Here is a 57,671-nt window from a genome sequence, read left to right as displayed (position 1 = left end):
ACTTGCTCGATTTGTTGTTTCTCTGCTAAGCCAAATAACCGACTAAACGGTTCTTTCATACCTTTCCACCGCCTGTTCATCGTATTCTGAAAGCAGAATGTGTGTAATTCCTATTATCCTATCCCTAAAATTTTCAATCCTAACGATGTATACACAAAAATCTGCCCTTATTCTTTATAGTTTCGCTATACTTTCTCTACTACCTGCTAAATAAGTTAAAAATTGGGTGTTCCACGTGAAACATTTTTTGTGTTCCCTAATTATTACCTATAAACATGTTTGTATTTAAAAAGATTTAGATTGTCCTTTTATCAGTCATTGCTTTCCATGAGAAAGTCCTTGATCCTATTACTTGTAATTGGTAGAATCGTTGAGAGGGAAGATAGAAAACTACGTGATTGACTTAGGAGGAAACCAAATAATGAGTACACCAGTCTACATAGGTAACGACCAGGGTTACTATGGTACGAAGGTAGTAAGCCGTGCTAATGGTAAATTCTATAAAATGTTTATCCGCAATATGGTTGTTCCAAATCGTGTAGGTGAAATCACTTACAACAATGATCCACATAACATTATGTACCGGGAAGCAGATGGAGATCGGGAATGGTTTTGCGGAAAATTAGCAGTAGAACAGTCTGGTGACGATGAATTATTTGATTCACACAAACGTCGTTTGTTTAGCCCAACTTGGTTCCGTGAACAAGAATATCTCATTATGTTCCGTGTAAGTACAGGTTTGATGCTGCAAGGGAACAACGAACCAGTAGTATCTGTAGCTCTACCAACAGATAGTTATATTGATTACAAAGACGAACTGAAAAGACGTCTAATTGGTAAACATACTTTCGAGGTAAAACAAGGAAACCTTCCCTATCGTAAAATTGAATTTGAAATTAAAAAAGAAAACTTATTTGTCATCAGCCAACCAATGGCTACTTTGTTCCACATCGCTCTAGACCGGGATGGAAAACTGTTAAATGAAGATCTTTTTATCCAAAAAGTAAGCATTAATGATCTAGGATTTGGTACTTCTGATATTGAGACACTTCATGGGGAAACCATCATTAAACGCCAAAGTTTCACCTCACGTCATGCTATGTTAAACGTGTATAATTTACTTTCTAAAAGATTATTGGATTTCACCCGTAATGCAGATGCTGAAAATAACGGAAAAGAATATCCTATTTGGAGTTTACCTCGAATTGTGAATTCTGGGGAAATTAGCTTTAAAGGAAAAACTCATGATGTAAGCGCAATCGTCCAAGAATGTGTTCGTGAAGTAGGTTCTAACCTAGTAGAAGAAGTTTGGCAACGTCTAGACTTTGGTGATGATATCACCTATATAATTTTGACTGGTGGAGCATCCATTCCATTTAAACCATTTTACCGGGAACGTTTTGGTGATAAACTCATATTCGCTGAAGATTATGGGATCGAAGCTCAGTTTGCAAATGGATTTGGGCTGTGCAAATTTTCCCAATCCAAATCCAAAGCAGTACCTGTCAAAGACCTGCTTGAAGCTGCTGCGACTATACAACAAGAATTCACTGTACCAGATGCACTTAGTGAAGCAATGAATAAGAAACAACAAAATCAGCCACAAAAAATGAAAAAATAGAAGAGTAGTATAAATACAACTTCTATCCTTTGAATCCCCCAAGATATTGGGGGATTCTGCTGTATTTTTAATGAAACAGGCATGAACCAAACGAAATTGGAACTAGCCTTATGTCGAAAAAAAAGAGATAATAGGATGGAAGAAATGGGCGATCTATTTATAGCTAAAAAAGGAGGGATTACGAGATGAATTTACAAGATCATGAATTTGACACTGTTGTATTGGGATTTGATGATAAATCAAAAGAGACAGTAGAGACTCTAAAAAAAGAAGGTAAGCGAGTTCTTTACATCCCCATAGATCCCCAAATGATGATAACTATGATGGCTCAAAAAAGAGTTCATACAACAGAATCAAATGAAACAATTACTCACCTACAGATTCAACAACATCAGATGCAAACTTCTTTTCAAAACACCACAACATATCTTTTACAACCTATCGTACAAATGTATGATTCTGAAACAATCGAAGAGCAAATGAACAACCAAGAAGAAGAAGTCATAGAAATGGATTTACATATCACATCTGAAGACAATACTGAAAATGAAATTGTTCTTCAAGATGAGGTGGAAGCAGAAAAGGTTGCATTTACTTTTGCTGATGTTGATTCGGAAGAGACAAAAGAAAAAGTAGAGGAACCAACAGAAACTTCATCTCCAACATCTGAAGAATTAGAAGAAGAGATAGAAGAAAATCACGATATATCAGAGGAAGAATCTATCGATGAACAAGAAATCCTTGAGGAAGAAGATAAAACATTCTCATTCCCAATCATCACTCCCTTAGCCAAAGAGAGTTCCCTCATTGATAATCGTATGCTAGGAATTCGTCGTAACAAATATCCAGGACTTCAGCGGAATGAAAAAAATGGTTTATCAAGCTCTATGATCTCTTCTTATCATCTGTTTAATCCAATCCGAATAGAGGAAGAAGAACAAATAGAAGAAAAACAGGAAAACCAAAATGAGCTGGAAACAAACCAAGATGAACAAACAACGGACAATATGGAAATAGAATCCGAATCACATATCGTTCCCAAGCCAAACTTTTTCGATGACAAAAATAATTTCATCTTTCATGGTCCGCCACCCATTAATCAGACTACAAACTTAGAACAAGAAAACATAGAACTATCTAAAACAAATTCATCTGATAACAGTATGGATCAAGATGAACAAAACGAACAAGAAATAGCAGAACAACTTGCTCAAACTCCATTGATGAAACAAAATAAGTTACCTGATATGGATGAACTTCTATTGCAATCTCATTTAGAAGAATCAAGCTCTATCCCTGAAGAAAAGACAGAGAAAAAAGAAGAAGTAATAACAGAAGCAACAGAAATCCAATCGGAAGATGAAAATGAAGATTCTATCGATGAAACAGACAAGACTAGCGCTCATACTCTTGTCTTGAATCGAGATATACGGTTAAGAAAAAAGTTTTCTTTCCATAAGTTACACCAAGAAACGACATCTAATCCGATCGTTAAAGAAGTCAATCAAGAAAAACTAGCAAACGACCAAACTGATGAAGAACAAACAAAAAAGCCTGATGTATTCCCATTGGAACCATTTTCTTCACGCCGTAGAAATAAAAAGAGTCGACTTTTCTCATCATTAGAGTCTGCAATTCCAAATCCAATTGTACAACCAAGTTCAACATCTAAACCTGAAAAGTCATTTTCGTCCCTCATACAGGAGTCTCTCATACAACCTGATATAGAGGATGAATCCATCAAGACTACCAAATCTGACCCTTCGGCTAATGTTATCCCTTCTGAGGAAGAAGAGACAAATGCCGATACAATAGAAACAACATCAGACAATCTCAAAATCGATAATATCGAATTTGAAGAACCATATGGTTATAATAGCTTTGAAGACTTTTTCCCGTCATTTTCTAATAGCAATGATCGGAAAAGACAAGAAATGGATAAAATCGAAAAGCGTAAGATCGCCCTTCGCGGCCTTCATAACTTAATCAATAATTTAGGGTAAAACTTATCCTTCTTTTCCCCCTTCATGGGGGATTTTTAATTTCATTAGTCTTGTATTAAGGTGTCGAATCTATAGGCATCAGATCGATTCATAAAGAGCATACTCTTCAAATAATCCCCATCCCCTAACTAAAAAACTTGACCTCCTTATTTAGAGATCAAGTTTTGTTTCCTCCAAGAGGGGACTTTTTTATTGTCCCAGCATTTCTGGGGTATTTTTTGGGCGTTGATTGTTTTTTTGTCAGTATTACTAATTTCCTCTCCCCCATTTCCTCAGGGAGATTTAAAGGGTAAATTTCCTGTGACACTTTTCCTAACAAGGCAAGAGCTTGCTTTGCATTCGCTACTTCCTGCTCCACTTCTCCTGCTTTCATTGCAACGAATGTCCCACCTACACTTGTAAAAGGTAAGCAATACTCTGCTAAAATATTCAATCTTGCCACTGCTCGGGAAGTTACTACATCATAACGTTCCCTGTAGTAATGATCCTTAGCTATATCTTCTGCTCTACCATGAATATATTCTACTTTATCCAAACCTAATGCTTCTCCAACTTCCTGTAAAAAGAAAATACGTTTTTGCAGCGAATCTAAAAGCGTCACATGTAAATGCGGAAACGCAATTTTAAGTGGGATTCCCGGGAAACCAGCTCCTGTACCAACATCCATAACGTTATTCACTTCATGGAAATTTATTACCCGGGAAATAGTGAGGGAATCAAAAAAATGTTTTATATCTACTTCTTGCCTGTCTGTAATAGCAGTAAGATTCATTACTTTGTTTTTTTCCACCAGTAAACGGTAGTATGTTTCAAACTGCTCCAATTGTGTATCATTTAACTCATAAGCATTTTGCAAGTAGCTCCTCATGCCGTTCTTCCGCCCTGTTCAATATAAATCATCAGAATGGAAATATCAGCTGGATTTACCCCAGAAATACGAGAAGCCTGTCCCAATGAGACTGGTTGGACCTGCTGTAGTTTTTCACGGGACTCAGAGGAAAGACCAGAAACTTTGGTGTAATCCACCCAATGTGGAATACGTTTCTCTTCCATTCGTTTCATTTTTTCTACCTGTTGCAATGACTTTTGAATGTAACCTTCATATTTTAACTGTATCTCCACTTGCTCCATAACTTCCTCACTCAATTTTTCTGGTGGTGGGGACAGTTTCATAATATCTTGATAAGAGAGCTCTGGACGCTTGATGAGATTTGCTAACTCCATTACATTGTTTATTTCCGATGTACCTAACACTGCTAACTGTGCTTGTACCTCTGCATTTGGCGTCAACTTTGTTTTACGTAATCTAGCAATTTCCTTTTCAATAGCATCACGCTTTGCGACAAATCGACCATAACGCTCCTCTTTAATTAAACCAATATCATACCCTTTATCTGTCAAGCGCAGGTCAGCATTATCATGTCGAAGCAATAAACGATATTCAGCTCTAGAAGTTAACAAACGATAAGGTTCATTGGTGCCTTTTGTCACAAGATCATCAATCAACACACCAATATAAGCTTCCGAACGATCTAAAATGACAGGTTCTTTTCCTTGGACCTTTCTTGCAGCATTAATTCCTGCCATAATACCTTGTGCTGCTGCTTCTTCATAACCAGATGTACCATTGATTTGTCCTGCAGTAAATAATCCAGGAACTAGTTTCGTCTCCAGGCTTGGCCACAACTGAGTAGGTACTATGGCGTCATATTCAATCGCATAGCCAGTACGAACCATTTCTGCTTTTTCTAATCCATCAATTGTACGCAAAATATCTTGTTGTACATCTTCCGGTAAGCTGGTAGATAAGCCTTGGACATACATTTCTAGTGTTTCTCTGCCTTCTGGTTCAATAAAAATCTGATGGCGGTTTTTATCTGCAAATCGGACAATTTTATCTTCAATCGATGGGCAGTAGCGTGGACCTCTACCTTCTATTTTTCCAGAATACATAGGAGCTCGATGCAAATTGTCTTGAATATATTGATGTGTTTTTTCATTCGTATAAGTTAACCAACATGGCAGTTGATCTGTGATATATTCTGTTGTTTCGAAGGAAAAAGCCCTCGGTTCTTCGTCTCCCGGTTGAATTTCCATTTTACTCGTATCAATCGTACGACTATTGATACGTGGAGGAGTTCCTGTTTTAAAACGAACCATATTAAATCCTAGTTCTTGCAAATGAAGTGCCAAATTGACTGAAGGTTGTTGGTTATTTGGTCCACTTTCATATTGGAGATCACCAATAATAATTTTCCCACGAAGATATGTTCCGGTTGTCAACACCACTGTTTCAGCATGATACTCTGCACCAGTACGGGTGATAACTCCTTTACATACACCATCTTGGATAAGTAATTTCTCCACCATGTTTTGATGCAAAGTAAGATTTGGCTCTTCTTCTAATACTTTTTTCATTTCCCTTTGATAAAGAACTTTATCTGCTTGAGCACGGAGTGCATACACGGCCGGCCCTTTCCCAGTGTTTAACATACGCATTTGAATATGGGTTTTATCAATATTTTTACCCATCTCCCCACCAAGTGCATCCAGTTCACGTACCACATGTCCCTTTGCTGGTCCCCCGATAGATGGGTTACAAGGCATGTAAGCAATTGTATCCAAACTTAAAGTAAGCAGCAGCGTTTGGCAGCCCATTCGGGCAGCTGCCAGTGCAGCTTCGCAACCTGCATGACCAGCCCCAATCACAACAACATCGTAAGTACTTGCATGATAACTCACGTTCTTACACCTCTCACTTTTCAAATTTCTAACTTTTCCACTGTCCTATTTTCCTAGACAAAACTGGGAAAAAATCTGATCGATTAAATCTTCTGCAACTGCCTCTCCAATGACTTCACCAAGTAGCTGCCAAGCATTTTTCATATCGATTTCGGCCATATCGAGCGGTACACCGAGTTCAATCCCGTTCATCACTTCCATTATGCTTGCTTTTGCTTGTTCTAACAGCCTAATATGTCTTGCGTTACTAACATAGGTTTGGTCATTCATATCTACTTGACCTGAAAAAAACATCGTTTTGATCGTTTCTTCTAATTGGGTTAAACCTTGCTCTGCTTTGACAGATAATGAAATCATAGGACGATCGCCAATATATTTCTTTATTTCTTCGTAATCAATCTGTCTAGGCAAATCTGTTTTATTGATAACAAAAATAGTAGGATAAGCTTTACTTTTTTCGATCAGCCTCATATCTTCCTTTTGCAATGCTTCTGAATGATTTAACACGAGCAAAACCAAATCTGCATTTTGTAATGCCTCTTCGGAGCGTTTTACTCCGATTTGCTCTACTACGTCTTCCGTCTCCCTAATCCCTGCTGTATCCAATAATTTTAAAGGAATCCCGCGTACATTGACATATTCTTCTATGACATCCCTTGTGGTACCAGGGATATCCGTCACAATAGCCTTATTTTCTTGAGTCAATGCATTCATCAGAGAAGATTTCCCTACATTTGGACGGCCAATAATCGCTGTTGCAATACCTTCTCGTAAGATTTTCCCCTGTTTTGCTGTCCTTAATAACTTATCGATATCCTTTTTAATGGACATACAACGATCTACGACATATTGGCTTGTCAACACATCTGCATCATATTCCGGATAATCGACATTTACAGCTAGGTGGGCAAGAGTTTCCACAATTTCACTTCGTAAGGCACGGATATGATGAGATAACTTCCCTTCCGATTGACGGATTGCTATTTTAGCTGCTTTATCTGTCTTTGCACGAATAAGATCAATCACAGCTTCTGCTTGAGATAAATCAATACGCCCATTTAAAAAAGCACGCTTCGTAAATTCCCCAGGCTCAGCTAAGCGAATCCCTGTGGACATTAAAAGGCCTAAAGTTTGTTCCACTGCAACCAAACCACCATGGCAACTAATTTCCACTACATTTTCCCTTGTAAATGTCCGAGGGGCCAACATAACTGTCACCAGTACTTCATCGATCTTCTCTTTTGTAGTAGGGTCGATAATATGCCCGTAATGTACAGTATGAGTTGCTACTGTACTCAGCTTGTTTTTTCCTTGGTATATATGATCAACAAGAGTAACTGCATCTGTTCCACTAACTCGAATGATGGCAATGCTACTCTCACCCATTGCTGTTGCAATGGCTGCAATTGTATCGTTTTCCACAACATCCACCTCTTCATCTAATAACTAATCTTAGCACAAATGCAAGAAAAAAAACCCCCATAAAGGGAGTCCAAAGGCATAGGTGATTATTTTGTCGCCCCAGCTGGTTTTTTTAGCAAAGGCTTGAGAATCAATTGATATTGTAAGATAGTAAAAATGTTACCATATACCCAGTACAAGGCCATCGCGGCAGGGAAGCTAAATGCAAGTACAAAGATCATAACAGGGAATATCCAAACCATAACGCGCATTTGCGGGTTATCTCCAGTACCAGATGACACAAACTGGATGTATGTAGTTATGGCAGCCAGCAACGGTAATATATGATAAGGATCTGGTTGTCCTAACTGCAAGTAAAGAAAGGATGACTTTGCAATATTTGCATCTCGAACGATCGCTTGGTAAAACGCAATCAGTACAGGCATTTGGATCAAAATAGGGAAACAGCCTGCCATCGGATTGATATTATGTTCTTGATACAATTTCATCGTTTCTTGCTGCATTTTTTGTGGGTCTTTTTTGTATTTATCCCGGATCTTTAGCATCTGTGGCTGGATTTTCTGCATCTCTTTCATGCTTTTTTGCTGCCGATAAGTGAGAGGGAAAATAATCAATCTAACCAAGAAAGTAACGATTAAAATAGACCAACCATAATTCCCCAATAGTTTTGCAAACCAGTCTAATAAGTGAGCCAGCGGAATAACAAAATATTTATCCCAGAAACCAGCATGACTTGGATCTAATTTCGCATAATGCGCACCCGTCGGTGAACAACCACTCAGTACAAGGACGGCAAAAAGGGCGATGAGGGCAAATAAAAAATACTTTCGCCGCTTACTCAACAATAATTCCTCCTTAAGGATAAAGCCACATCTTTTCTAGGGGACATGATCAATCCCACCAGGATGAAAGGGATGGCATTTGCAAATTCTCTTCACTGTATAGTAACCACCGCGCCAAAATCCATGTCGCTCCAAAGCAGTTAATCCATATTGGGAACAAGTAGGGTAAAAACGACAACTGGGAGGCAGGAGCGGTGAGATAAATTTTCGATAAAAGTGGATAATAAGAATAGCTAGCTTTTTCAATTTTGCTCACTCCTGTTTTTCACCTTTGGTAGTTGAGTGAACACATTTGCTCGTTTCATTACATGACGAAGGCTAGATTCCATCTCTGTATAGTCTAATCCTGCTACTGGATTACGGGCGATGAGGATAAGATCCAGTTGTGGGTGAATCTGCTTCATCCACTGCCTGACAATCTCTTTGACCAATCTCTTTATCCTGTTTCGCACGACGGCTTTTCCTACCTTGCGACTAATAGAGATACCCACTCGAGCTACTTCCCCGTCTGTCCGCTTGAAAGTGTATAACACAAATTGACGATTGGCAACGGAAGTACCTCCACGAAACACTTTTCGAAAATCGCTGCGTCTCTTTAAACGATATGCTCGTTGCAAGGTAGAACTCCTCCAAACTCCCGAGAGGAATTATTTATATCGAAAAAAAGACCACAGATAGTGAGTGGTCCTAGAATTAAGCAGATAGCACTTTTCTTCCTTTACGACGACGTGCTGCTAACACTTTACGTCCGTTTTTAGTTGCCATTCTCGCACGAAAACCGTGTACGTTCTTGCGTCTACGGTTACTTGGTTGATAAGTTCTTTTCATTTATATACACCTTGATATAAACAAGGTTACCTCCCTTCTCTTCCCTTAGTAGTCGTATTTGCCGACAATCCTCCATATTATAGCTATCTTAAGGGCATAGTGTCAAGAAAATAGGAGATTGGTTATCGATTTCTAATCACAATCATACCGTTATCTATTTTTAAAACTGTTAAGATAACCAATACGCTTATATACAGTTGTGATCCTCAATAATCCTTCCATAAAATATCATTTTAAAATTTGCTTACTGCAATCCTCTAGATTGGGGTTACAATACTAGCAATTAGTTATTTTAGGAATCTAGAAATAAGTTCCTCGTCACTTAGATATTCAAGTTCTAACATTTCATGATAAGCATCCCCTTTCAAATTTAATAACTTAGCAAAAGCATGTTCTGTTTTTAATCCCTGCTTTTTGTATCGAATCACATTATTTCTGAATGCAGAACCCAACAGTTTTAATATTCTGTGTTCGATCACCATGTGCCGATAACCATTTTGATGAATGGTTGGTATATCTTGACCATATATTTCAAAATCAAATCCATCGTAACGAAATTTCGCTACCACATATTTTCTGGCATCTCTTTCTTTTTCCAAAACGAAAAAGCGTGGATACTCTCCAAATTGTTTCTGTAAATAATCACTGAAACTCCCCAATTCATATACTTCGCATAAAATGTCTATATCGCTGCTTTCAATGTCTATCTCAATTGGAATCGTTCCAACTAAAATAGGATGGTATTTCTGTAGTTTATCCATGATAAGCAACTCTTCTAATACTGCATATGCCTTTTTCTGTCGCTCATTTCCATGTTTTAAATATGTAATATCCAGAAAATTTCGTTCCTTTTCATATTGTGTCCACAATGAAACAACCTACCTTCTTTTAAAATAACCCTCAGGCTCTCCAAAAATCGAAATGGACCCTTCAAATAAAAAAGGTATCAAGATTGCTTTTACCAACTTAAAATGAATGAACGAGGTTCAGAAATAATGTAATCTACATCACAAAGAACAGCAGGTCCACCTGGAACATGAGAGATGAATACTCAAACAAGAAATTGTCTAATTCCTCCCTAGAAGGGGATTTGGAGTATTTGTCTCCGATGACCGATTTCATAGAAAAACATACTAAACAACTATCAAATCCTATATCCCTCAAGACATAAGCTTTTCCACGACTTATCCACTTCCTATACACAACTTACTAACAGGTTATGAACAACTTTTCCACAGGTTATCCACAGAAATCCGAAAAACTCCTCTAAAAAGATTGTTTCGTTTGTATGAATATACTCTTTGGGAGGAAAATAATTTCCTAAAAAATCCAATTACCTGATTTTCATTTGGCAATAGTATAAGATAATATGATAGTGTATTGAATTATATATAATAGGGAATGTAAGGCTTTTCCTCTGTTATCCACTGCTTTTCCACAACTTACTAACACGTTATCAACAAGTTTTCCACAAGTTATCCACAGAAAACCGAAAAACTCCTCAAAAAGGATTGTGCTTCTTTTAACAAAATGCTCGTTACAAAAGAAGTATTTTCTTATAAATACCAATTCAATTTATTTTTATTGCGGATTAAATAAAAAGCTATTTATATATAGTAAATTCTATCACTCAAGTCCCATAAGGGATTACCTTAGTTATCCACTGAATATCAACATCTTACTAACAGGTTATGAACAACTTTTCCACAGGTTATCCACAGATCCATAGATTTTACGTCGATTTTGTGAAAATATCATGACCTGTGGACAACTATTTTTGAACTTTTCCACAACTTTTCCACTGATTATTCACAGAAAAACAGCCTGTGGATAACTACTTATCCACAGGCTGTGGGTAAGTGGATAACTAGACAAAAGTCCTTGTCATCTCTAGCCTATTTTGATATTCTTATTTTGTTTTCTCCGTGGATAAGTTTTGAACAAAACTTAGTTTTCCACAGATTGTGGATAAGTCAAGTTGTACATAACTTATACTTTTTATATAAAAGTTATCCACAGATTGTGGATAATGTGTATAACTCTGTGGAGTACTTGATCTTCATCTATTTTTTTTGTGGATAACAAAATGATAACCAAACAGAAAGGAGGATTTTGCTTATGTATTCTGCTGATGAACTATGGCTGCATGCCTTAAAATCAGCTTGCTCCGATGAATCTGCAGATGTAGAACAATTATTGATTCAAACGAAAGTTGTAGAAAGCCGACCTAATTTCCTACTAATCGCAGTCCCTGATTTTTTTACTAGAGATTGGCTTGTACATCGAGCAAAGAGCAAAATATTAATCGCTTTGAAAGAAATTTCTGGTGTACCGATGGAAGTGGACTTTATTCTCCATTCTTTAGATGAAACAGAAACCGATGTTACGAATAAAAACATGGATTCGGATGAGATCTCTACTCCAAAACAAGAAGAACAAACAGTTCCTGACATAGTAACAGCAATAGATGAAACACCTACTTCGTCTCAACTCAACCCCAAATATACTTTTCAAACTTTTGTTATAGGCCCTGGTAATCGTTTTGCACATGCTGCCTCCTTAGCAGTAGCTGCTCAACCCGCTAACACCTATAATCCGCTTTTTATCTATGGAGGAGTTGGACTAGGAAAAACCCATTTGATGCATGCTATTGGTCATTATGTAAAAGAACAAAATCCAGAAAGCCGGATTTGTTATATTTCCTCGGAGAAGTTTACAAATGAATTTATCAATGGGATTGTAAGCGGGAATGTAGAACCATTTCGTAATAGATATCGCTCTGTAGATGTGTTATTGATCGACGATATTCAATTCCTCGCTAAAAAAGAAGGAACACAAGAGGAGTTTTTCCACACTTTTAATACACTGCATGAAGCTCATAAACAAATTATTATTTCTAGTGATCGTCCTCCTAAGGAAATTCCCTTTTTAGAAGATCGCTTACGCTCGCGATTTGAGTGGGGACTTATCACAGATGTACAACCACCAGATCTGGAAACGAGAATAGCGATTCTCCGAAAAAAAGCAATTGCAGATAACTTGGAAGTCACCAACGAAGTCCTCTACTACATTGCGGATCAAGTGGCTAATAATATTCGAGAATTAGAAGGTGCACTCATACGTGTCGTCGCTTATTCTACTATGCTGAATCAATCTATATCGATTGATCTAGCTCACGAAGCATTAAAAAATCTGGTCTCTCCTAATCAACCAAAGTTGATTGGTATTCCAGAAATTCAGCAAGTAGTAGGTGATTATTACCAACTGCGAGTCGAAGACCTCAAAAGCAAAAAACGTACGAAAACCATTGCCTATCCTAGACAAATAGCAATGTATCTCTCCCGTGAATTAACAGACAGCTCCTTACCTAAAATTGGCGAAGATTTCGGAGGTAGAGATCACACTACTGTTATTCATGCACATGAAAAAATTAGTCGCATGCTATCCAGCGATCAAGAATTAGAGCAAGTCATCATGGAATTAAAAAATCGTCTCAGCCGAAACAGTTAACCACAGGCAATTGTGGGAACTGTGGATAACTCACCTCTGCCTATACACAGCTTATCCACAACGTGTATAGGCTTTGTTGCTTGGCTCAACCCACTTATCCACAGTATCCACATGTACTACTACTATTACTACTAATCTTTATTAAAAAATAAATAATTAATTAATAGGATTAGGAAGAAATTTTTCAATGAAAAATTGTTAAATTATTTTTTTTAAAATGCTGAGGAGGGTATTATGAAATTACGAATCTTACAGAGTGTATTGGTCGAAGCAGTGTCACAAGTAACAAAAGCTGTTTCTACAAGAACTACTATTCCAATTTTAACAGGGATAAAAGTAACAGCAGAAGATGATCAATTGACATTAACAGGTAGTAATTCAGATTTGACAATTGAAACCAAAATTCCTAAAATAAAAGAAGAGAAGGAACAATTGTTCGTAGAAGAAAGTGGTAGTGTTGTTGTTCCAGGCAAAATTTTTGCAGAAATAGTTCGCAAACTACCTGGAAATGAGGTAGAGTGGATTGTTGGTGAGCGAAATAACATCACCATTCGCTCTGGAAAAGCGGAATTTCAATTGCATGGATTACCTAGTGAGGAATATCCAAGTCTCCCTCAATTATATGAAGAGCAAGTGTTCTCTCTATCAGCTGACTTACTTCGTACGCTTGTACGTAAAACGAGTTTTGCTGTTGCAGTGAATGAAGCAAGGGGAGTATTTACAGGAGTTTTATTTCAACTAGAAGATGGTTTGCTCACTTGTGTTGCTACAGATAGTCATCGACTTTCTCGTCAACGTGCCCAAGTAGAAAGCTTGCCGGAACTCCATTTAAAAAATGTGATCATTCCTGGAAAAAGTATGAGTGAATTAGCAAAAACATTTGCTGATGAAACAGAATTAGTAGATTTAGTTGTAGCAGGGAACCAGTTGCTGGCACGAAATCAATATCTTTCTTTCTACACCCGGTTACTTGAAGGCAGTTATCCAGATACAAACCGTGTTATTCCCCAATCAGGAGATGTAAAAGTAACCACGAAAACAAAAGAATTGTTACAATCTGTTGAGCGTGCGTCACTAATTAGCAGGGATGGCAGAGATAATGTGATAAAATGGACTGTGAGTGATGATCAAGTGCAAATCACCTCTGCTTCTCAAGAAATAGGAAGTGTAGTAGAAGAGATTAAAGCTGAAGTAAAAGGTCACCCCTTAACTATTTCCTTTAACGCTCGTTACATGATCGAGGCGCTCCGCACCATCGATAGTGAGGAAATTCATATCCAATTTACAGGGTCTATGACACCTTTCCTCATTCAACCCACTGATCGAAATGACTCACTTCACTTGATTGTGCCCATTCGTACTCGGTAATGAAGAAAGGATCTTACGATGAAAAAAATTCCTATTCAGGGTGAATACATGACACTCGGGCAGCTTTTAAAATCATTAGATGTTATTGCTAGTGGGGGAGAAGCAAAAATCTTTTTGCAATCATATCAAGTTTTCGTAAATGGAGAACCCGATGACCGAAGAGGTCGCAAACTTTATCCACTGGATGAAGTGGAGATTGAAGGCTTTGGCAAGATATATTTGGTTTAGTGGGGGGATTGCTCTTTGCGTGTTACGTCGCTGCAACTTCAACATTTTCGCAATATCCCTGAACTACAACTAGACTGTCCAGAGGATCTCCACTTGTTCATAGGTGAAAATGCACAAGGCAAGACCAATTTGTTGGAATCTTTATATATGATTTCTTTTGGTAAGTCGCATCGCGCTCGGTCCCTTCAAGAATGTATACAATTTGGTGGGCATTCTGCGATGATACGGGTTAAAACAGAAGGAAATAAGCAAAAATGGAGACTGGAGTTAAAACTCCTTCCCAAAGGCAGGAAAATCAAGAAAAATGGTTTGGAAGTAGCAAAGTTAAGTCAATATATTGGAACTTTACCAGTCGTATTATTTGCTCCAGAAGATTTGCAACTGGTAAAGGGAGGTCCACAAATTCGACGAAAATTTTTAGATGTGGAAATTGGCCAAGTCAGTCCTACTTATGTCCATCATCTGACACAGTTGAAAAATTTGCTGAAAGAACGAAATCAACTGCTGAAAAATTTGTCAAAAAACAATACTTTTCCACTCACTTTTTTGGATGTTTTGGATGAGCAACTCGTGCAGTTGTCTGTATCGATTTGGAGAAAGCGTTTGGAGTCATTGTCAAAACTGCAAACTTATGCAGCAGAAATTCACCTTTCGATCACAAAAGGAGAAGAGCACCTCCAGATAGAATATATTCCATCTGTGCCAATTTATGCTCACATGTCAGATCAAGAAATGCAACAAAGCATGTTTGCGGCGCTTGAAAAAGTGAGAAAGAAAGAGATAATGTTAGGAAATACCTTACTTGGACCTCATCGAGATGATTTTTCCCTCCAACATAATAAATTGGATTATCATACATTTGGATCTCAAGGGCAGCAACGAACAGCTGCTCTTTCCCTGAAATTAGCAGAATTACAATTAGTGAAAGAAGCCACAGGTGACTTTCCAGTGTTATTATTGGATGATGTGCTTTCTGAATTAGATGATTCGAGAAAGACTCATTTATTAGAATCGATCCGGGGCCGTGTACAAACTTTTGTTACTGCTACTGGATTAGAAGGAATAGATTCACAAACCCAAAAACAAGCAGTTGTGTACCATGTTCAAAATGGTCATGTTACTCGCGCATGATGAGGTGATGATTTTTTTGTTTATTCACCTTGGTGGAAACCAAATGATTAGATTGAGTGATGTCGTTGCAATAATCGATGCGGTGGGCGCTGTAAAATCTTCATCCAGCATCCATTTCCCAAATCTTGATGAAGATGTGAAATCATTTATCATCACTACAAGCCAAATTTATACATCACCAATCTCTTCCAACACATTATTAAAACGTTCTCAATCAGGAATAAAGGTGGTGAATGTGTTATGACAACTGGATATGATGAATCACAAATTCAGGTTTTAGAAGGGTTAGAACCCGTAAGAAAACGGCCAGGGATGTATATAGGTTCTACATCCAGTAGAGGTCTGCATCATTTGGTGTGGGAAGTAGTAGACAACAGTATCGATGAAGCTTTGGCTGGAAGATGTGATACGATTGGGGTCACTATTAACCCTGGCAATAGTGTGACAGTTGTGGACAACGGAAGCGGGATTCCGGTTGGTATTCAACCCAAGGTGGGAAGACCCGCGGTGGAAGTTGTTATGACAGTATTGCATGCTGGAGGAAAATTTGATGGAGAAGGGTATCAATTTTCCGGTGGTTTGCACGGGGTTGGTGTTTCTGTTGTAAATGCGTTATCCAGCGAGCTAGAGGTTATTGTAAAACGAGATGGAAAGATACACCGACAGACTTATGCTCAAGGAATACCGCAAATGGATCTGGAAGTGATTGGGACTACGAAAGAAACTGGTACTACCATCACATTTCAACCCGATCCAGAAATATTTACAGAAACAATCGAGTACGATTATGATATTTTGCGGAATCGTCTACGTGAGCTTGCTTTTCTCAATCGTGGTGTGACCATTGTTCTGACAGATAAACGCGAAGAAGAGATAAAAGAAGAGTCATTCCAATTTGAAGGTGGCATTTCCTCCTTTGTGGAGTACCTCAACCGCAATCGTGAAGCATTGCATCAACCTCCGATTTACATTGAGGGAGAACGTGAAAATATTCAAGTTCAAGTAGCAATGCAGTACAACGATACCTACTCTTCCAATATCTACAGTTATGCTAATAACATCCACACTCATGAGGGTGGTACACACGAATCCGGCTTTAAAGCGGGTCTCACCCGGGTGATAAATGATTATGCTCGTCGGAACAATTTGTTGAAAGATAGCGAAAGCAATTTGACAGGAGACGACGTTCGTGAAGGATTAACTGCTATAATCAGTGTGAAAATCCCTGATCCGCAGTTTGAAGGCCAAACCAAAACAAAATTGGGAAATAGCGAAGCTCGTTCTGCTACGGAACAATTGTTTGCTGATTATTTCCAAGCTTATCTCGATGAAAACCCAGCTGTCGGGAAAAAAATCATCAATAAATCGGTCACAGCGGCGCGGGCTAGAGAAGCTGCTCGAAAAGCTCGTGAACTAACGAGACGGAAAAATGCATTAGAAGTAAGTTCATTGCCCGGGAAATTAGCAGATTGTACAAGCAAAGACGCTTCTATCAGTGAATTGTATTTGGTAGAGGGTGACTCAGCTGGCGGTACGGCAAAACAAGGCCGTGATCGAATGTTCCAAGCCATTCTTCCTCTTCGTGGTAAAGTTATCAATGTTGAAAAAGCACGTTTGGATAAAGCCTTGTCGAATGAAGAAGTACGAACGATTATTACGGCACTTGGGACTGGGATAGCTGATGATTTTCAAATTGAGAAAGCCCGCTATCACAAAGTGATCATTATGACGGATGCCGATGTCGATGGAGCGCACATCCGCACGCTGCTGTTGACCTTTTTCTTCCGGTATATGAGATCCCTGATTGAAGAGGGATATGTGTATATTGCTCAGCCGCCACTGTACAAAATCAGCCAAGGAAAAGTTATTCGCTATGCTTATTCTGATGCAATGAAGGAACAAGTGGTCAAAGAATTAGAAGGCAAAGGTAAGATTGAAATTCAGCGTTATAAAGGTTTGGGAGAGATGAATGCTACCCAACTTTGGGAAACAACGATGGATCCTGATAGTCGAACACTTCGTCAAGTGTCCTTTAGAGATGCGATGGATGCAGATCAAGTGTTTGAAATGTTGATGGGAGATCGCGTCGAACCTAGACGAGACTTTATTCAAGAGTATGCAAATCAAGCTACGCTAGACGTGTAGGATATAGCTGGAAACAGTTATATCCGTTAGTTGGAGTTGATGAAACGGATGGCAAATACAGAACGTGTAGAAGAAGTAAATATCAGCCAAGAGATGAAATCTTCTTTTCTTGACTATGCTATGAGCGTTATCGTGAGCCGAGCATTGCCAGATGTCCGTGATGGACTCAAGCCGGTACACCGACGCATTTTATACACCATGTATGAGTTGGGAATGACACCTGACAAACAGTATAAAAAGTCATCAAGGGTAGTTGGAAATGTCACGGCCCAATACCATCCCCATGGCGATGTAGCTGTATACGAAGCTATGGTTCGTATGGCACAAGATTTTTCATATCGTTATATGTTAGTCGATGGACATGGTAACTTTGGTTCTGTTGATGGTGATCCACCAGCAGCAATGCGTTATACAGAAGCTAAAATGGCTTCTATCACACTAGAATTGCTGAGGGATATCCAAAAAGATACGATTGATTTCGGCCCTAACTACGATGGACAACAGCTAGAGCCACTTGTGCTCCCTGCCCGTTTCCCCAATCTACTAGTCAATGGTACATCTGGGATTGCGGTCGGAATGGCCACCAATATACCACCACACAATTTACGTGAAATCATTGATGGTTTATTGCTCATTATCGATAAACCAGAAACGACAGTAGAGGATCTATTATCAATCGTCAAAGGTCCTGATTTTCCTACAGGTGGAATTATTCTCGGTTATGAAGGAATTCGGAAAGCATTCCGTACAGGGCGAGGCAGCATCCAAATTCGAGCGAAGACACGAATCGAGGAAGCGCAAAATGGAAAAATGCGCATTATCGTGGAAGAGCTCCCTTATCAAGTAAATAAGGCAAAACTAGTAGAAAAAATTGCAGAATTGGTTCGAGATAAAAAAATCGACGGAATTACGGATCTTCGTGATGAATCGGATCGTAATGGAATGCGTGTTGTCATTGAGTTACGCAGAGATGTAAATCCTCGTATTGTCTTAAATAATTTGTACAAGCATACCACTTTACAGACAAGCTTTGGAGTAAATACTCTAGCCTTAGTGAACGGTCAACCTCGTGTGCTCAATTTGCATCAGGCACTTTCTCACTACTTGGATCATCAAATTGAAGTGATCCGCCGCAGAACTCAATTTGATCTCCATAAAGCAGAAGAACGTGCTCATATTTTAGAGGGTTACCGCATTGCATTGGATCAAATTGATAAGGTTATTGCACTGATTCGTGCTTCTGCAACAACAGGGGAAGCTAGAGGAGGCTTGATGGAGCAGTTTGGGTTGAGTGAAAAGCAGGCGCAAGCAATTTTAGATATGCGCTTGCAGCGCTTAACAGGCTTGGAACGCGATAAAATTGAAAGTGAGTACCAAGAACTGCAAATTACGATCAAAGAACTAAGAGCGATTCTAGCAGATGAGGCTAAGATTCGCGGCGTTGTCCGCAAAGAATTGGTAGAAGTCAGAGAACAGTACGGCGATGAACGGAGAACTGTTATCAAGATCAATGTGGACAGCATTGTGGAAGAAGATTTGATTCCTGAAGAAGAAGTTGCTATCTTGCTGACTCATCGAGGCTATGTCAAACGAATGCCACTATCCACTTATCGAGCCCAGCGTCGTGGTGGGAAAGGTGTTTCAGGTATGGGAACACGGGAGGATGACTTCATCCAGACGCTATTTGTGACCAGTTCTCATAATCATATCCTATTCTTCTCCAATAAAGGAAAAGTGTATCGCTTAAAAGGTTATGAAATCCCTGAGTTAGGACGTACCGCAAAAGGTACACCGATCATCAATCTAATCCAGATTGAGCAAAATGAGCGAATTCAAGCAGTTATTCCAGTAAAACAATTTACTGATGACTTTAATCTCTTCTTTGCTACTTCAGCTGGGGTAGTGAAAAAGACAAAGCTGTCTGAGTTTGAAAACATTCGTAAGAACGGTCTGTTTGCTATCAATCTCCGTGAAGGCGATGAGTTAGTAAGTGTGCGTCTGACAGATGGGGATCAAGAGGTTATCATGGGTACCAGTCATGGTATGTCTATCCGCTTCCCTGAGCTGGATGTGCGGGAGATGGGTCGATCAGCCACAGGTGTGAAAGGAATCACCTTGGGCGACAATGATTATGTCATTGACATGGATATTGTTATGCCAGGTAAAGATGTCATGATTGTCACCAAAAAAGGCTATGGAAAGCGAACCCCAATCAGTGAATATCGATCTCAGTCCCGTGGTGGAAAAGGAATCAAAACGCTCAACATCACCAAGAAGAATGGTCCAGTTGTCGGTCATGCTATGGTTTCGGAAGAAGAAGATTTGATGATCGTCACCCAAGCGGGTGTTGTGATTCGGATGAATATTTCCGGGATTTCCACTTTAGGTCGTTATGCCCAAGGTGTCCGCTTGATCAAGATGGCGAAAGACGAAGAAGTAGCAACGGTTGCACGTGTACAAATTACAGATGAAGAAGATGAGTAAATTTTCTCCTGCCCAAAATGGGTAGGAGATTTTATTTTTTTATGAATTATTATTATAATGGTGATAGAGAAAAAACCTATGTCTCCTCTAACCAGAAGGGACCATCGTGGATCTATATCGAGAAGAACTGCTAGGACAAGCGCAAGAATGCGTCACAGAAATGAGGAACTCTCGTCGTGACTTTCGAGAGAAGCGGCGAGGTTACACCCAGCTTGTCATCTACTACACCATCATGGCAAGGATAGCGAGGTGTCAGGGCGAGTCTTCTACAGAAGTGGATAAGCTGCTGGAAGAGGCTGAGCAACTGGCCGGCAGTGCAAAGAACAATCTGAAGGGCAACCCGTTCCAGCACTCCTCCGGGTTGGACAATGCTGAAGCCGCTGTGAGCCTTGCATCGCTAGCAGAGGAGATGCTTCAAGAGGCATAGGGTCAGTTCACCCCACATAGGCGAAATGCCTAGTAGGTGCATATACACTTTCTAGTGTACGTCTATGATGGGGACCCGTAAATTAGGCTTTATTTTAAATAAATTGTTACTATCATAAACGGAAAAATTAGCTTTGAAAATGCATGATCAACAACTTATTCGTTTCTTATTTTGTTGTGACTACTATTCCATTCATATTCTACAAAGCTATTCCATTAATTACGTTAAGCAAATATAAAGAAGCTGCAACAGCTGTTAAAAATTGATGAGTAAACATAAACATATCCTATCTTTTTGGACAGTTATTATTTTTTTCTTGAATAATATTATTTTTCGGTTATAATAATGAAGTCAGATGACCCATAGAGAGGAATCCCATGTTCATCAACAACGATCCCGAGAACGAGTCCGCGGAGAACAAGCTCCTCGGCGGCCCGCTCCTCCCCGGCATCGACTGGCCGTGATGCAACTGGATGACCTAAGGGTCAACCTCCCATAGGGTGGCACAATTCTTGTGCCTGCACGTGTTTACGTGATACCTATGGGAGGAACGGAAAATAATGTTATTACGATATATGCTCTACCCCTCCCTAGCAGGAGGGTTTTTTCATAGCTAGGCAATAGACAAAATACAAAATAATCACTAAAATAGAAGAGGTATGCTAAAATAATTGGTGCAGCAAATCCGGGAAATTATGGAGAGCTAGATCAATGAGCTGTTGAATGATAAGCTGCTCTTTTTCGATGTCATTATTGAGCTCAAACCAAACAGGCGGATCATATCTGCATAACATACTAAGCGAAAAAAATAGAGCATAGTAGGTTAAAATCTCTGGAAGTGGATCAATTGATGTGTGAGAGGCATTCCAAAGGTACAGTTTTCCTTGTCTGTTTTGTCTCAGCCAAGGATGTCCCAAGATGTCATTCGTGCCCACAGGTTTAAGCTGAAATGACTGATCTGTAATGCTATGAATGGAGAAACAGACAGCAGGTTTTTTATGATTTAAGCGATAGACGAATGATTCGGCAGAAATGCATAATTGATCCAATACTGCTATAGGACAAGTTAATGTTCCGTTTTGATAGGTTACATTCCACCAATGGGTTTTGAGATCTAGGTGCTGGTACAATATCTGTAAGTCAGGGATAAAGGAACATAGTAATTCTAATTTAAATCGTTCCCCAGCAGGAACAGGATGAGAAAATAAGTTGCATAGGTAAGGGAAGAATCCATCTTTCTGCACTCGAACCTCGTCATAAAAAAAGCGATAAGGCTCTTTTTTTCGTTTTGGACTTGTTAAACCATGTTGCAATATCGTAGTACTGTGTGGATAATTAGGATCTATACTCAGTGCAAATCCTTTTAACAGGCTCATCATTCCATAATAAAGTAAGAATGAGGAAGACCAGAAATCGCTTTGTTTGGCTGTTTGAAATAAAGCCATACCTTGTTTGATATAGGATGTAAATGCATGTACATTGCGGTATGCAAGGGTTTTGGCTTCTGATTTTGGATATTTTTTGATGAGAAAGTTGCGTGCAGTTGCTTCGTTCTTTAATAGCTCAAATGATAAATATTTCATAATTCCTCCGAAAAAATTGTCTTATTCGTGACTTATCCACAATTATTCACAAGTTATACACAGATAAACTGTGGATAACTTTTATAAAAAGATATTTAATTTCAACAATAGCGGTTTTCTTGATTCGCTTTTTTTTATTTGATACACTTGCAAAAAACTGGAGACTTGAAGATAAGGGGCGATACGCCGTGTGGGAAGAGAAGTTCAGTAAAACAGGCCTCACATTTGATGATGTGCTTTTGTTACCAGCCAGATCCGAAATTTTACCTCGTGATGTTAGTGTTTCCACTCAACTGACAAAAAAAATAAAGTTAAATATTCCATTAATCAGTGCGGGTATGGACACCGTGACCGAGTCATCCTTGGCAATTGCCCTAGCGCGGCAAGGTGGCATCGGTGTAATCCATAAAAATATGACGATAGAAGAGCAAGCCGAGGAAGTAGACCGTGTAAAACGTTCCGAGAGTGGGGTCATTACAAACCCATTTTATTTACACCCAGGTCATCAAGTTTCTGATGCAGAAGCGTTAATGGCAAAGTATCGAATTTCTGGTGTGCCGATTGTGGACAAGGAGAAAAAGCTTGTCGGAATTATAACCAACCGTGATATGCGTTTTGTCCATAATTACAGCACTCCTATTTCAGAAGTGATGACGAAAGAAAATCTTGTCACTGCTCCAGTTGGAACAACAATGAAAGAAGCAGAGCATATTCTGCAACTACACAAGATTGAAAAACTGCCATTGGTTGATGAGCATGGTGTATTGAAAGGCTTAATCACGATTAAGGATATCGAAAAAGCTACCCAATTCCCCAGTTCTGCTAAAGATGAACAAGGTCGTCTGCTCGTTGCAGCAGCAGTAGGTGTCTCAAAAGATACAGAACAACGGATCGCAGCATTGGTAGAAGCAGAAGTGGACATGGTAGTTATTGATACAGCTCATGGACACTCGAAAGGCGTACTGGAAACAGTTGCTAAAGTTCGGGAAAATTACCCTGACCTCACCATTGTTGCAGGTAATGTAGCTACCGCTGAAGGGACAAGAGATTTGATTGAAGCAGGTGCGAGCATTGTCAAGGTAGGGATTGGCCCAGGTTCGATATGTACAACTCGTGTAGTTGCAGGTATTGGCGTTCCGCAAATTACTGCAATTTATGATGCTGCTAGTGTAGCTCGTGCATATGGTGTTCCTATTATTGCAGATGGTGGTATCCGTTTCTCTGGTGATATCGTAAAAGCCCTCGCTGCCGGAGCAGATGCTGTTATGCTCGGAGGATTGTTTGCAGGAACCGAAGAAGCTCCAGGGGAAAGTGAAATCTACCAGGGCCGGCGCTTTAAAGTATATCGAGGTATGGGCTCCATTGGTGCTATGCAAGCAGGTAGTAAAGATCGTTATTTCCAAGAAAATGAGCAAAAATTAGTTCCAGAAGGAATCGAAGGACGTGTACCCTATAAAGGGCCGATCGCGGATATCGTATATCAATTAGTTGGCGGAATTCGTTCTGGTATGGGCTATACAGGGTCTAAAACGTTGTTAGACTTGAAGGATAATTCACAGTTTGTACGGATCACTTCCGCGTCATTGCGGGAGAGTCATCCTCATGACGTGCAAATAACAAAAGAAGCTCCAAACTACCAATTAGGTGGTTAAGTCAAAAGCGTCCTGTCGAGGGCGCTTTTTTATTCTTTATTAAGATAAAGGGCTTGTATTGTCGGATCGAACATGTGAAAATGAGTAGGATTGAGTTAATGAAGGAGCAAAAGGAAAATGCGTCGTAAAATCGTATTTTTATTTTGTATTATCAGTCTACTGGCGATAAGCAATCCTGTATTTGCAGATGAATTACCAACGATAAATGCCAAATCATATATATTAGTTGACACCATATCAGGGGAAATATTAGCTGCAAAAAATGCAAATGAACCTAGACCACCTGCTAGTATGACAAAAATGATGAGCGCAATCGTTATTTTTGATCAGATCAAGCAGAGAGTAGTTAAGTGGGATGATGTAGTTACAGTCAGCAAAAGAGCAGCTGCCATAAATGAAGCGGAAATACACTTAGTTGAAGGAGAAAAACAGACTGTCAAACAGCTATTCACTGCTTTATTTGTTCAATCAGCCAATGATGCTACTGTTGCTTTAGCAGAACATATTGCTGGTACAGAAGAAGGCTTTGTGGAATTGATGAATAAAAAAGCAAGTGAGATGGGTTTGAAAAATACACATTTTCAAAACAGTACTGGATTAAACACCGAATCATATCCAGATCCACCAGCTACTAGCAAAGTAGGTCAGCATGAAATGTCAGCTTATGATACAGCTATTGTTGCACAATTTTTGTTAAAAAATTATCCAGAAGTATTACAATATACGAGCATCCCAACCTATACCTTTCACCAAAATCAACCAAACCAACAAAAAGTGGACAATTGGGATTTAATGCTTCCATCACTGAAATACTATTATCAAGGTGTGGATGGTTTAAAAACGGGTCATACCAATGCAGCAGGTTATTGTTTCACAAGTACAGCGGATCGCAGTGGTTTACGGGTTGTTTCTGTTGTTATGGGAACGGACTCGGAGTTTGCACGTTTTCATGAGACAAAAAAATTGTTGGACTATACATACGACAATTTTGAATTGGCAACAGCTATTAGAAAAGGAAAAGTTATTCCTGGTCATGATCGCATTACGTTACCAAACGGGGTAGAACGTACTGTAGCCGTTGCTCCAGAATATTCCCTACAGTTAGCAGAAAAGAAAGCAGATAAAGAGTCTTATACTTATAAAGTTGTTCTAAAAAAAGGCATACAAGCTCCCATTTCAAAAGGAACAGTAATTGGTGAAGTTTCTCTCTTGTATAAAGGGAAGCCTATACCAGGAGTTCAATCTGTTCCATTGGTCGCACAAAAGACAGTAGAAAAAGGCAGTGCATTTCGGTTATTTTTTCGTCATGCGTGGGATACCGTAAATTCTTGGATAAACTAATGTTATAATTCACTTCCTTGTAAATTTATATTTATTCCTTTACAATGTTATTGGCTAAAGGACTAAAATTAACGAATTGGCAATTTATACACGATCTAGGAGGATATAGGATGACACAGACAGGAACAGACCGTGTAAAACGCGGAATGGCAGAAATGCAAAAAGGTGGCGTCATTATGGACGTCGTAAATGCAGAACAAGCAAAAATCGCAGAAGAAGCTGGGGCAGTCGCTGTAATGGCTTTGGAGCGAGTTCCTTCCGATATTCGTGCAGCTGGTGGAGTTGCTAGAATGGCTGATCTTAAAATTGTAGAAGAAGTTTTAAAGGCAGTTTCTATACCAGTGATGGCAAAAGCGAGAATTGGCCATTTTGTAGAGGCGCGTTTATTAGAATCCATGGGTGTAGATTACATTGATGAGAGTGAAGTTTTAACACCAGCAGATGAAGTTTATCATATTGATAAATCTACATTTACTGTTCCGTTTGTCTGTGGTGCTCGCAATCTTGGGGAAGCACTCCGTCGTATTGGTGAAGGAGCATCCATGATCCGTACAAAAGGAGAGCCAGGAACAGGCAACATCGTAGAAGCTGTACGTCATATGCGTATGATGCAGAGCCAAATCCGTAAAGTAACAGGCATGTCTCGTGATGAATTAATGACAGAAGCAAAAGAATTGGGTGCTCCATATGAACTTCTCTTACAAATCCACCAAACAGGGAAGTTACCAGTTGTTAACTTTGCAGCTGGAGGAGTAGCAACCCCAGCTGATGCGGCTTTGATGATGCACTTGGGATCAGATGGTGTATTTGTTGGTTCTGGTATTTTCAAATCCTCCAATCCTGCTAAATTTGCAAAAGCTATTGTTGAAGCTACTACCCATTATGAGGACTTTGCACTTATTGCTCAGCTGTCCAAAGATTTGGGAAGTCCTATGACTGGTATTGAAATATCAAAACTAGAAGCGCATGAACGGATGCAAGAACGTGGCTGGTAATATCAAAGTAGGTGTTCTCGCTCTTCAAGGGGCAGTGCGAGAACATATACAAATTTTAGACAAACTAGGTGTTGAAGCTGTTGCTGTTAAAAGAAAAGAACAATTAGTTGATGTGGATGGTTTGATTATTCCTGGTGGGGAATCTACTACTATAGGAAAACTTTTGCGTCAGTATGATCTGCAAGCGCCAATTTTAGAATTCCACGCAAAGGGTAAACCTATATTTGGGACTTGTGCTGGGCTTATTATAATTGCCAAACATATCACGGAGAACAATGAACCTCATTTGCCTCTGTTAAATGTGACTGTTCAGCGGAATGCTTTTGGCAGACAAGTAGATAGTTTTGAAGCTGATCTACCAATTAAAGATGTGGCAGAAGATTTCCAAGCTGTTTTTATTCGTGCCCCTCTCATTACAGAAGTGGGAGCAGATGTAGAAGTACTTTCCACAGTCAAAGATCAAGTGGTAGCAGTGAAACAGGAAAACCTTTTAGGCATATCTTTTCATCCTGAACTGACAGATGATACGCGCCTGCACGCCTACTTTTTAAATATGGTGAAAAAGGCGATTGAAAAACATCAGTAAGCTCTGTATAATGAGCGCATAATAATAAACATGATTGCGATGAAGAGACAAGTAACAAGACAGATCTTTTCAGAGAGGCGGTGGTTGGTGAAAATCGCTAAGAGAAGTCTTGTGAATTCCACCTCTGAGCTGATCTCGGCAGCGTTCCGATATCTACGCATTAAGGTGGACTGTTTAGGAAAGTGACAGTCAACAAGGGTGGCAACGCGGAACCTCCGTCCCTTAGGGATGGGGTTCCTATTTTATTTGAGGAGGAATTTCTATGCTAGATATCAAATTGTTGCGGAATAACTTTGCGGAAGTAAAAGAGAAATTAGCTTCCCGCAACGAAGATATCAGTGGTCTTGATTCGTTTGAGCAAATCGACAGCAGACGCCGTGATGCGATCACAAGATCCGAAAAACTAAAAAGCGAACGTAACCAAGTAAGTCAAGAAGTTGCGAGAAAAAAGAAAGCGAGAGAGGACGCGGAATCACTCATTCTTAGCATGCGTCAAGTAGGAGAGCAGATTAAAGAACTTGATGAAGAAATTCGCCAACTCGATGAGCAATTACAGCAAATTTTATTATCATTGCCAAACATCCCTCACGAGTCGACGCCTATTGGATTGACAGAGGAAGAAAACATACCAGTTCGATATTGGGGTGATGTTCCAGAGTTTAGCTTTGAACCAATACCTCATTGGGATCTAGCGCATAATTTAAAGTTATTGGACTTTGAGCGGGCTAGTAAAGTAACAGGATCCCGCTTTGTATTTTATACAGGTTTAGGTGCCCGCTTGGAACGTGCACTCATGAATTTCATGCTGGATTTGCATACTTCTGAACACGGTTATAGAGAAATGATACCACCTTATATTGTAAACAGCCAAAGCATGACAGGAACAGGACAATTGCCGAAGTTTGCAGAAGATGCATTTGCGATTGCGAATACAAATGGCTATTATCTCATCCCAACGTCAGAGGTATCGGTAACAAATTTCCATCAAGGAGAAATCCTTGCTAATCAAGAATTACCTATTTATTACGCAGCATACAGCGCTTGTTTCCGCTCTGAAGCAGGGTCGGCCGGCCGCGATACAAGAGGGTTAATTCGCCAACACCAATTTAATAAAGTAGAGCTAGTAAAATTTGTGAGACCAGAGGATTCTTATGATGAGTTAGAAAACCTTGTTCAGAATGCAGAAAAAATTCTACAGCTATTGGAATTGCCTTATCGTGTACTTTCGATGTGTACTGGGGACCTTGGCTTTACAGCAGCAAAAAAATATGATCTAGAAGTTTGGCTGCCAAGTTCTGGTGCATATCGTGAAATTTCATCTTGCAGTAACTTTGAAGATTTTCAAGCTAGACGAGCAAATATTCGTTTCCGGAGAAGCAGCAAAGATAAACCAGAGTTCGTTCATACCTTAAATGGTTCTGGCTTAGCAATAGGAAGAACAGTAGCTGCTATTCTAGAGAATGGCCAACAAGAAGATGGAAGCATTCGAATTCCAAAAGCACTAGTTCCTTACATGGGTATAGAAACAATAAAAAAATAGCTGTAAAAATCCTTTGTTAGTTTCTATGAGCAAAGGATTTTTTATGATTTTAGGGTAATATATTATTATAATAAGAATTTCTTATATTACTAAAATATGGTAATGGGGACCAAGTGGATAAAAGAACTTGATAATCCCTCCCATATCTTTCACTCTATCTTCAAAGAAGTCCAAAAGTTAGGGATAATAAAGGGAGCATGTGGGTATTGTACAAGTTTCTTTGATATAGAAGATGAAGTAAACACAGCAGGGGTGTTTCTTTAAAGAAGTTCAAAAATTGGGAATTATCGAAGGTTCTTGCGGGTACTGTACTAGTTTTTTAGATATTGATGAAGAAGTAAAATGCAGCAGGGGCATTTTTTGTTGGTGGGACAAAAGATGGACATTTTAGTTTAGTAGAACATATCAAAGAAGGATATACTCCTATTATTATTTAGATATTATGAAATAAAAACATAGTATTTTCCTTTATCCATTCTTTGATGGAATGGATTCTGTTTGGTTCTTAAATTAAACTTGACTTCGAACCTGAAAAAACGTATAATTCAATTTGTGTCACTTTCTACCTATGGAGAGGTGGTCGAGTGGTTGAAGGCAACGGTCTTGAAAACCGTCGTAGTCGTGAGGCTACCGTGGGTTCGAATCCCACCCTCTCTGCCAGCATTTTTCGCCGTTAAGACGTTATTTTTAAACGAAGGAATCCGTTAAATTTATACGTCAAACCGCATATAGCACTTGTCTAAACCGTTTGAGCAAACGGGAGAGGGCAGGTGCTTTTTAGTGTTTAAATATCCCGCTAGTAAAACTCCTATACTTCCTGTCGGAAGAAAGCTAACTAGGCGCAAAGGTAAAAACTTTGTTAAAGATCGTTATACGGCATCCTCTGCCGTTAATCATATTCCCGAACTATCTTTCAATGATGCGTTAGAAATTTTTGTCGCCGCTAAAAAGGCGGAGGGTATGAGGAAACGCACCATATACGATTATTATAAACATGCTGAATGGTTTACTAACTTTTTATATGACTATCATCCAGAAGTCACTACCATACAACAATTATCCGCTGACATTATACGCAACTACATTAATTACATGTTAAACGAGCGTCAACCGTATAAAGGCGTTTATCACCGTGAGAAAACGGCTAGAAGCGATTTTCAACGTGTGTTTACAGGCATATTAACGTTACTTCTTCACCTTTCTGTCTAAGATCTTTTATTGTTAATTTTTGTCCTTGCATAAAGGAAATTGTCCAAAATTTATAATCTTGTCCATCAATGTTTTGTTCTTCTTTAAAAGCAATCAGAAGGCTACACTCAAACTTATCACCCGTAGTTGTGTTTATTTGGTATGTAAAAAGGGCTTGTTCCCGAGGTTGGACAGTTGATATCAATGATTTTACGTTGAATTTTACTTCGAAAAAATCTCCGTAATTTAACTTTTTTAATTCTCCGGCTTTATGGTCAAGCAATCGTTGAGTATCTAACATATTTTTCGCTTTTTGTCCTCTGTAGCCAGTAAAATGTTGACGAAAATGGTGTTTTTGGATAGTCAAAGGAACATCTTTTTTTATGTTATTAATATATAGGCAAATATATTGCTCAAAATTATCGTCAATAATTTCATCTGCCGTAAAGCGTATCTCTGGCTTAGATGCTTCAAGTTCTCTTTGACGAGCTTCTTCCATTTGTTGAACCGCTAGTTGCGTTTGTTGTAAACTTGTATCCGTCTGTTGTTGTGAACTTTTAGTTTGCTTCCATAAAAACCACACTGTAATTAAAGTTACTATTCCACTAAACCATTGACCAATACCACTCCACATAGCCCAATTTAAGGATGAAAACCATGTATGTATATTTTGAAGCATTAAACCACGCTCCTAATGAATGTTGGAACTAATTACCTGAATATCAAAAAATCAATTTGGGTCTCAATTTTTGTATCTATCTAATTGATAATGTACAATGTCCTTATCTATCAAGGCTACTAATTCACCTTGCTCTTGTATTTCTTCAATTGACAAATGACTTCCTTTTGTGAATAAGCACACCCATGCTCCACTATTTTCTACATCGGGGTCTTCTTTGAGGAATAAAAGTATACTGTATTCAAAAACAGTACCTATTGATGTTTGTACGCGATATGTAAATAGTAATTGTTTTTGAAATGGATACATTGCTATCAATGGAGCTAATGGGATATCTATTTCGTAATAATCCCCATATGATAACCTTTTTGGCTCTTTTGACTTGTCTTCAATCAGTTTTTCGGTTTCCGTATACCCATAATATTTATCCTGATGTTGAGGAAGCAGCCTGTGATTAATGATGTGTAATGGAATATCTTTTTTGATATTACTGACAAACAAGTGAATATAACTTACTTCTTTTTTTAGAGTACCTTTTGCAGTAACCAAAAGTTCAGGTCTCTGTGCTTCATCTTCCCTACTTTTTACCTCATCCATTTGTTGATTTGCTAGTTTTGTTTGTCTTAGGGCAATACTCGCTGTCCATACTGTGGCAAATGCACCAATCATCTGACCAATAGCCGCCCACATGTTCCAATCCGTCCAATTCCTTTTTGCAAACCATTCTACAATACTGTTTAACACTAAAAGTCAGCACCTTTAATAGAATTTTTCATAAATTCATAATACCAGATAACGGAGATTCCATGCCGCTATATTTTCGCTAGAGGTGGCGCTGGTTAAGCGTGTTAAAGCGAATCTGCTCACTTGGGTTAGCGTGTTAATTACGTTTGGGAAACGTCTTAGCAATAATATATATACCTTTTAGCCGGCGGCTACTAGTTATTTATATTGGTGTTATTTATTGCGATAGATAGCGATGATGAGTTTATCTTAAAAATTGATTTAGTTTTCAATCAATTTTAGGCGAAGCCTTACATCCGTAATTAAATACTAATAGACTTCGTTTCACTACGTCTGTAAATAATTAAAAATCGAATTATTTACTACGGATATTTTCCTTTGTTAAATCAGATCTTTCTTTATTGTTCTCTTAAGGAACGACCGTGAAAACGGTTGATACATAAGGGTTTATCAAAAATTTTAGCAAGTTCGTTTGCTAAAACCGATATAATACGATTTTAATAGGTGAGCAGATTTCGCATTTTATACAATGGTTAAAATTTTCTCGTTGTGAAAGTGTGCGGCGCGAAAATTTTGCTGTATAGTCTAGTAGGAGGAAAATTTTCTCTTGAGTTATTGAAATTTTTTGTAGGAAAAGTGTGCAATCCGAAATTTTTCTAGTATTGTATCGTAAGGGGAGAATTTCTCCTTGATTTATGAATTTTTTTCCGAATCAATGTAACATTTCTCCGGAGTTATTGTTATGAAGTATGAGGATGAAAAAAACTAAAACTTTTTTCTGAATCTGGTTGTAAAAAGCATTACTTATTGTTATGAGATATGAAGGCGGATAAAACTCCTTTGTATTTTGAACAACTAGCGGCACTCAACCAATTGACCTTTTATGTGACATTTTTCATTTTGCATTAAGTATTTCCCCATTAATTCACTCCACTTGTTGGAGTTCTTTTTTGGTTAGTATGTTACATTTTTAAATTAAATTATTAGGATTAACTTATACTGGGAGGTTAGTATATGCGAATGAAAGTAGTAGATGGCATTATGGGAAGTGGTAAAACAACGTGGGCTATTGAGTTTATGGATAATACGCGGAAAGACGTAACAAATTTTATGTACGTAACACCTTACTTAAAAGAAACCGACCGTATACAGGAAAAAGCGACCAAGCGTACATTTAAAACGCCACTTGACGCAAAACAGCAAAAAGGAACAAAGCGTTTAAGCAAGCTGGAACAATTGAAGAAATTCATTGATAACGAGGAAGATGTAGTTATAACACATGAATTATTTAAATCTTTCAGAAAACGACGAACGTTCGCAGTGGGTTTTCCGGTGTTTTATGAACGTTAGATTTCAAAGATGTAATAACTTTGTTAACTATTCGTAGAAGTTGTACTTTTGCGAACGGTTAACAAATCCTAATAACATTGTCATATGCTATAATTTATCGTACTAGAGTGTCACAAAATCTGCTTTCTCTCCACTAGGAGCAAGGGTGTCTACCCGTCAAATTCCTAAAGATTCCCGGATGGATCGCCGTAACCCCGTTCAGGATGATCGAATCTGTCAAGTTCGTGTTGGCATGATCTTCGAAAAGGAGGGAACTGGGTTCTTCATTGGCCCAGATACTATCCTGACCTCTGCCCATACCGTAATGGGTGCTTCGAAGGCAAGAATCAAGGTCGCATCAGGCAAGACATACCGTGGGATTGTTCGGGTGAATCCGAACTACACCGATGAAAACGCAGATAGTGACTTCGCTCTCATCAAACTCCGTAAAAAAGTGGCGAAAGGGTTTTTCGAACTTTCTCCATTTCCCACAGGAGAATCCCTTTGTCTGGACATGGCCGGATTCCCCTGTGATCGGAAAGGTCTTTGGGGTCAAACCATCGTAGCAAGAGGAACTTATGAGGATAAGGCCTTCGCTTGTGCATTTTCTCAACCTGGAATGTCAGGCGGCCCGTGTTCCTATGGAAACACGGTTTACGGCTTAATCAAGGGAGTAATGGGAGAACACTCTGATGATATTTTCATCGTCAATGGGATGAATGTCACCAGAGTCACAGGCTTCATGCTCACGTTTCTTGTCCACGAAATGTCAACATTCGTCGTCAAGAAAACACTCACAGAACAAGTCAAAAACTCTGTGCTCAGATGGGTCGACGGAAGGAGAAGTTGTTGACATTCGAGGGGCGAAGTTGTTTCAAGGCTCGCTCCCAGACGGGCTGTGCCACCACATATGTGGAAGGTTGCGGTCCGTCACTCGTTTAATTGCAAAATGAAAATGGTTGTTTGAAAATGTAACTAGAGATTGAATAAAATCAAGTGGACGAAACGCAATTTACCCAATAAAAAGCGATAACCATTAGGGACTAGCACAAGTATTATAACTAGGCAAAAATAAAACACTTAATCTATAAGAGCCTAGAGGTCAAGAGTTTATATGGAAAATTTTCTTCTAGCATTCATTCTCTTAGCTTAACAACTATGAAGCTCTATCCCTAATAGGAATCAGTATAACCTAGCTCATGGGGATGTTCATAATCACCTTTTGGACTGTAAAAAACTGCTCCTGCATTAGAAGTGTTTGGCTTATAATCATATACCATTGGACTATAACAAGTAGTTTGCCCTGGTTGGATCGCACCGTTACCACCTTTAGAGGAACAGTAGTAAACTTTCCTCTCATTATTACGGTGTACCCAACCATACACTTCCGAATTAGAGGGAAGGGGCTTATTCAATTTAACATATCCCCAAGCTGTTTTGCATTTGGTGCTGTACATTAAATATATCTTACCTTTTACACCCTTATAAGAAAAAGACTTCGTTTTTTTCGCAACGCCAGTATCATCACAGTGAGTAGCTACAGGGCTTTTTCCATCATACTTTTTCTTTCCATCAAAAGCCGCACTCGTATCACTGATCCCTACAAATAAAGCTGCAACTCCAACTACTGCACTCAGAAAACCTACATGCCATTTTTTTAGTCTCATATACCCACTCTCTCTTAAAGAATATCAGAAGCATTAGAAGGGTTTGTTTTTGAGGATACAACACAGTATCTCAATAAATATTCTGAATTAAATTAATTATATACCGTATAAATGATAAATTACTATCTGTATAGTGATAGTATAGTGAATAATTTCACTTGAACAAAGAATCATACCTATTAATTTTTGACCGTAGATAGATATAATTCTTTATTTGCTTATCACGTAACACGCAAAATAAATATGGAATATGTGCAGAATAAATATAAAACTTACATGTTGGGTATAAGGTTTTGCCTTTTTTGTAGCCAACTTCACTAATCATCCTCATTGTGTTTGCCAAATATAGCGGTTCATGTATTTGAATAATGTATTATCGGCCTGTGAATAGAATAAATCAAGCAATAAAACAGCCAGTAGGGGAACCTGCTGGCTTTTAAACGAAGCTCCTTCTCTCTGTAAAGAACAGAAGAAAGAGGATGATAGAGCTGATAAAGAAGAGTGCAGAACCAAAGAGAGATGAAATACGTGCAACAAAATCCAATTTTCTGCGTTGTGTATTTAGCATATAAATCCTCCCTTTGCAGTATATTCAGTTGATATACTTTATGCTTTTTTTATATGTTGGTGTCAAAGTTAGGAACACATAAATTTTCCAATAAAAAATCCCATAATACTAGACAAAATTCCTAGTGTATAACTAAGTGTAAGATATAAAAGAAGTAGGGAATGTTGACGTTCTTGATGGAAACGAAGTATTTCCCATTGTAGTGTAGAAAAAGTAGTAAAAGCACCACAAAATCCTGTTCCTAAAAAGAACATCCATTTTTCGTTTACCATACATCCCAACAATAATCCCAATAATAAACTGCCAATTATATTGATGATAAATGTTCCAAGTGGAAAACGATTCGCAGATGATGGAAAGTATTTACTTATAAGGAAACGACATAAAGCCCCAAGGGCTCCTCCTATCGCAATTAGTAATATATTCATTTATATTCAATCCTTGTTTTTGGCTATTTCATATCCCAGCCTACTGAAGAGATATCCACCTATTGTGCTGCAGATAAAATACAAAATAGAATAGAGTAAGTGATTTTTTTCTACTAAATGAATAAGTTCAATGTTAAAAGTAGAAAAAGTGGTAAATGAACCAATAAAACCGGTTGCAATAGCAGTTCGTGCCCAGTCAGGAAACGATGGATGCTTCGTAACCCATGTGAAAAACCAACTTAAACCAAAGGAACCAGAAAGATTTATGCCTAGTGTACTAACAGGAAATCCCATAAAATAAGTGGAAGGAATAAGAGCTCCAAAAAGATATCGAAGCAATGCACCGATTGCCCCAGTAATACCGACCATCATATAAACCAAATTTATCACCTCATTTACATAAAAGTAGATTTTCGTGTTAGAATACGACTTTGGTCTTAGCAGAACTCCTGCTAATGTTTGTGTTGATTTTTAATAGGCTTGTGTATGCTGTAGATAGAAGTTTAAATAGGGAGAGGCTTTTTATGAAAAAAATAGCAGGGGTACTTCTTGTTATTTTGGGAATGATCATGTTTGCTCACGCCATATGGTGGAGTCCATTTAATTTTTTTGTTGCACATACAAAAAAAGAGGAAGAAAAATTATCTGTGAGTTCCGTTGATTCCATCGAACTCGATGTTACAAGTGAAGATTTGACGATTCTGCCTACCGATGAGGATAAATTGAAAGTGATTGCTAAAGGCAGGGACTTAAACCATGTAAGTTTCATTGTAGATCGAGACGATCATACTGTCCAGATTAGCCTAAAACCGAAGTGGTATTCATTTTCTGACACAAATGAATTAAAGTTATTGGTATATGTTCCTAAAAACCAATTGTTCCATATATCAGCTAAAGCTGCATCAAGAGTGATTCAAATTGGTGATCACAAAACTCCCAAATGGAATATAGGGAATTTAAATATCGATATTAGTTCCGGTATTGCCAATCTGCAAAATCTAAAAATAGAAAACTTAACATACAATGGTACCTCTGCAGATATATCGTTAAACCGGGTAAATGCTGGAAAAGCAACGATGGATACATTTTCTGGCAACATGAATATTAGTCATTATACTGGAATGCTGAATTTAGCTTCTACCAGCGGGGATATACGTATTCAAGTCGATAAATTAATTGGGGATATCCATACTGAGTTGGTTTCCGGAAACGAAACATTGTATTTACCGAAAAATGCATCTTTTATCCTTCATTCTAAATTGCAATCTGGGCAATTAACAGCTACTTATCCATTACAATTACAAAAACCATCTGCATCAGAGACTACTGCAAAATCAGGAAGTGGAAGATACAAGATTGGAACAAAGATTGATAGCGGTGATTTTATAATCCATTGATAGGTGGTGACAAATATGCGTCGAACAGGCGGGATTTTCTTTTTTATTATAGGGGTAATCTTACTGTTTGTGGCTATGGGGCTTAATGATTTATTGGTCAGCCCCGTTATATTAATTTTTGCTAGTTTTCTATGTTGGCGATTTTATTACCGCAAGATAGCTATATTTTTACTTGTTATTGGTGGTCTTGCTCTGATTGACGTAAATTTGTGGGCATTGCTATTTTCCTTTGCACTCTTCTATGCAAGTTATAAATTATTGTGGACCAAAAAGGAGAAGAAAACGGGAAATGAGATAGATAGTAACAAAGAAGATCATAACCTTCATTGGGAAGAGAATTTTACCAAGTACGACCAAGCTTTTTATCGGAAATTCCGTTTAGGTGATATGCAGTATGAATTATTTGATCTTCATGCGACTAATGAAGTACAGAGTATATACCTCGATTTGTCTAGAGCGATTATTCCAGAAGGGGAGACATCCATTATCTTAAACGGCGTAGCCGGGAGAGTATATTTGTATCTTCCTGCTGATCTGGATGTAACTATTTCTTCATCCGTTGTACTTGGGGAATGTGAGATATTAGGCAAGAAAAAGATGGGTTTACACAATCCATTTCAAGTAACTACTGAAAAATATACAGAAGCAAATCGAAAAGTAAAGATTTCTATATCATTTTTGCTAGCGAATGTACAGGTGAGGTACCTTTGATGCGGAAACAACAAGAGAATTGGTCCATTAAATGGCATACAGCATGGTACTCCTCCGTTTTGACTTTTTTCATCTTTATAACGGTTATTACTGTTATTCTTCTCCATTACCAATTAAAAATTGATATATTGTTAGCGCTGGGTTGGGCAATACTTCCTATCTTAGCGATGCTTGTTTTTTCTAGTATGATAGGATTTCTATATGGGACAAGAATCGTTCATCGACTGTCACCTGTAAAAGAAGCTCTTGTTCAATTAGAGCGGGGTAATTTTCAATATCGGATCAAGTCCATTGGATCAGATGAAATTGGAAATATGGCTATACAAATCAATCAGATGGCACACCGGGTAGAACAACAAGTTGCTTCCTTACAAAAACTGTCAACAGAACGAACGGAATGGCAGACCCAAATGAAACAGGAAGTGGTATCGGAAGAGCGAGGACGTTTGGCTAGAGAATTACATGATACGATTAGTCAACAATTATTTGCGATATCTATGATGTCATCTGCAATAAGTGCCATGAATCTGCAAGATACAAAAGAAGTAGCCAAAAAAGTAGGGTTTATTGAGAAGTTAGCAGGAGAAGCACAACAAGAAATGCGAGCATTGCTCATGCATTTACGTCCTGTCACATTAGAAGGAAAAGATTTAAAGACAGGATTAGAAGATCTGCTTGAAGAGTTACAAGAAAAGCAATCATTGCAAGCGACATGGGAATTAGAAGATATTCCTACGTTGGCTCGTGGAATAGAAGATCATTTATTTCGAATTGTACAAGAGGCATTGTCCAATGTGCTCCGACATGCAAAGGCTAAGAAGGTTCATATACGTTTGGTAGTGAGGGGGAAGTACCTGCATCTTAAAATCATCGATGATGGAATTGGTTTTGATGAATCAAAAATGAAGATGTCTAGTTATGGTTTAAAATCGATCTCTGAGCGGGCAAGTGAAATAGGAGGTATAGGTGAAGTACTTTCCCTTCCTGGAAGAGGGACACATATTAATGTGAAAGTACCCATCCTGTAATATGGAGGCAGAAGTGAATGATACGAGTAATTTTGGTCGATGATCATGAGATGGTACGTATAGGCTTATCTGCCTACTTGTCAACACAGCCAGATATAGAGGTAGTTGGAGAGGCCTCTGATGGTAAGGCAGGGGTTCAATTAGCATTAGAGACAAAACCAGACGTTATTTTAATGGATTTATTGATGGAAGGTATGGATGGTATTCAAGCAACGAGGGAAATCGTGAAAGTATTAGCCCAACCTAAAATAATTGTGCTCACGAGTTTTTTAGACGATGATAAAGTATATCCTGCTCTGGAAGCAGGTGCTTTGAGTTATCTTTTGAAAACATCCAAGGCGGAAAAGATAGCAGAAGCAATTCGCAGTGCTGCTAAAGGGGAATCGGTCCTTGAGGCAAAGGTAACAAGCAAAGTAATCTCGAAGATGCAAGGATCAAATCAAGAAAAACCCCATGAATCATTGACCGCGCGGGAAATGGAAGTATTGCAATTGATCGCTGACGGCAATACCAATCAAGAAATTGCAGATAAGTTATTTATTACGGTAAAGACCGTGAAAACGCATATCACCAATTTATTATCAAAGTTGGAATTAGATGATCGAACACAAGCTGCGATTTATGCCTATCGCAATAATTTAGTAAAATAAATGAAAAGCGCCAGGCTCGTCAGCTCAGCGCTTTTTTGAATTTAACGAAGATGCGTATAAAAAGTAACAAGTTTATACACTGCCGATAATACAATCAGATAGGCAAGGAACCATACGAACAAATAGACTTTGCTCTCTAATTTTAATTTGGATGGATAATCACGACTTAGCTTTCGATCTAAAAAGAATGTGGCAAAAGGGATAATGGAAGCTAGCACAGCAATGACTCCTTGTGAAAATTTCCATTTATCATGGAAATATACATGAGCGAGTGTTAGTAAATAAGCAATAAATAGCAGAGCGAGATAAGAAATCCCTTCTGCTAATGCGATAACTCGAAATCGTGCAAGAGGTGTTTGTAACATCTTCTCTACTCCGATCTTTTGGAATGAGTTTCCAAATTCACTAGGATGGTAACATAAAATTTTCACAGAAAGGTGGATAAGGGATAAGTTCTAATTTTAGACATATTTGCCGATGTGAAACGTCGATTCTCGTTATTATTTATTCAGTCGATTAAGGGTAGTTATATAAATCAGTATATATAGTATACTGATACTAGTATGTCATCTCGGCATACCAGTCTCAGTGAAGGGAAGCAAAGATGCCCAAACCCGATGATCAAGACCCGATCGTCGACGGCGTGAACTTGCCGTTTCGTGATCAGTCATGGGATGTCCCCGCTGGAGCGAGTGGCTGGGAAGACAGCGACGGCGAAGAGGGAGACGACGAGATGGTGGACTGCTGACCTCTCCCTGTGGACAATGGCTGTGTGCTGGTCTTCGAGTCAGTGCACAGTCAGAACTTTTTTATGGTGTATAGGAAATGTTTTTATTAGTAGTTAACATATAAAAGGGATTTGGACTGCACTATAAAAAAACAATGACCATATCTATAGTCATTGTTTTTTGGGTTCTCCAAACTTCAAAGAAAGCAAAAATGAAAAATCGTCACCCTTTCCCCCTTCTTTCCATACGCTGATGTAGACAGTTGCCTATGGGGAAAGGTGGGAACTTGGATGTGCGGGATAACAGGGTGGATTAATCTAGAACAAGACATAAGCAATCAAAAAGAGATATTAGATGCGATGAATATTCAAGTGGAGCATCGTGGTCCTGATGCTACTGGTACGTGGATTTCGGAGCATGTTGCACTTGGGCATCGCCGTTTATCCATTATCGATCCAGCAAATGGAATCCAACCGATGGTAAAGCAAATGGGAGAGCAGAAGTATGTGATTGTTTACAATGGTGAGCTGTACAACATGGATGAGTTGCGAAGTACATTGCTTTCCAAAGGATATCATTTTACAACAAAATGTGATACCGAGCTGATTCCGGCAGCTTTTTCTGCGTGGAGAGAAGATGCTCCAAAAGAGTTAAATGGTATCTTTGCTTTTGCGATTTGGGATGAAGCGCGAGAGGAACTATTCATCGCGAGAGACCGGATTGGTGTTAAACCTTTATTCTACACAATGGTAGGAGATTCATTATTGTTTGGATCTGAGTTAAAATCGATCTTAGCTCATCCAGATGTGCCGAAAGAAATCGATGAGGAAGGCTTAAATGAACTGCTCGTGATGGGGCCGGCCCGCACTCCTGGAATTGGTGTATTCCGCAATATACATGAATTAAAGCCAGGTCACTGGCTCAGGTTCAATCGGGATGGACTGACGATTCGACCTTATTGGGAGTTAGTAAGTGACTTTCATCAAGATGACTTGCCAACAACTATAGCAACGGTTAGAGAATTATTCCAAGATGCAGTAGGGAGACAATTGGTATCCGATGTGCCAATCGGTACCATGTTATCTGGAGGCTTGGATTCCAGTGCGATGGCAGCATATGCTGCTTTTGTATTTAAACAAGAAAATCGAGGCATACTCCATACTTTTTCGGTTGATTATATCGATAATGACAAATACTTTAAACAAAATGAATTTCAGCCAAACTCAGATGCACCTTGGGTGAAAGTCATGGCTGAACATATTGGATCTGAGCATCACAATGTGGTGTTAGATAATGAACAATTATACGAGACACTGATAGATGCGATGCGTGCAAGAGATTTACCAGGAATGGCTGATGTAGATGCATCTTTGATTTTATTTTCGAAAGCAATTAAAGAAGACTTAACAGTTATCCTGTCTGGGGAGTGTGCGGATGAAGTTTTTGGGGGCTATCCATGGTTTCATCGGGATGAATTAGTGAACGCAGATACATTTCCTTGGGCTAAGTTATCCCATCTGCGGATTCCTTTTTTAAGACATGAGTTGGCAGAGCATATCAGACCATTGGAATATATAGATAATCGTTATCAAGAAGCACTTTCTGAGGTACCGCGTCTGCAAGAGGAAAGTGCAAAAGATGCTAGAATTCGGGAGATTTTTTATCTTAGTTTGACGAGATGGATGCCCACTTTACTGGATCGAAAAGATCGGATGAGTATGGCTTGTGGTTTGGAGGTGAGGGTTCCTTTTTGTGATCATAGATTAGTGGAGTATGTTTGGAATGTTCCTTGGTCGATGAAGTATCTCGGGAATCGTGAGAAAGGTTTGCTGCGTCAAGCAGTATCACATCTACTGCCAAAAGAAGTGATGGAGAGAAAGAAGAGTCCCTACCCCAAAACACATCATCCAGGGTATCTCACTTTTGTGACACGAAAAATGCATGAACTAGTGGAGAACAACAATGCACCACTTTTTGAGCTTTTAGATAGAGAAAAGGTGAAGAGATTTTTAGAAACTGACCTTAAAAATAAGCACCTTCCATGGTTTGGACAATTGATGAATGTACCCGCATTGCTCGCTTATTGGCTGCAATTAAACGAATGGCTCGTCTCGTATCGTGTTTCTATTAAATAGTCATCTAATCAACTCCTTGTTCTTGAAAAGAATGAGGAGTTTTTACGTGTCTCCATTGGAACTTATTCTGTGAAAATGATATACTTTTAGCACTCAAAGAGCAGAAAGCAGGGGTATGGAGATGACTGTAAGAGTCCGTTTTGCGCCTAGTCCTACGGGGCACTTGCATATTGGTGGGGCGCGGACCGCATTGTTTAATTATTTATTTGCCAAAAAAATGGGTGGTTCTTACATATTAAGGATCGAAGACACAGATACGAGCCGAAACAAAGCTGATGCAGAAGAGAAGCTGATCCGTGCCTTTCGCTGGTTAGGCTTAGATTGGGATGAAGGTCCTGATGTCGGTGGAAAGTATGGACCTTATCGAAGCATGGAACGCTTAAACAGCTATCAGCCTTATTTAGATAAACTAGTGGCAGAAGGTAAAGCTTATCCATGTTTTTGTACCAAAGAAGAGTTAGAAGCAGAAAGGGAAGCAGCACAACAAAAGGCTCAAACTCCAAGATATTCTGGTAAATGTCGTCACTTGTCAAAAGAAGAACGACAAGCTAAAATCGATGCAAATGTGCCTCATACGATTCGTTTTGCTGTATCTGGAAATGATGAGATTACATTTCAAGATCATATTCGTGGAGATATGAGCTTTCAACGTGCCGACATTGAAGATTTTGTAATCTGCAAATCTGATGGAGTACCTACTTACCATTTTGCTGTTACCATCGATGATGCTCTGATGGAAATTACACATGTGATTCGCGGAGAAGAACATCTTTCCAATACACCAAAACATGTGCTATTATTCGAGGCTATTGGTTACCCCATCCCCGAATTTGCCCATATTCCACTCATTCTAAATGAAAATGGGAAAAAATTGTCCAAGCGTGACGAGACAATATTACAATTTATTGAGCAATATCACGACTTGGGTTATTTACCTGATGCTGTCAACAACTATTTGGCATTATTGGGTTGGTCGCCAGGTGGGGAATACATCGAAGAAGAAATCTTTTCTTTGGATAAGTTAGTGGAACTGTTCTCCCTTGATCGAATCAACAAAGCTGGTGCGATTTTCAATCAAGAAAAATTGATGTGGGTAAACAGTCAGTACATCAAAGCAACAGAACTTGATAAATTGGTAGAACTGACAAAACCATATTTAGATGAAGATGCAGAATACCAACTATATTTGAAGCAAAATGAACTTAGCGGAGAGCAAGCTGAGGAGAGAACTCGTGAGTTGGTTGCTTTATTTCAAACAGCAATGTACCAACTAAGTGATATTCAGTCACTAAGTAAACTCTTCACAGTTAAAGAAACAAAATACGATGATGAAGCAAATCAAGTGTTACAGCAAGAACAAGTTTCTGAAGTATTAGCATCATTTGCTAAGAAAATCGAAGAACTCCGGGCGTATACTCCTGCTGAAATTAAAAAAGCGCTTAAGGCAGTGCAGAAAGAAACAGGTTTCAAAGGTAAACAATTATTTATGCCTATTCGTGCTACTGCTACTGGTCAAGTACACGGGCCGGATTTGAATCAGACATTATATCTCCTCGGAAAAGAAAAAGTACTTGCTCGAATCGATCATGTACAAAAACAAGTTGTTTCATAAAGCTCCTAGACGGAGCTTTTTTTGATATAAATTATGTTGAAATTTTGCGAATATTGTAGATCATATGTTTGTTATTTGTCAAATATATTTCAAATATAGTCAGGGTTGGGAAATGCAAAAAAAGATTTTTCTAACACTCGCTTTCATCCCACGATTCAAACCTTGGGTTTTTTTGCTCGCAATGTTATAATAAAGACTTGATATGCGCCCGTAGCTCAGCGGATAGAGCAATCGTTTCCTAAACGATGTGTCGGAGGTTCGAGTCCTCTCGGGTGCGCCAACTTCGAATTAAATTTAAAAATAGAAATTGCAGCTAAAGCTGCTATTTTTTTTGTATTCTTTATCAATCTAAATACAATCATTTAAATTATAAAACGTAATATTTACGATTTACATTTAACGCGGATATCGTTATAATTGTTTTTGATTAGGAAATAATAAGAGGTTGTTTGGAGGATAACGATGAAAAATAGAATAATTCCGCTTCTAGCTTTCGCTTTAGTGTTCGTACTTTTAGTTGGTTGTGGAAGGGAATCTCGCTCTTCCAAACCTCAAATTATTGTGTCCCTCTATCCACTCCAAGATTTTGCCCAGAAAATCGGGGGTAATTTGGTAGAAGTTACAAATATTGTACCACCGGGTACAGAGCCTCATGATTTTGATCCATCTCCACAAGATATGATCAAACTAAATAAGGCTGATTTATTTCTTTATAATGGGGCGGGATTAGAGGCATGGGTGAATCATGCTATACCGAATATCGACCAAACGCATACCCTCGTTGTCAATACATCAGCTAAGATACCTTTGAAAAAAGCAAAAGACTTAAAAGAAGTAGATCAGGTATATGATCCTCATGTTTGGTTAAATCCATATATGGCGGAGCAGCAAGCAAAAGTAATTTATGATTCCATGATAAAAATAGATCCGAAACACAAAAAGGAATTTACTGAAAACTATCAAAGGTTAAACAAGCAATTTATCGATCTTCAGAAATCTTATGAGAGTCTCCTGCATACACCGAGTCGTGAATTTGTGACTTCTCATGCTGCATTTCAATACTTGGCAGATCAATATCATCTAAAACAGGTAGCGATTTCTGGTTTGAGCCCAGAAGATGAACCGAGTCCAAAAGCAGTAAAACAACTTGTAGATATGCTGCGAAAACATAAAGCGAAAGTTGTATTTTTTGAAACGCTAGTCAACAATAAACTGGCAGATACGGTGAAAAATGAAATTCATGCTGAGGCAATTGTGTTAAATCCACTGGAAGGCTTATCAAAACAAGAAATTGCTAATAAAGAAGATTATTTTTCGGTGATGAAGAGTAATTTGATTAATTTGAAGAAAGCATTAGGTGGTGCAAATGGGTAAAACAATTTTACAGTTGGAGGATGTATCCTATTCTTATCAGCATCAATCGGTATTAGAAGATGTGACGTTATCCGTGGAAGAAGGGCAATTTCTTGGAATTGTTGGACCAAACGGGTCTGGAAAATCGACTTTACTGAAAATAGCGTTAGGTGTATTAGAGCCAAGAAAAGGTACCGTCACCATTTTTGGAAGCTCCATGCGGAAACAAAAACAGAAATATAATATTGGTTATGTTTCACAGAAGTCCAATAGTTTTCAACGGGATTTCCCTGCAACTGTAGAAGAAGTCATAGCGGCCGGCCTCGCATCCAAAAAAGGTATTATTCGCAGGTATAATAAAAAAGATTATTTTTTGGTAGATGAAGTATTGGAGCAAGTTGGACTTCAGCATTTGAGGAAGAGAAATATCGGACAACTTTCTGGAGGACAGCAACAACGGGTTTTTATCGCACGAGCGCTTATCAGTAAGCCTAAGCTATTGATACTGGACGAGCCAACTGTTGGCATCGACAGAGAATCGACAAAGCAATTTTATGATTTATTACACCATCTTCATAAAAATAGTGGTCTTACTCTGATTATGGTGACACATGATATCGGAGTGGTGACAACTTTGGTAGACCAAGTAGCATGTTTAAATAAAAAACTTTTCTTTCATGGAACAAGGTCTTTGTTTGTGAAACAAGAAAAAGAACTATTATCAAAAGCATACAATCATGATGTACAAGTTATTAGCCATCAACACTGAGGAGAGAGAAAGTTGATTACTGATTTTTTAGAGTATGCCTTTTTGCAACATGCACTCATTGCAGGGATGGTTGTCGGACTGGTTTCTCCTCTTGTGGGAATCTTTTTGGTTGTCCGGCGCCTCTCTTTAATCGCTGAAGCTCTATCCCATATAACCCTCTCTGGGGTTGCAGCTGGCCTCCTTCTGCAAAAGAATTTTGCATTTTTTGCTGGAATCAGTCCGCTGTTTGCAGGAATGGGTTTTGCTGTTATTGGCTCTGTTGTTGTGGAACGAATCCGGCAATTTTATCGATCTTTCCAAGAGCTAGCCATCCCAATCTTATTATCTGGTGGGATTGCCATCGGGGTTGTTCTCATTGGTCTTGGCAATGGATTTGGGGTAGATATTTCCGGTTTGTTATTTGGAAATATATTAGCAATCAATAAACAAGATTTAGTTTTAATTAGCATTGTTGCATTTCTTGCTATCTGCTTTATTTATCTTTTTTTCAAAGAATTATTTGCCCTTGCCTTTGATGAAGAACATGCAGTATTGACAGGTATCCGGGGGAAATGGATTCATTTAATTTTTATGGTTATGGTAGCCATGGTGATATCTGTAGCAATTCGAGTGGTAGGGATATTACTCGTTTCTGCGTTGATGACATTACCAGTAGCAACAAGTATGCAATTATCTCTCAGCTTTCGTAAAACTGCTTTCTTTTCTGTTTTATTCGCAGAGTTCTCTATTGTGGCAGGGTTAGTATTTGCATACTGGCTTGATATTGCTTCAGGTGGAGCGATCGTACTTGTTTCTATCGCATTGTTGTTGCTTGTAATCATCGGAAAGAAACTAATTTCTGTGGTACAATATAAGAAAGCGAATGTGCGAGGCGAAAGATAATGGATACAGCAACTGCCTTAGAAATGTTAAAGAAAAAAGGCTATAAGTATACAGGTAAACGAGAGATGATGGTGCATATTTTTGAACGGGAAGCTCGCTATTTAAGTGCGAAAGAAATGTTGGAATATATGCAGCAAGACTATCCGAGTCTTAGTTTTGATACAGTGTATCGCAACCTCTCCTTATTTGAACAGTATGGTATTGTGGAGGCTACCGAGTGGTCCGGGGAGAAAAAATATCGTTTAGCTTGTAGTGCTAACAATCATCATCACCATTTAATCTGTACCACTTGTGGTCGTACGACAGCAATCGATTTATGTCCAATGAATGCTATTTTAGGCGAACCAAAAAATTTTGAAATCACAGGTCATAAATTTGAGATATATGGTCATTGTGGGGAATGCATGAAAAGCTAGGAGTGAAAGAAATGAATCATGAAGATTATATGCTCTTAGCGATTGAGGAAGCAAAGAAAGCAGCTGCGTTAAAAGAAGTTCCCATTGGGGCTGTAGTCGTATACCAAGAGAGAGTGATTGGAAGAGGATTTAATTTGCGTGAGCAAAAACAAGATCCTCTTTTGCATGCGGAAATCTTGGCTATTCGAGAAGCTGCCAAATATTTAGGCAGCTGGCGTTTGGAAGAATGTACACTATATGTTACATTGGAACCATGTCCCATGTGTGCCGGAGCTATTTTGCAGGCTCGTATCCCGCAATTGATTTATGGGACGAAAGATCCCAAAGCTGGTTGTGTGGATAGTTTGTATCATTTATTAAACGATGAAAGATTTAACCATCAAACAACCGTGATAGATGGAGTATTACAAGAGACTTGCAGCCAAATGTTACGAAATTTTTTTCGCACCCTTCGGGAAGAGAAGAAGCAAAAAAACAAGCAAACTCAATTATGACTTGAAAATAAAGCATAATCGTGTATAATATTTTTGTTATAGTGTTTTGGAGAGGTGTCCGAGTGGTCGAAGGAGCTGGCCTCGAAATCCAGTGTAGTTTCAAAGCTACCGTGGGTTCGAATCCCACCCTCTCTGCCATAAAATAAAGCAAAAGAAAGAGGGACTCTATTTATTAGAGTCCTTTTTATGATGAAATTTTTTTGTTTAAAGGTCTTTTGAAATATGCGATAATACGATCTTGGTGAGGAACAATATTCACAAGTTCCCAGCCGTTTCGTCCCCAACTGGCAAGTGCATAATCTACAGCACTGCCATAAATTTGACCGCGAAAAGGTTTCAAATAATCTCCTAAGCTGATATCCACACTGTACTCCCATTGTTGAATTTCACCTTCGGATGCATCTTGATAACCTTCACTAGTCCAGTCATGAATGCGTGTAGGAGCAAGGGAGAGTACTTCCATAATTTCATCGCGTTCCGTCACTTCTAGTGAAAAGATATGTGGCGTTTTAGGAAGATGAAATCGTGTATGAGAATGGTAAAGCTGCAATACCAAAGTTCCTAAAGGTGTTCCATCGTTTTGCTTAATAACGTACCAGATACACCTCTCACGTTCCTCTGGCGGCCCCCAGTTTTCAATGGAATCGCCCATTTGAAAGCCTTTTTTTACACTAAAACCGGTATCTAGAAGTTCATTTTGGATTGGCTCCATGAATTTCTGTACATAAACCCCATATGCACGGTCACCATACTTTTCAAAAATTTGTTGTAATTCCTGTTGATTTTCGTGTAGTACTGTTTCCCATGTTTCTTTTACGTACTGTTTTGCATACCGAGTGATGCTGTTTATATTGTTTTCTTTTTCTATAAATTGCTTTAAATTTTTCATAAATGAATTACCCCTTTTATTTTAATAAATGCCATATTTCACAGAGGGATCATGATTTGCAATGACAGCAACACAGTCATCCCTCTTTGAGAAATCAGAAATCCACTGCAAAGATTGTAGTGCTTGTTGCTCATTTGAGGTGTTACCAGGCAGTATGAGTTGATTCCAAGATTCTTTTGAATACCCTGCATCAGCAGCAAGAAGCAGCCAGCCATTTTCAACACGAGCAACCACCGAGACCAAGCCGGCCGTGTGTCCAGGTGTAAAGACAAGATAGACAAGCCCATCACCAAATAAATCTTTTCCTAGTTGATAGGGACCGAAAGGGATAGGGTCTAATGAAAAAGATTCAAACACAACTCCTTCACACCTTGCTTTTTGATATGATTTTGCTCCATTCCATTCAGGTTCACTGACCAGAAAAGATTTTGCATCAGCAAGCAGGTGAATTCCACTGATATGATCAATATCCATATGTGAAATCACAACATAATCGATTGATTTCAAAGTTAGTCCTTTTGATGCCAATTGTTCACTTATTGACTGGCCAGAAGGTAAGCGAGGATGACAAAATTTATACGCATGTCCCAAGTGCACTTCAGGGCGAGTGCGAACATCTTCACTCCAGCCAGCATCTATGACAACCGTTCCTTTTGGATGTTCTATTAAGTAGCAGGATACAGGGAGCCATGGCTGATATTCCTCAGATCTTTGGCCTATAAATGGTATATGATCAAGATCAGGGTCTCTGTAAGCTAAACGGCGATCGACTTTTACATCTCCACAGTGCATAACATGTACTTTTACAAAATTATTCATGATATATCCCACCAAATAAATCTATTTAACATCGTTAAATTTAATTAACAGTGTTATAATAAAAGAGTATTTCCTATTTGTCAAGCAAAGGAGTTAAAAATGTCTAAAAGCATGAAAAAAATAATTGGTTACCCAACAGAAGAGTCCATACATCCATTGAGTAGAGATCGAATTGTAGAAGCAGCATTGCAATTATTACTGCAAATGAACTTAAAGGAACTAAGCATGAGGAAAATAGCAAGTAAGCTAGATGTTAAGGCAGCAGCGTTGTATTACCATGTAAAGAATAAAGATGAACTTTTGCAATTATTAACAGATGAGATAAGTGTGCAGATGGGTGAGGAATGGTTAAATCCTTCTTTAACTTGGAGAGAGCAAATAATGGAATGGTCTTCAGCTTTTCGTAAAGCATTAAAAGCTTATCCAAATGCAGTAGATATTTTTACAGAAACAATAGCAATCAGTTATCATCGCTTATTACAAATCGAATGGTTATACAGCGTTTTAGCAAAAGCTGGTTTTGGAGATGAACAAATACCTTGGGCTGCTTCGATGCTTAAAAATCATGTCGTTGGGTTTGTAGCAGAAGAAGTTCGTAAAACTGGATTTGCAAATAAAGAAGAAGACAGTAGAGTGGAGGCTGAAAGCTATACTTCTTTTTTTGAAGATCTCCCCGTTGATCAATTTCCCCATATGATTCGTCTGGCAGAGGTAACAACAAAACCGGATTGGGAAAAAGAATTTCAGTTTGGGATTGGTGTTCTATTGGATGGGTTTGAAAAACGATTAAAAAAAGAAAATCAGTAGCTAATAAATGGGTACCCTAACTTCTTGTGAGTAGGGAATTTATATTTTTGTGGCGAGAACACCCGTGAATTCATTCGTGGGTGTTCTCGCCACGATTTTTGTTTTTCTATTTTGACAAATCCATCCATATTTTGTATATTAAACTTCATCTTCCTATAGAAAAGAGGTGAAAACCTCATGTATCTCACCATCAAACAACAACTCAAACATCTTTCGAAAGAAGAATATCTTCTTTTAAAAGAATTGTGTCATACTGCTAAAAACTTGTACAATCAAGGCTTATACCAGGTTCGTCAGCATTACTTTCAGGAAAAGAACTACCTGAATTACCAGAAAAACTACCATCTCTTGAAAGGCAGTGAAAATTATAAGCGATTGAATAGCAATATGTCACAACAGATTTTAAAAGAAGTCGATGGCGTATGGAAATCTTTCTTTAGGTTGATTCGACTCGCCAAGCAAGGAAAATACGATTTTCAAGCTATTCGAATGCCTCGATACCTACCGAAAGATGGGTTTTATCCCTTAGTGATTGGATTCATCCGTTTAAAAGGGAATCAGTTTGTGTTGCCCTTTTCTCGTTCCGATCAGAAGAAACATCCACCGCTGGTGATTCGCCTCCCTCCCTTATTGGCAGATAAGAAAATCAAAGAGGTCCGCATTCTTCCCAAACATCGAGCAAGGTTCTTTGAAGTGCAGTACACGTATGAAGTCGCAGCAGTTCAAAGAGATACCGACATAAACCATGCACTTGCGATCGATTTGGGGATCTGCAATCTCGCGACTTGTGTCACCTCCAAAGGGAAAAGTTTTCTGATCGATGGAAAAAGACTAAAGGCAATCAACCAATGGTATAACAAACGCAATGCCCATTTGCAGCGAATCAAAGACAAACAAAAGCAGAAAGGGTGTACGCACCAGCAGTATGCTTTGGTTGCAAAACGAAATCGTCGGGTGAGTGATTACCTGAGCAAGACCTGTCGCAAGATTATCAACTATTGTTTGAAACATCGTATTGGTACACTGGTCATCGGATATAACGAAAACCTGCAAAAAGGAAGCAACCTAGGCAAACGCAACAACCAAAATTTCGTGAATATCCCCGTTGGGATGATCAAAGCGAAGTTGGAATATTTATGCCAGATATATGGGATGACGTTGGTGCAACAAGAAGAAAGCTACACGTCCAAAGCGAGTTTTTGGGATCAAGATGAACTACCCACCTATGATCCATCCAACACGAAAACGTACATTTTTAGTGGGGCACGTGTAAAACGTGGTTTGTATCGTACTGCCAAAGGTATGTTGATTAACGCAGATATCAATGGAGCATTAAATATCTTGCGAAAAAGTAACGTTGTAGCCCTTACGGGCTTATACACTAGAGGCGAAGTGGACACGCCTGTACGAATAAGGATAGTATAACTATCAACCTTCGTAGACGAAGCTCGCGACTTTAGTCGTGAGAGGTTCACTTACTTACTCAGTAAAATGGAGAATCCATCTATTCGTGAGACATTGCAAGGTTTACATGAAAATGCGGTGCAGATGGGATCAGGATGGATAAATGTTGGAAAAAAACATGGGGTTATTCCAAAAGAAGCAGATGAGGAAAAATTAAGCGAAATGTTCAATGTTTTTAAGTATGGACTTGTGGTGCAAAATCTAATTGCTGAAAATGACAAGTTAGATGAGAAGGATATCTATCAGTTGCTTATACAAAATCTAAAAAAATAATCGTGAGAAGTGATTTGATAATGAAATAAGATGATCCCTGTTTCATATGGGGATCATCTTATTTCATTGCAAATGTTACACTTTCACACTACTGTATTATTTTAAATCTTCCCGTTCGATAACTTTATCGATTATTCCATATGCTAGTGCTTCTTTTGTGTCCAAGTAATTATCGCGGTCTGTGTCCCGCTCAATTTCTTCGATTGTTTTCCCGCAACGTTCGGCGTAGATTTTATTGAGTGTATTTCTCGTCTTCAACATGTTTTTAGCACGAATTTCAATATCACTTGCTTGACCATGTATTTGCTGTACCCACGGCTGATGGATTAATATTTCCGCATTTGGCAGGGCCATCCGTTTTCCTTTTGCACCACCAATGAGGATCGTAGCACCCATGGAAGCTGCAAAACCTACAGCAATAGTAGACACATCAGGTTTGATAAATTGCATAGTGTCAAAAATCGCCAGACCTGCGGTTACGGAGCCTCCCGGCGAGTTGATAAACATCTGAATATCTTTTTCCTCATCTTCAGCAGCAAGAAATAGTAGTTGAGCAATAACGGCATTTGCAACTTGATCATCAACTGCTGATCCTAGAAAAACAATCCGATCTTTGAGCATCCGAGAGTAAATATCATAGGTTCTTTCTCCATACTTGGTCTGCTCAATAATATAAGGAATTTGCATGTTGTATCTTCCTCTTTCGTGATTGATTGTTTATGCAGCAAGTTGCATACGGGCAGTAGAGTAGTTTTGTGTCCTGCCAAATCCAGAAGAAATAATTTTTAGTTTCACTTCCTCATTTCCTGTATGAATGGCTAATTCTTGGTGGATAGCTTCTTGATGTTTTTGCGGAAATTTCACTACGTTGCCAGTTGTACTTGTTGGTGTTGTTGCTTGCCAAACAATGGTAGATTGGATCTTTTCCGAAGAAACTCGCTTTTTATTCATTTTCATCACAACTCCCTTGATCTGGATCAGGATAAACAGATAACAAAACTTGATAAGGATTTGTATGGTCTTTTATTGTCTGGTATTTTTTTACCAAATTTTTAACCAAAGACACATAATCTTCCACAAATTGTTCCCTTATGGATTCATTGGCTAGGTTTACTTGCATTTGCAGCGAAGCACTAGGTATAACTTCATTTTGATCGGATTGTTCCATTAGCAAGAGTGCATCCTGTCTCATGCGCTCTGAAGTGTGTATCAGGTGTAAAAGAGAGCCTTGGTCTTTCATTTTTTGAATGGTGTCTTTTCTGATCGAAAGAGTCTCAGACAAGAGAAATGTTTTGGCGATACTTTGATAGAGCACTTCCACCAGATTTCTTACTTGGCGGGTGCCAACTTTGGTCACCAATCCCACTTTTTGCAATGTTTTTAGATGATAATTGATGCGTTGTGGGGTTTCTTTTAACTTTTTTGCTACTTCTGTTGCTGAACTCGGTTGCTTTAATTGAGCTAAAATTTCCGCTCGCAAAGGGTTTATCAGGGCAGAAGCTTGCTCGGGTAATTCAATCAAATACGTTTCTTGCAGTGGTTGTTTCATCTCGAAATTCACCTTCTTAAAACATAACTTCTACGTAAAAATAATTTATTACATAAAAATAAATTTGTCAATAAATTTGCAACCAAATAACGGATGTTGTTGTTTGTCTCGATTTGTGTTAAGATAGTTTTTGCCGTGCTAGATGGGGAGGTGGCGGTGCCCTGTAACTCGCAATCCGCCTTAGCGGGGTTGAATTCCTATCCGAGGCTTATTCTGTGTGAGGCTTGGCCTTTCTGGACAGTGTTGACGATTGGGTCCTGCGCAACGAGTACTTCTGAACCGTGTCAGGTCCTGACGGAAGCAGCACTAAGGTTGACCATTCGTGTGCCGTAGGGTTGCCTGATTTGAGCTGAAAGGGAAGTTACCGCTTGGACAGATAAGTCAAAGATAGGTGCGCGGTTTACATAAGAAAAAAGGGATTTTGTCAATATAGATGTGTAGAAAAACCAGTCTAGTGGATAGATCACTAGCTGGTTTTTTCTCATTTATTAATGGAAAATATATACAAAAAAGAAGGAAGAAAGGCAAAAAAAGAGAATCTAAATAATAGTAACTTGGCACTATCTGCACCTTTGTAATGTTGATTTGTATGCAGGATGATAAATAATTTCTTTTTTGGACTGGTGGTTGTTCGTATGGTTTCAAGGGAAGTGATAGTGTGGTGGAATCAATGATCCATGCAGACGCTAGTATCGTTAGGAGATCCGAAGATAATCCTTCTTATTCGGCGGTACATTCTTATCCTATTCCACACTACGAGCATATGACAGACCTTTTTTCACAATTGCAAATTGGAATCTGGTTAGTTGATCAGCGAGGCTCTATTGTTGAGTTGAATAACATTTCAAGTCGATATCTTGGATTAGATCGCGATGCCGTTTTATACCGTCCCATTGACCACGTCATTACACAACTTGATCCCTCACAGCCAAACTACAAACAATTTATCTCTTTCCTTACCAGTACACATCCACAGCAAAATGAAATGGAGCTCGAATGGGAAACTGCTGAAGGCAGGCATCTTTTTCTTGTTCGGAGAAGGCGAATCCAAAATGTTGAATCCAATTTTAATGGGGATCTTTTTATGATGGAAAATAAGACTGAATTTGATTCGCTCGCCAAACAAGCGCAATTGAGTAACCGATTGGCAACAATAGGTCAAATAGCAGCTGGAACGGCCCATGAAATAAGAAATCCGCTAACTTCCATACGCGGTTTTTTACAAGTAATTGGTCATAAGTTAAAAGAAAACGGTCAACAAAAAGAACATGCTTATATTGATATCATGTTAAAAGAAATAAATCGTATCAATAGCCTTGTCAGTGAGTTTTTAATGTTGAGTAAACCTCGGCTTGTAAACAGGCAAACTTCTACCATTATGCTTCAAGAAGCGATAGATGAGATTCTCCCTATTGTTCAGAGTGAAGCGACTTTACATAATATTGATCTCCAATATCAACAAGAAGTAGAAGGGGCTCTGTTTATAGAAGCAGATAGTGAGTTAATCAAGCAGGTATTTCTCAACTTGTGTAAAAATGCAATTGAAGCCATGGTGAGTGATGGGATGCTCTCCATTTGTATTCGTATAGATGAGCTGGGGCAGCATGCAGTGGTTGAAATAGCTGATCAAGGACCTGGTATTCCAAGATGTATGATGGAAAAAGTTTTTGACCCTTTTTATACAACGAAAGAAAATGGAACAGGACTCGGTTTACCTATTTGTAAACAAATCCTGAGAGAATTAAATGGCAGAATGGAGGTTTGCTCCGATAAAAAAGGTACCACCTTTTATATTTATTTGCCACTTGCAACCCTCTCTTCATGAGATGGGTTGTTTTTTTGGAAAGAGCATGCAAGATGTAGTATGATGAAAGTTGAATTTAATAAATAGGATGGTGTTTTCCCTATGTCCTATCGAGCATTATATCGGGTTTGGAGACCGCAGCATTTTCGCGACTTGGTTGGGCAGGAACATGTCACTACTACCTTAGCAAACTCACTAACTGGGGGGCAGATTTCACATGCTTACTTGTTCAGTGGTCCAAGAGGCACAGGGAAAACTAGTGCAGCTAAGATATTTGCCAAAGCAGTCAACTGTTTACATGGTCCCGCAGCAGAACCATGTAACGAGTGCGAATCGTGCAGAGCTATCACAGAGGGGTCTTTATTAGACGTTATTGAAATTGATGCAGCTTCAAATCGTGGTGTAGACGAGATTCGTGATCTTCGCGACAAAGTTAAATACGCACCAACAGAAGTACGATACAAAGTATATATTATTGATGAAGTTCATATGTTGACGACTGAAGCATTTAACGCCTTACTGAAAACTCTGGAAGAACCACCTTCACATGTTATATTTATTCTCGCAACTACAGAACCACACAAACTACCAGCAACGATAATCTCAAGGTGCCAACGGTTCCCTTTTCGGCGTATTCCTCACCACTGTGTGGTACAGAGGCTACAGCATGTTGTGGATCAAGAAGGCATCTCTGCTGATGTGGCTGCATTGGAGCAGATTGCACGTGTTGCAGATGGAGGACTAAGGGATGCCTTAAGTTTATTGGATCAAGCAATCTCTTTTTCAGGGAAGACTTTGACTGAAGAAGTTGTTCTTTCCATTGTCGGCGGTGTTTCTGAACATTCTCTTCTCCAACTGTTGACTTATTTACATGAAAAAGATCGATCCGCGGCGTTAAACCAATTAGATGAATTTATTGTCTATGGCATAGAAATTGATCAAGTTGTACGGGATTTATTACTTATTATAAGAGATCTTTTGTTAGCTAAAACAGCTGTGGAAAAAGCGAGTATTTCGGAAACAATTAAAAATCAGTCATCTGGATATCGATCTGAAGAGCTGATGTATTGGATTGAACAATTGGTATTAATAGAACAGCAATTAAAATGGGTAAATCATCCACAAATATTATTAGAACTTTTTATATTGAAACAAACAAGTACTTCTATTTCTAAACAACAAGAAGTGATGGACTCTTTTTATGAACAACCCCCGCAGGTGGTGGAAAAAGTAGCACCAGTAGAGCAAGTGGCGGAAAAAAGGGAATTGGTGTCTAAGGTTCAAAAAGCACCTGCTAAAACAACAAATCCTAATCAAGGTTCAAGAAATTCGTCCATTGATCCATCGATCAGCCGTATATGGCCGGATATTTTGCATTCTATTAAACAGCAACGCGTGACGCTTCATGCATGGTTAGCTGATGGTGAAATTGTGGAAACATCGGACTATGCCGTCACTATTGCAATGAAAGGTGCTTTCCATCGAGATACTGTTTTAAAACCAGAAAATAAAAAGCTCATCGAACAGGAACTGGAAAAGGCTTTACATAAAACCTATGAATTAAAGGCTTGGACCCGAGAGGAATGGGAAAGACAAAGAGGGAAAGATGAGATTTCCATTGCGACTTCAGCTGAAGCAAAGGATTCAGATGATGATATAGTAAAGAAAGCTATTTCGCTTTTCGGTGAAGAATTGGTTACAATAGAAAAATAAATGTTGAGAGGATAAGATCGTATGAAGCAAATGAATCAAATGATGAAACAAATGAAAAAAATGCAAGATCAATTGATGAAAGCACAGCAAGAATTGGAAGCAAAAGAGTTTGAAGGGACAGCTGGCGGCGGAGTAGTAAAAGTCACTGTAAACGGTAAAAAACAAGTAGTCGGTTTGAATATCCAACCTGATGTAGTAGATCCAGATGATGTGGAGATGTTACAAGATTTAATTATCGCTGCATTGAATGAAGCACAAAAACAAGTAGATGATGCAACTTCTAAAGACCTAGGTAAGCTTACTGGCGGATTAAATATTCCAGGGCTTTTTTAGGCAGGTGAATACGGTTGTATTTACCTGAGCCTATAGTTAACCTTATCGATGGATTTCAACGATTACCGGGAATTGGTGCTAAAACGGCACAGAGATTAGCCTTTACTATTTTAAAAATGGACGATGAAGATGTTGCGGATTTTGCCCAAGCATTAATTCAAGTGAAGCGTGACTTGAAAGTCTGCACAGTTTGTCAGAACATATCTGATCAAGATATATGTCCTATCTGCCAAGATAAAAGCAGAGATCACTCCGTTATCTGTGTAATTCAAGAGACAAAAGATTTGATAGCGATGGAGAGAACCAAAGAGTTTAATGGTATGTATCATGTTTTAGGTGGTGCTATCTCTCCTATCGAAGGAATAGGACCTGAACAGCTTAAAATTCCTGCTCTTTTAGAACGTTTGTCAGATGAGAAAGTAAAAGAACTCATCTTAGCGACCAACCCCAATATGGAAGGAGAGGCGACAGCGATGTATTTATCTCGCCTCGTCAAGCCATTTGGAATCAAGGTTACCCGTATAGCACATGGTCTGCCAGTTGGTGGTGATTTGGAATACGCAGATGAGGTTACTTTAACGAAAGCGTTGGAAGGTAGAAGAGAAGTATAGGTTTTGTTCCATCCAAATGACAATCCAATAATAAACAAAAACCCATTTTTCTTCCTTGAAATGATGTGCACCCCAAAAGTTAGACCAACAAATCTAACTTCAAAGGGGTGCATTTTTCATGAAGAAAACATATGAGGCAACGTTCAAAATGAAGGTAGTAAGTGAATATTTGAAAGGAGTGGA

At 38.7% G+C, this 57,671-nt stretch carries 58 protein-coding genes, 3 tRNA genes, 1 other RNA gene and 1 other annotated feature (1 of these 63 running past the window's edge); of the genes, 40 read left to right on the top strand and 22 right to left on the bottom strand.

What is annotated here, in order from left to right; genetic code table 11:
- Positions 1–59, bottom strand: partial view of a nucleoid occlusion protein gene (gene noc / locus MK805_RS08725; protein WP_240875234.1) — the start only. The gene continues 766 nt to the left of window position 1, outside the view; the window shows 59 of its 825 coding nt (coding positions 1–59); the start codon lies at positions 57–59; its stop codon lies off the left edge, out of view.
- Positions 60–421: 362 nt separating this feature from the next.
- Here noc and MK805_RS08720 point away from each other — a divergent pair, with 362 nt between their 5' ends.
- Both MK805_RS08720 and MK805_RS08715 read left to right on the top strand, forming a co-directional pair.
- Positions 422–1,621, top strand: coding sequence for a ParM/StbA family protein (locus MK805_RS08720; protein ID WP_240875232.1), 1,200 nt, complete (start codon positions 422–424; stop codon positions 1,619–1,621).
- Positions 1,622–1,806: 185 nt separating this feature from the next.
- The gene (locus tag MK805_RS08715; protein ID WP_240875230.1) at positions 1,807–3,624 is read left to right on the top strand and encodes a hypothetical protein; all 1,818 of its coding nucleotides are present in this window, start codon (positions 1,807–1,809) and stop codon (positions 3,622–3,624) included.
- Positions 3,625–3,781: 157 nt separating this feature from the next.
- Here the strand turns inward: MK805_RS08715 and rsmG are convergent, their stop codons facing one another.
- From rsmG to MK805_RS08675, 8 genes are all read right to left on the bottom strand, one after another.
- The gene (gene rsmG / locus MK805_RS08710) at positions 3,782–4,492 is read right to left on the bottom strand and encodes a 16S rRNA (guanine(527)-N(7))-methyltransferase RsmG (RefSeq protein WP_240875228.1); all 711 of its coding nucleotides are present in this window, start codon (positions 4,490–4,492) and stop codon (positions 3,782–3,784) included.
- Positions 4,489–6,366 carry a tRNA uridine-5-carboxymethylaminomethyl(34) synthesis enzyme MnmG gene (gene mnmG / locus MK805_RS08705; protein ID WP_240875225.1) on the bottom strand — a complete coding sequence of 626 codons (1,878 nt, stop codon included), beginning with the start codon at positions 6,364–6,366 and terminating at the stop codon, positions 4,489–4,491. Before mnmG ends, rsmG begins: the two co-directional genes overlap by 4 nt.
- 45 nt (positions 6,367–6,411) lie before the next feature.
- Positions 6,412–7,788, bottom strand: coding sequence for a tRNA uridine-5-carboxymethylaminomethyl(34) synthesis GTPase MnmE (gene mnmE, locus MK805_RS08700; RefSeq protein WP_240875223.1), 1,377 nt, complete (start codon positions 7,786–7,788; stop codon positions 6,412–6,414).
- An 86-nt stretch (positions 7,789–7,874) separates the two neighbouring features.
- Positions 7,875–8,630: a YidC/Oxa1 family membrane protein insertase gene (locus tag MK805_RS08695; RefSeq protein WP_240875222.1), complete on the bottom strand. Its 756-nt coding sequence runs from the start codon at positions 8,628–8,630 to the stop codon at positions 7,875–7,877.
- A 36-nt stretch (positions 8,631–8,666) separates the two neighbouring features.
- Positions 8,667–8,876, bottom strand: coding sequence for a membrane protein insertion efficiency factor YidD (gene yidD / locus MK805_RS08690; RefSeq protein ID WP_240875221.1), 210 nt, complete (start codon positions 8,874–8,876; stop codon positions 8,667–8,669).
- On the bottom strand, positions 8,873–9,247 hold the full coding sequence (gene rnpA, locus MK805_RS08685) for a ribonuclease P protein component (protein WP_240875220.1): 375 nt from the start codon (positions 9,245–9,247) through the stop codon (positions 8,873–8,875). Before rnpA ends, yidD begins: the two co-directional genes overlap by 4 nt.
- Positions 9,248–9,323: 76 nt before the next feature.
- A complete protein-coding gene (gene rpmH / locus MK805_RS08680; RefSeq protein ID WP_028778273.1) occupies positions 9,324–9,458 on the bottom strand; it encodes a 50S ribosomal protein L34 in 135 nt (44 codons plus the stop codon).
- 287 nt (positions 9,459–9,745) lie between these two features.
- Positions 9,746–10,228, bottom strand: a complete 483-nt coding sequence (locus MK805_RS08675; protein ID WP_255724590.1) for a DUF4269 domain-containing protein — start codon at positions 10,226–10,228, stop codon at positions 9,746–9,748.
- Positions 10,229–11,576: 1,348 nt separating this feature from the next.
- On the opposite strand from MK805_RS08675, the gene dnaA reads away from it, so the two are divergent.
- The 8 genes from dnaA (at position 11,577) to MK805_RS08635 (ending at position 20,751) form a co-directional block, all read left to right on the top strand.
- Complete coding sequence (gene dnaA, locus MK805_RS08670) at positions 11,577–12,968, top strand: chromosomal replication initiator protein DnaA (RefSeq protein WP_240875218.1); 1,392 nt, start codon at positions 11,577–11,579, stop codon at positions 12,966–12,968.
- 234 nt (positions 12,969–13,202) lie between these two features.
- The gene (dnaN, locus tag MK805_RS08665) at positions 13,203–14,336 is read left to right on the top strand and encodes a DNA polymerase III subunit beta (protein ID WP_240875216.1); all 1,134 of its coding nucleotides are present in this window, start codon (positions 13,203–13,205) and stop codon (positions 14,334–14,336) included.
- An 18-nt stretch (positions 14,337–14,354) separates the two neighbouring features.
- Positions 14,355–14,564, top strand: a complete 210-nt coding sequence (yaaA, locus tag MK805_RS08660) for a S4 domain-containing protein YaaA (protein ID WP_240875214.1) — start codon at positions 14,355–14,357, stop codon at positions 14,562–14,564.
- Between the two features lie 15 nt (positions 14,565–14,579).
- A complete protein-coding gene (recF, locus tag MK805_RS08655) occupies positions 14,580–15,695 on the top strand; it encodes a DNA replication/repair protein RecF (RefSeq protein WP_240875212.1) in 1,116 nt (371 codons plus the stop codon).
- Positions 15,664–15,939, top strand: a complete 276-nt coding sequence (gene remB / locus MK805_RS08650) for an extracellular matrix regulator RemB (RefSeq protein WP_240875210.1) — start codon at positions 15,664–15,666, stop codon at positions 15,937–15,939. The genes recF and remB overlap by 32 nt, the downstream gene beginning before the upstream one ends.
- Positions 15,936–17,840 (top strand): DNA topoisomerase (ATP-hydrolyzing) subunit B, encoded by a 1,905-nt coding sequence (gene gyrB, locus MK805_RS08645; RefSeq protein WP_240875209.1) that lies wholly within the window; start codon positions 15,936–15,938, stop codon positions 17,838–17,840. Before remB ends, gyrB begins: the two co-directional genes overlap by 4 nt.
- A gap of 48 nt (positions 17,841–17,888) precedes the next feature.
- Positions 17,889–20,324, top strand: coding sequence for a DNA gyrase subunit A (gyrA, locus tag MK805_RS08640; protein WP_240875873.1), 2,436 nt, complete (start codon positions 17,889–17,891; stop codon positions 20,322–20,324).
- 106 nt (positions 20,325–20,430) lie between these two features.
- Positions 20,431–20,751: a hypothetical protein gene (locus MK805_RS08635; protein WP_240875207.1), complete on the top strand. Its 321-nt coding sequence runs from the start codon at positions 20,431–20,433 to the stop codon at positions 20,749–20,751.
- A gap of 662 nt (positions 20,752–21,413) precedes the next feature.
- On the opposite strand, the gene MK805_RS08630 is transcribed toward MK805_RS08635, so the two are convergent.
- Entirely contained in the window at positions 21,414–22,334 is a 921-nt protein-coding gene (locus tag MK805_RS08630) for a YaaC family protein (RefSeq protein ID WP_240875206.1), read from the bottom strand.
- Between the two features lie 188 nt (positions 22,335–22,522).
- On the opposite strand from MK805_RS08630, the gene guaB reads away from it, so the two are divergent.
- The 7 genes from guaB to MK805_RS08595 all read left to right on the top strand — a co-directional run bounded on the left by guaB (position 22,523) and on the right by MK805_RS08595 (position 29,657).
- On the top strand, positions 22,523–23,986 hold the full coding sequence (gene guaB, locus MK805_RS08625) for an IMP dehydrogenase (RefSeq protein ID WP_240875205.1): 1,464 nt from the start codon (positions 22,523–22,525) through the stop codon (positions 23,984–23,986).
- A gap of 117 nt (positions 23,987–24,103) precedes the next feature.
- Positions 24,104–25,327 (top strand): D-alanyl-D-alanine carboxypeptidase family protein, encoded by a 1,224-nt coding sequence (locus MK805_RS08620; RefSeq protein WP_240875204.1) that lies wholly within the window; start codon positions 24,104–24,106, stop codon positions 25,325–25,327.
- A 110-nt stretch (positions 25,328–25,437) separates the two neighbouring features.
- Positions 25,438–26,322, top strand: a complete 885-nt coding sequence (gene pdxS / locus MK805_RS08615) for a pyridoxal 5'-phosphate synthase lyase subunit PdxS (RefSeq protein ID WP_240875203.1) — start codon at positions 25,438–25,440, stop codon at positions 26,320–26,322.
- Position 26,323: 1 nt separating this feature from the next.
- The gene (gene pdxT, locus MK805_RS08610; protein WP_338057495.1) at positions 26,324–26,908 is read left to right on the top strand and encodes a pyridoxal 5'-phosphate synthase glutaminase subunit PdxT; all 585 of its coding nucleotides are present in this window, start codon (positions 26,324–26,326) and stop codon (positions 26,906–26,908) included.
- Between the two features lie 30 nt (positions 26,909–26,938).
- Positions 26,939–27,134, top strand: a binding site (T-box leader).
- Between the two features lie 36 nt (positions 27,135–27,170).
- On the top strand, positions 27,171–28,448 hold the full coding sequence (serS, locus tag MK805_RS08605) for a serine--tRNA ligase (protein WP_240875201.1): 1,278 nt from the start codon (positions 27,171–27,173) through the stop codon (positions 28,446–28,448).
- A gap of 570 nt (positions 28,449–29,018) precedes the next feature.
- Positions 29,019–29,108 (top strand) — tRNA-Ser (locus MK805_RS08600).
- Positions 29,109–29,408: 300 nt separating this feature from the next.
- On the top strand, positions 29,409–29,657 hold the full coding sequence (locus MK805_RS08595; RefSeq protein WP_240875200.1) for a hypothetical protein: 249 nt from the start codon (positions 29,409–29,411) through the stop codon (positions 29,655–29,657).
- Here MK805_RS08595 and MK805_RS08590 read toward each other — a convergent pair.
- Together MK805_RS08590 and MK805_RS08585 are read right to left on the bottom strand one after the other, a co-directional pair.
- Complete coding sequence (locus tag MK805_RS08590; RefSeq protein WP_240875199.1) at positions 29,617–30,315, bottom strand: hypothetical protein; 699 nt, start codon at positions 30,313–30,315, stop codon at positions 29,617–29,619. The two genes, MK805_RS08595 and MK805_RS08590, sit on opposite strands and share 41 nt — an antisense overlap.
- A 63-nt stretch (positions 30,316–30,378) precedes the next feature.
- The gene (locus MK805_RS08585; RefSeq protein WP_240875198.1) at positions 30,379–31,059 is read right to left on the bottom strand and encodes a hypothetical protein; all 681 of its coding nucleotides are present in this window, start codon (positions 31,057–31,059) and stop codon (positions 30,379–30,381) included.
- Between the two features lie 1,014 nt (positions 31,060–32,073).
- Between MK805_RS08585 and MK805_RS08580 the strand changes: the two genes are divergently transcribed.
- Positions 32,074–32,409 (top strand): hypothetical protein, encoded by a 336-nt coding sequence (locus MK805_RS08580; RefSeq protein WP_240875197.1) that lies wholly within the window; start codon positions 32,074–32,076, stop codon positions 32,407–32,409.
- Positions 32,410–32,554: 145 nt separating this feature from the next.
- Positions 32,555–33,241 (top strand): trypsin-like serine peptidase, encoded by a 687-nt coding sequence (locus tag MK805_RS08575; RefSeq protein ID WP_240875196.1) that lies wholly within the window; start codon positions 32,555–32,557, stop codon positions 33,239–33,241.
- A 319-nt stretch (positions 33,242–33,560) separates the two neighbouring features.
- Here MK805_RS08575 and MK805_RS08570 read toward each other — a convergent pair whose 3' ends face one another.
- The 4 genes from MK805_RS08570 to crcB (MK805_RS08560) all read right to left on the bottom strand — a co-directional run bounded on the left by MK805_RS08570 (position 33,561) and on the right by crcB (MK805_RS08560) (position 35,441).
- Entirely contained in the window at positions 33,561–34,055 is a 495-nt protein-coding gene (locus tag MK805_RS08570; RefSeq protein WP_240875195.1) for a DUF2690 domain-containing protein, read from the bottom strand.
- Positions 34,056–34,491: 436 nt separating this feature from the next.
- Entirely contained in the window at positions 34,492–34,623 is a 132-nt protein-coding gene (locus tag MK805_RS17835; RefSeq protein WP_255724563.1) for a hypothetical protein, read from the bottom strand.
- 68 nt (positions 34,624–34,691) lie between these two features.
- Positions 34,692–35,051, bottom strand: coding sequence for a fluoride efflux transporter CrcB (gene crcB / locus MK805_RS08565; RefSeq protein ID WP_240875194.1), 360 nt, complete (start codon positions 35,049–35,051; stop codon positions 34,692–34,694).
- 6 nt (positions 35,052–35,057) lie between these two features.
- A complete protein-coding gene (crcB, locus tag MK805_RS08560; RefSeq protein ID WP_240875193.1) occupies positions 35,058–35,441 on the bottom strand; it encodes a fluoride efflux transporter CrcB in 384 nt (127 codons plus the stop codon).
- 134 nt (positions 35,442–35,575) lie between these two features.
- On the opposite strand from crcB (MK805_RS08560), the gene MK805_RS08555 reads away from it, so the two are divergent.
- Genes MK805_RS08555 through MK805_RS08540 form a run of 4 tightly spaced genes read left to right on the top strand, consistent with a single transcriptional unit; the run spans position 35,576 to position 38,837 of the window.
- Positions 35,576–36,448, top strand: coding sequence for a DUF4097 family beta strand repeat-containing protein (locus MK805_RS08555; protein ID WP_240875192.1), 873 nt, complete (start codon positions 35,576–35,578; stop codon positions 36,446–36,448).
- A 15-nt stretch (positions 36,449–36,463) separates the two neighbouring features.
- Positions 36,464–37,159 (top strand): cell wall-active antibiotics response protein LiaF, encoded by a 696-nt coding sequence (gene liaF, locus MK805_RS08550; RefSeq protein ID WP_240875191.1) that lies wholly within the window; start codon positions 36,464–36,466, stop codon positions 37,157–37,159.
- Positions 37,159–38,187, top strand: coding sequence for a HAMP domain-containing sensor histidine kinase (locus MK805_RS08545; RefSeq protein ID WP_240875190.1), 1,029 nt, complete (start codon positions 37,159–37,161; stop codon positions 38,185–38,187). The genes liaF and MK805_RS08545 overlap by 1 nt, the downstream gene beginning before the upstream one ends.
- Positions 38,188–38,204: 17 nt before the next feature.
- On the top strand, positions 38,205–38,837 hold the full coding sequence (locus MK805_RS08540; RefSeq protein ID WP_240875189.1) for a response regulator: 633 nt from the start codon (positions 38,205–38,207) through the stop codon (positions 38,835–38,837).
- A gap of 41 nt (positions 38,838–38,878) precedes the next feature.
- Here MK805_RS08540 and MK805_RS18025 read toward each other — a convergent pair whose 3' ends face one another.
- The gene (locus MK805_RS18025; RefSeq protein WP_338057491.1) at positions 38,879–39,202 is read right to left on the bottom strand and encodes a DUF3817 domain-containing protein; all 324 of its coding nucleotides are present in this window, start codon (positions 39,200–39,202) and stop codon (positions 38,879–38,881) included.
- Positions 39,203–39,855: 653 nt separating this feature from the next.
- Here MK805_RS18025 and asnB point away from each other — a divergent pair.
- From asnB to MK805_RS08490, 9 genes are all read left to right on the top strand, one after another.
- Positions 39,856–41,700 carry an asparagine synthase (glutamine-hydrolyzing) gene (gene asnB, locus MK805_RS08530; protein WP_240875188.1) on the top strand — a complete coding sequence of 615 codons (1,845 nt, stop codon included), beginning with the start codon at positions 39,856–39,858 and terminating at the stop codon, positions 41,698–41,700.
- A 115-nt stretch (positions 41,701–41,815) separates the two neighbouring features.
- Positions 41,816–43,312 (top strand): glutamate--tRNA ligase, encoded by a 1,497-nt coding sequence (gene gltX / locus MK805_RS08525; protein ID WP_240875187.1) that lies wholly within the window; start codon positions 41,816–41,818, stop codon positions 43,310–43,312.
- A gap of 204 nt (positions 43,313–43,516) precedes the next feature.
- Positions 43,517–43,592 (top strand) — tRNA-Arg (locus MK805_RS08520).
- Positions 43,593–43,774: 182 nt separating this feature from the next.
- A complete protein-coding gene (locus MK805_RS08515) occupies positions 43,775–44,686 on the top strand; it encodes a metal ABC transporter solute-binding protein, Zn/Mn family (RefSeq protein WP_240875186.1) in 912 nt (303 codons plus the stop codon).
- Complete coding sequence (locus tag MK805_RS08510; protein ID WP_240875185.1) at positions 44,679–45,434, top strand: metal ABC transporter ATP-binding protein; 756 nt, start codon at positions 44,679–44,681, stop codon at positions 45,432–45,434. Before MK805_RS08515 ends, MK805_RS08510 begins: the two co-directional genes overlap by 8 nt.
- Positions 45,435–45,446: 12 nt before the next feature.
- Positions 45,447–46,316 (top strand): metal ABC transporter permease, encoded by an 870-nt coding sequence (locus MK805_RS08505; protein WP_240875184.1) that lies wholly within the window; start codon positions 45,447–45,449, stop codon positions 46,314–46,316.
- The gene (locus MK805_RS08500) at positions 46,316–46,732 is read left to right on the top strand and encodes a Fur family transcriptional regulator (protein ID WP_240875183.1); all 417 of its coding nucleotides are present in this window, start codon (positions 46,316–46,318) and stop codon (positions 46,730–46,732) included. The genes MK805_RS08505 and MK805_RS08500 overlap by 1 nt, the downstream gene beginning before the upstream one ends.
- Positions 46,733–46,743: 11 nt before the next feature.
- Positions 46,744–47,226 carry a tRNA adenosine(34) deaminase TadA gene (gene tadA, locus MK805_RS08495; protein WP_240875182.1) on the top strand — a complete coding sequence of 161 codons (483 nt, stop codon included), beginning with the start codon at positions 46,744–46,746 and terminating at the stop codon, positions 47,224–47,226.
- A gap of 48 nt (positions 47,227–47,274) precedes the next feature.
- Positions 47,275–47,364 (top strand) — tRNA-Ser (locus MK805_RS08490).
- Positions 47,365–47,410: 46 nt separating this feature from the next.
- On the opposite strand, the gene MK805_RS08485 is transcribed toward MK805_RS08490, so the two are convergent.
- The gene (locus MK805_RS08485; RefSeq protein WP_240875181.1) at positions 47,411–48,115 is read right to left on the bottom strand and encodes a DUF6022 family protein; all 705 of its coding nucleotides are present in this window, start codon (positions 48,113–48,115) and stop codon (positions 47,411–47,413) included.
- Positions 48,116–48,136: 21 nt separating this feature from the next.
- A complete protein-coding gene (locus MK805_RS08480; protein WP_240875180.1) occupies positions 48,137–48,934 on the bottom strand; it encodes an N-acyl homoserine lactonase family protein in 798 nt (265 codons plus the stop codon).
- A gap of 99 nt (positions 48,935–49,033) precedes the next feature.
- On the opposite strand from MK805_RS08480, the gene MK805_RS08475 reads away from it, so the two are divergent.
- From MK805_RS08475 to MK805_RS08465, 3 genes are all read left to right on the top strand, one after another.
- Positions 49,034–49,741, top strand: coding sequence for a TetR/AcrR family transcriptional regulator C-terminal domain-containing protein (locus tag MK805_RS08475; protein WP_240875179.1), 708 nt, complete (start codon positions 49,034–49,036; stop codon positions 49,739–49,741).
- Between the two features lie 177 nt (positions 49,742–49,918).
- Positions 49,919–51,166: an RNA-guided endonuclease InsQ/TnpB family protein gene (locus MK805_RS08470; RefSeq protein WP_240875178.1), complete on the top strand. Its 1,248-nt coding sequence runs from the start codon at positions 49,919–49,921 to the stop codon at positions 51,164–51,166.
- A gap of 66 nt (positions 51,167–51,232) precedes the next feature.
- Positions 51,233–51,478 (top strand): hypothetical protein, encoded by a 246-nt coding sequence (locus tag MK805_RS08465; protein ID WP_240875177.1) that lies wholly within the window; start codon positions 51,233–51,235, stop codon positions 51,476–51,478.
- Between the two features lie 96 nt (positions 51,479–51,574).
- Here MK805_RS08465 and MK805_RS08460 read toward each other — a convergent pair whose 3' ends face one another.
- From MK805_RS08460 to MK805_RS08450, 3 genes are read right to left on the bottom strand one after another with little or no spacing between them, the layout of a single operon-like run.
- Positions 51,575–52,165: an ATP-dependent Clp protease proteolytic subunit gene (locus MK805_RS08460; RefSeq protein WP_240875176.1), complete on the bottom strand. Its 591-nt coding sequence runs from the start codon at positions 52,163–52,165 to the stop codon at positions 51,575–51,577.
- A 30-nt stretch (positions 52,166–52,195) separates the two neighbouring features.
- Positions 52,196–52,429, bottom strand: a complete 234-nt coding sequence (locus MK805_RS08455) for a hypothetical protein (protein ID WP_240875175.1) — start codon at positions 52,427–52,429, stop codon at positions 52,196–52,198.
- Positions 52,422–53,027 (bottom strand): ArsR/SmtB family transcription factor, encoded by a 606-nt coding sequence (locus MK805_RS08450; protein ID WP_240875174.1) that lies wholly within the window; start codon positions 53,025–53,027, stop codon positions 52,422–52,424. Before MK805_RS08450 ends, MK805_RS08455 begins: the two co-directional genes overlap by 8 nt.
- A gap of 133 nt (positions 53,028–53,160) precedes the next feature.
- Between MK805_RS08450 and ffs the strand changes: the two genes are divergently transcribed.
- From ffs to recR, 5 genes are all read left to right on the top strand, one after another.
- Positions 53,161–53,426, top strand: an RNA gene (gene ffs / locus MK805_RS08445) — signal recognition particle sRNA large type.
- Between the two features lie 259 nt (positions 53,427–53,685).
- Positions 53,686–54,852 (top strand): two-component system sensor histidine kinase NtrB, encoded by a 1,167-nt coding sequence (locus MK805_RS18020; protein WP_240875173.1) that lies wholly within the window; start codon positions 53,686–53,688, stop codon positions 54,850–54,852.
- A gap of 81 nt (positions 54,853–54,933) precedes the next feature.
- Positions 54,934–56,544 (top strand): DNA polymerase III subunit gamma/tau, encoded by a 1,611-nt coding sequence (gene dnaX / locus MK805_RS08435; protein ID WP_240875172.1) that lies wholly within the window; start codon positions 54,934–54,936, stop codon positions 56,542–56,544.
- A gap of 21 nt (positions 56,545–56,565) precedes the next feature.
- Complete coding sequence (locus MK805_RS08430; RefSeq protein WP_240875171.1) at positions 56,566–56,877, top strand: YbaB/EbfC family nucleoid-associated protein; 312 nt, start codon at positions 56,566–56,568, stop codon at positions 56,875–56,877.
- Positions 56,878–56,891: 14 nt separating this feature from the next.
- Positions 56,892–57,488: a recombination mediator RecR gene (recR, locus tag MK805_RS08425; RefSeq protein ID WP_240875170.1), complete on the top strand. Its 597-nt coding sequence runs from the start codon at positions 56,892–56,894 to the stop codon at positions 57,486–57,488.
- The last annotated feature ends 183 nt before the right edge of the window (positions 57,489–57,671 follow it).

Origin of the sequence: Shimazuella soli (assembly GCF_022511585.1) — a bacterium.
Lineage (GTDB): Bacteria > Bacillota > Bacilli > Thermoactinomycetales > Thermoactinomycetaceae > Shimazuella > Shimazuella soli.
This window is presented reverse-complemented; position numbering and strand designations above follow the sequence as displayed.

What these genes read in the sequence shown, in the direction of transcription:
- MK805_RS08720 (WP_240875232.1), top strand. Translation starts at nt 422, where the DNA reads ATGAGTACACCAGTCTACATAGGTAACGACCAGGGTTACTATGGTACG.
- MK805_RS08715 (WP_240875230.1), top strand. Translation starts at nt 1,807, where the DNA reads ATGAATTTACAAGATCATGAATTTGACACTGTTGTATTGGGATTTGAT.
- rsmG (WP_240875228.1), bottom strand. Translation starts at nt 4,492, where the DNA reads ATGAGGAGCTACTTGCAAAATGCTTATGAGTTAAATGATACACAATTG.
- rpmH (WP_028778273.1), bottom strand. Translation starts at nt 9,458, where the DNA reads ATGAAAAGAACTTATCAACCAAGTAACCGTAGACGCAAGAACGTACAC.
- dnaA (WP_240875218.1), top strand. Translation starts at nt 11,577, where the DNA reads ATGTATTCTGCTGATGAACTATGGCTGCATGCCTTAAAATCAGCTTGC.
- dnaN (WP_240875216.1), top strand. Translation starts at nt 13,203, where the DNA reads ATGAAATTACGAATCTTACAGAGTGTATTGGTCGAAGCAGTGTCACAA.
- yaaA (WP_240875214.1), top strand. Translation starts at nt 14,355, where the DNA reads ATGAAAAAAATTCCTATTCAGGGTGAATACATGACACTCGGGCAGCTT.
- remB (WP_240875210.1), top strand. Translation starts at nt 15,664, where the DNA reads ATGTTCAAAATGGTCATGTTACTCGCGCATGATGAGGTGATGATTTTT.
- gyrB (WP_240875209.1), top strand. Translation starts at nt 15,936, where the DNA reads ATGACAACTGGATATGATGAATCACAAATTCAGGTTTTAGAAGGGTTA.
- gyrA (WP_240875873.1), top strand. Translation starts at nt 17,889, where the DNA reads ATGGCAAATACAGAACGTGTAGAAGAAGTAAATATCAGCCAAGAGATG.
- MK805_RS08630 (WP_240875206.1), bottom strand. Translation starts at nt 22,334, where the DNA reads ATGAAATATTTATCATTTGAGCTATTAAAGAACGAAGCAACTGCACGC.
- MK805_RS08620 (WP_240875204.1), top strand. Translation starts at nt 24,104, where the DNA reads ATGCGTCGTAAAATCGTATTTTTATTTTGTATTATCAGTCTACTGGCG.
- pdxS (WP_240875203.1), top strand. Translation starts at nt 25,438, where the DNA reads ATGACACAGACAGGAACAGACCGTGTAAAACGCGGAATGGCAGAAATG.
- serS (WP_240875201.1), top strand. Translation starts at nt 27,171, where the DNA reads ATGCTAGATATCAAATTGTTGCGGAATAACTTTGCGGAAGTAAAAGAG.
- MK805_RS08595 (WP_240875200.1), top strand. Translation starts at nt 29,409, where the DNA reads ATGAGGAAACGCACCATATACGATTATTATAAACATGCTGAATGGTTT.
- MK805_RS08590 (WP_240875199.1), bottom strand. Translation starts at nt 30,315, where the DNA reads ATGCTTCAAAATATACATACATGGTTTTCATCCTTAAATTGGGCTATG.
- MK805_RS08580 (WP_240875197.1), top strand. Translation starts at nt 32,074, where the DNA reads ATGCGAATGAAAGTAGTAGATGGCATTATGGGAAGTGGTAAAACAACG.
- MK805_RS08570 (WP_240875195.1), bottom strand. Translation starts at nt 34,055, where the DNA reads ATGAGACTAAAAAAATGGCATGTAGGTTTTCTGAGTGCAGTAGTTGGA.
- MK805_RS17835 (WP_255724563.1), bottom strand. Translation starts at nt 34,623, where the DNA reads ATGCTAAATACACAACGCAGAAAATTGGATTTTGTTGCACGTATTTCA.
- crcB (WP_240875194.1), bottom strand. Translation starts at nt 35,051, where the DNA reads ATGAATATATTACTAATTGCGATAGGAGGAGCCCTTGGGGCTTTATGT.
- MK805_RS08555 (WP_240875192.1), top strand. Translation starts at nt 35,576, where the DNA reads ATGAAAAAAATAGCAGGGGTACTTCTTGTTATTTTGGGAATGATCATG.
- liaF (WP_240875191.1), top strand. Translation starts at nt 36,464, where the DNA reads ATGCGTCGAACAGGCGGGATTTTCTTTTTTATTATAGGGGTAATCTTA.
- MK805_RS08545 (WP_240875190.1), top strand. Translation starts at nt 37,159, where the DNA reads ATGCGGAAACAACAAGAGAATTGGTCCATTAAATGGCATACAGCATGG.
- MK805_RS08540 (WP_240875189.1), top strand. Translation starts at nt 38,205, where the DNA reads ATGATACGAGTAATTTTGGTCGATGATCATGAGATGGTACGTATAGGC.
- MK805_RS18025 (WP_338057491.1), bottom strand. Translation starts at nt 39,202, where the DNA reads ATGTTACAAACACCTCTTGCACGATTTCGAGTTATCGCATTAGCAGAA.
- asnB (WP_240875188.1), top strand. Translation starts at nt 39,856, where the DNA reads ATGTGCGGGATAACAGGGTGGATTAATCTAGAACAAGACATAAGCAAT.
- gltX (WP_240875187.1), top strand. Translation starts at nt 41,816, where the DNA reads ATGGAGATGACTGTAAGAGTCCGTTTTGCGCCTAGTCCTACGGGGCAC.
- MK805_RS08515 (WP_240875186.1), top strand. Translation starts at nt 43,775, where the DNA reads ATGAAAAATAGAATAATTCCGCTTCTAGCTTTCGCTTTAGTGTTCGTA.
- MK805_RS08510 (WP_240875185.1), top strand. Translation starts at nt 44,679, where the DNA reads ATGGGTAAAACAATTTTACAGTTGGAGGATGTATCCTATTCTTATCAG.
- MK805_RS08500 (WP_240875183.1), top strand. Translation starts at nt 46,316, where the DNA reads ATGGATACAGCAACTGCCTTAGAAATGTTAAAGAAAAAAGGCTATAAG.
- tadA (WP_240875182.1), top strand. Translation starts at nt 46,744, where the DNA reads ATGAATCATGAAGATTATATGCTCTTAGCGATTGAGGAAGCAAAGAAA.
- MK805_RS08485 (WP_240875181.1), bottom strand. Translation starts at nt 48,115, where the DNA reads ATGAAAAATTTAAAGCAATTTATAGAAAAAGAAAACAATATAAACAGC.
- MK805_RS08480 (WP_240875180.1), bottom strand. Translation starts at nt 48,934, where the DNA reads ATGAATAATTTTGTAAAAGTACATGTTATGCACTGTGGAGATGTAAAA.
- MK805_RS08475 (WP_240875179.1), top strand. Translation starts at nt 49,034, where the DNA reads ATGTCTAAAAGCATGAAAAAAATAATTGGTTACCCAACAGAAGAGTCC.
- MK805_RS08470 (WP_240875178.1), top strand. Translation starts at nt 49,919, where the DNA reads ATGTATCTCACCATCAAACAACAACTCAAACATCTTTCGAAAGAAGAA.
- MK805_RS08465 (WP_240875177.1), top strand. Translation starts at nt 51,233, where the DNA reads ATGGAGAATCCATCTATTCGTGAGACATTGCAAGGTTTACATGAAAAT.
- MK805_RS08460 (WP_240875176.1), bottom strand. Translation starts at nt 52,165, where the DNA reads ATGCAAATTCCTTATATTATTGAGCAGACCAAGTATGGAGAAAGAACC.
- MK805_RS08455 (WP_240875175.1), bottom strand. Translation starts at nt 52,429, where the DNA reads ATGAATAAAAAGCGAGTTTCTTCGGAAAAGATCCAATCTACCATTGTT.
- MK805_RS08450 (WP_240875174.1), bottom strand. Translation starts at nt 53,027, where the DNA reads ATGAAACAACCACTGCAAGAAACGTATTTGATTGAATTACCCGAGCAA.
- dnaX (WP_240875172.1), top strand. Translation starts at nt 54,934, where the DNA reads ATGTCCTATCGAGCATTATATCGGGTTTGGAGACCGCAGCATTTTCGC.
- MK805_RS08430 (WP_240875171.1), top strand. Translation starts at nt 56,566, where the DNA reads ATGAAGCAAATGAATCAAATGATGAAACAAATGAAAAAAATGCAAGAT.